A 55756-nucleotide genomic window follows, 5' to 3' on the forward strand; every position below is an offset into this window, starting at 1 on the left:
TGTTCGACGTTTCGACCGCCGGCGGCATCGGCGGCAGCGACCGGCAGTTCCAGACCACCGTGCTGTTCCTCTGGGAGCTGGCGTTCTTCCGCCGCAACCTGGGGGAGGCGTCGGCCGTCGCGATCCTGCTCTTCCTGCTCATCGTCGCCATCGGCCTGATCAACTTCCTCCTCTCCCGGCGCATCGCCACGGGAGACGCCCCGAAGACCCGCGCGGCCCGACGCCGCATCCGCCCGACCGGGAAGGAGGAGGCGCGATGACCGCCACCCAAGCCCTCAGCGTGCCGGAGCGCATCCGCCGCCGGCGCGGTGCCGCGAGCGGGAGTGCCGGCCTCGGCAGCCGCCCCGGGTTCCTCACCTACGGACTCCTCGCGGCCTTCATCATCGGCGGCGCCTACCCGCTGTGGTGGTCGTTCGTCGTCGCGAGCGGGACGAACGCCACGCGCGGTGAGACCCTGCCCCTCATCCCCGGCGGCAACTTCCTCGCGAACGCGGCGAAGGTGTTCGACGCGATCCCGTTCTGGCTCGCGCTCGGCAACTCGTTCCTCATCTCGGCGATCATCACGATCTCCGTCGTGACGTTCTCGACCCTCGCCGGTTACGCGTTCGCGAAGCTGCGGTTCCGCGGACGCGACGGTCTCATGGTGTTCGTGATCGCGACCATGGCGATCCCCACGCAGCTCGGCATCATCCCGCTGTTCATGCTGATGCGCGAACTGGGCTGGACCGGCACGATCGGTGCGGTCATCGTGCCCACCCTCGTCACCGCGTTCGGGGTGTTCTTCATGCGGCAGTACCTCGTGGACGTGATCCCGGACGAGCTCATCGAGGCCGCCAGGGTCGACGGCGCGAACCAGTCCCGCACCTTCCTCACCGTCGGGGTGCCCGCGGCGCGGCCGGCCATGGCGATCCTCGGACTCTTCACGTTCATGACCGCCTGGACCGACTACCTCTGGCCCCTGATCGTGCTCTCCCCCCAGAACCCGACGCTGCAGACGGCGCTCAGCCAGCTGCAGTCCGGGTACTACATCGACTACTCGATCGTGCTCGCCGGCGCGGTGCTCGCGACCCTTCCGCTCCTCGTGCTCTTCGTGCTCGCGGGCCGGCAGCTGGTCAGTGGCATCATGGCGGGCGCGGTGAAAGGATGACCTCTATGACGCGTGCCTTCCCCTCGGACTTCCTCTTCGGCGCGGCGACCGCGGCCTACCAGATCGAGGGGGCCGCCTTCGAGGACGGACGGACGGCGTCCATCTGGGATGCCTTCTGCCGGGTGCCCGGGGTCGTGGTCGGCGGCGACGACGGGGATGTGGCGTGCGACCACTACCACCGGTCTCCGCAGGACGTGGCCCTCATGAAGCAGCTCGGTCTGCAGACGTACCGCTTCTCCACCTCGTGGTCGCGGGTGCGCCCCGACGGCGGCGCGGTCAACCGGGCCGGGGTCGACTTCTACAACCGCCTCGTCGACGAGCTCCTCGCGGCCGACATCCTGCCGTGGCTCACGCTGTACCACTGGGACATGCCGCAGGCCCTGCAGGAAGTCGGCGGCTGGACGAACCGCGACGCCGTCGACCGCTTCCTGGAGTACGCGGGCACGATGCACGACGCCCTCGGTGACCGGGTGGACGTGTGGACGACCCTGAACGAGCCGTGGTGCTCGTCCTTCCTCTCCTACACCGGAGGCGAGCACGCGCCAGGGCACACGAGCGTCGCCGAGGGGCTGCTGGCCTCGCACCACCTGCTGCTCGCACACGGCGCGACGGTGCGGGAGCTCCGCGGTCGTGACGCCTCCCTCAACCTCGGCATCACGCTGAACCACACGGTGGCCGACCCCGCCGACCCGCAGAACCCTGCGGATGTCGACGCGGCCCGGCGGCTGGACGGCCAGTTCAACCGCTGGTTCCTCGACCCCATCTACCGTGGCGCCTACCCCGCCGACACCGTGGAGGACATCCGCGCGGTGGACCCGGACGCGGTCGCGCGGTTCGAGGCGGCGGTGCACGACGGCGACCTCGAGACCATCGCGCAGCCCATCGACACGCAGGGCGTGAACTACTACCACGGCGATCTCGTGTCCGGCACGGGCCCCGACGACGCCACCGTGTCGAGCGGTCCGGAGACGGCGCACGTGACCCGGAGTCCGTATCCCTCGCACGAGGGCATCCACGCGGTCGAGCGCGGGCTGCCGCGGACCGCCCAGGGCTGGGAGGTCCAGCCGGAGGGGCTCACGCGACTGCTGCAGCGGCTCTGGACCGAGTACGCCGAGCCCGCGGGCGTGGTGCTCTCGGTGACCGAGAACGGCGCGGCCTACGACGACACCGTCGTGGAGGAAGGCGGCGAGAAGCGGGTGCCCGATGCCGACCGCACCGCGTTCCTCCGCGCGCACCTCGACGCCGTCCTGGACGCCAGGGACAGTGGCGTGGACGTCCGCGGCTACTTCTACTGGTCCCTGTTCGACAACTTCGAGTGGGCGTGGGGGTACGACAAGCGCTTCGGGATCGTCCGCGTGGACTACGACACCCAGGAGCGGACGGTCAAGGATTCCGGCCGCGAGTACGCCCGCATCATCGCCGCCCGGTCGCTCTGACGATTTCGAATCCCTCGATGCGCGGCCTCCGGGGGCGGAACCGGGTCATTTGCGCGATTCGGATCAGCGGGAAGAATGGGGCCATGGAAGAGAGCATGCGGTGATGTCCCCCCGGGCGACCATCGAAGAGGTCGCGGCGACGGCGGGGGTCTCCCGGTCGACGGTGTCGCGGGTCGTGAACGGCTCGACGGCGGTCAGTCCCGAGGCGCTCGCCGCCGTGCGCGCCGCGATCGACGAACTCAACTACGTGCCCAACCGCGCCGCCCGATCGCTCGCGTCCCGGCAGACGCATGCGATCGCCCTCATCGTCCCGGAGGACACGACGCGCTTCTTCGGCGACCCGTTCTTCGCGGCCATCGTGGCCGGGATCACCGGGGCGCTGCGCCGCTCCGACTATCTGCTGAATCTGCTGATCGCGAGTGATGATCCCGGCGACAAGATGACGAGTTTCGTGCGCAACGGCGCGGTCGACGGCGCGCTCATCGTGTCGCACCACACGAGTGACGCGTTCGTGGACCGGATCGCGGACGCGGTCCCCGTCGTCTACGGCGGACGCCCCGTGCGCCGTGGCGCGGGAGATTACGTGGTGGACGTCGACAACGTCGCGGGCGGCCGGGTCGCCACCCAGCATCTCGTGGACATCGGTCGTACCCGCATCGCCACCATCTCCGGTCCGCTCACGATGGTGTCGTCCACCGACCGCGTCCAGGGCTTCCGCGCCGCGCTCTCCGCGGCCGGGCTCACGCCGTTCGCGGTGGAGGAGGGCGACTACAGCGAGGCGAGCGGCGCTGAGGCGGCCCGGCGGCTGCTGGCGGAGGGGCGGCCCGACGCGATCTTCGTCGCCAGCGACCTCATGGCCCGCGGTGCGCTCACCGCCCTGCGGGCCGCCGGCGTGCGCGTCCCGGAGGACATCGCCATCGTCGGCTTCGACGACTCGTCCGTCGCATCGACCACGGATCCGCCGCTGACGACCATGCGGCAGCCCATGTACGCCCAGGGCGAGGCGATGACGCAGGTGCTGCTGTCCCGGCTCGCGGGAGAGGACCCGCCGCGCACGACGATCCTGCCGACCGAGCTCGTCGTCCGCGGCTCCGCCTGACGTCCACCCGCCACGCACGAACGAGGCCCGGTCGCGCGCGACCGGGCCTCGAGGGGTGTCGGAACGACTGTTCCGGCGGGGTCAGTTGCCGTAGAGCGACACGACGCCGGCGCGGTCGGCGGCGGTCATCGACAGGTCGGCCGAACTGCCGTTGCACTGCGGGTAGTGCATGATCGACGACGAGTCGTACGGCGTGAGCGGGCGCCAGTTGTTGTCCTCGAAGCACGTGCCCGCCTCCGGCCGGGTGTGCTCGTGACGGAACCCGAGGACGTGGCCGAGCTCATGGCCGAGGACGTTGGTCGGGGTCCAGGCCCCGGCGCTCCAGATCGAGTCGTCGATGAGGACGTTCTGCTGTCGCGCGGGCGTGCTGGGGAAGAAGGCGCGGGCGATGTACTGCGTGGTCTGCACGGGCTCCACCGAGAACACGACGGCGTTGTTGCGCGTCGTGCAGTTGGCGTCGGCGCTGCTCACGTAGCGGAAGTCGATCCGGGAGGAGGCGGACTCCCAGAGGGCGGCGCCGCCCTCCATCGCCCGGACGACGTCCGCATGGCGGCTGCCGAACTTGGTGCTCACGCAGTAGGTCAGATTCGCCACCTGGGAGGCCGACCACTTGTCGTCGATGTTGTTGACCGTGTTGACGATGAGCCCGTCGATGGGGGTCTCCGGTCCGACGAGGCGGTCGTAGAACTCGCGCAGCTCCTTCTTGTTCGAGATCACCTCATCGCCGTTGACGACGTAGCTGCCGTCGACGTCCCGATAGGTCGAGGCCGCGAACTCCTGGTACGAGGGCGCGGCGTCGTCCGGAGTTGCGGCCGTGGCGGGGATGACCGCGCTGAGGCTGAGCGCGGCCGCCGCGGTGGCGGCGAGCGCGAGTTTTCTGGTGAATCGCATGGAAGATCCTCTTCGATCTGAGCGGTGCCGCGCGTCCGGTGGGCGAGCGGGCTCCGGTGCGGTCGGTGGCGTCGCCGCCGTCCGGGGGCCGAAGCCCGCTCACGGTAACGTCGCGGATTCGCGAGGGTCAAGGCGCGACACGGCCGGTGCTCCGCTTTCTGTCCTCAGGTCAGAAATATCGGAATCCCGGTCTGCACGAAGGTCCTGCACGAGGGTCTCCGGAGGTCGCGCCGCCGGGAGGACCCGCGCGACGGGTCGTCGGTCCGTGGTCGTACACCGGACGTCGAGGTGGCCACGGACGCGGCTTCGCCGCCCCCTCCGTCGGTCGAACGACGCGTCCGTGGCCCGATGCGGCGTATCCCCGCGCCGCGAGTGCTCGCACCCTCCGTAGGTTGAACGAGCATTCAGTTATTAATCTATCCCGAGACGGCCGACAAGGGAATTCCGCCGATCCCGGGAGGAGGACGGCGCATGGCGCGATCCGACGAGCAGAACCGTCGCGCACGCGAGCGTGCGCGCGAGATCATCCTCCAGGCGGCGATCGAGGTCTTCAGCGAACGAGGGGTCGCCGGGGCCGGCATCGCCGAGATCACCCGCCGCGCCGGCGTCGCGCAGGGGCTGGTCAACTACCACTTCGGCGGCAAGGATCAGCTCATCGGCGCGGTGATCGACCGCTGGTTCGAGACCGTGCTCGGCTTCGCGCAGGTACAGGGCGAGCCCGACGAGATGCTCGCCGGGATCATCGACGGCGTGCTCGGGGCCACCGCGTTCGCGATGCCCTTGCAGCGCACGGTGCTCGCGATGCAGCAGCAGCCGTTGACGCATCGGCTGTTCGCGGAGTCGGAGCAGCGTCACGCGGCGGGCACCACGGCGGCGGAGGATGCGGTGCGGGCGGTGTTCCAGGCCCGGGGGGCCGACGACCCGGCGCTCGAGGAGGTCATGCTGCGCAGCACGCTCGAGGGGATCTTCGTGAAGTACTGCGTGTACGGCGACTCGTACCCACTCGAGGAGGCGCGGCGCTGGCTGCACCGCCGGTACGGGCTCCCCGAGCCCGCGACCCCGCTGCCGGGAGCGCGGCCTCCGGCGCCCGGCGAGCCGCGACCGCGGGCGACGGCGGCGCTGCGCACCGACGCCCCCTGAGCGGTCGGTGCCGGTCAGTCCAGATGCATGCGGGCGAACGCCCCGAGCACGACGCGCTCCGACTGCACGAGGTAGCGCTCCAGCTCCGCCGCGCCCGCCTCGGCGCCCCGGGAGAGGAAGGTGTCGAGGACCGCACGGTTCTTGCGCACGAACGGCTCGTGCAGCGCGCGGGGGTCGTCGATCTTGAGGAAGGCGAGCCGGAGTTCCGCGGCGACGTTCCGGTAGGTGCGGGCCAGGCGCGGGCTGTCGGCGAGGTCGACCAGGGCGACGTGGAACGCCATGTTCGCGCTGCCGACCGCGCGCCAGGCGGAGGTGTCGTCGGCCGAGACCCCGGCCACGGCGGCTTCGGCGGCGGCGACCGCGTCGGTCATGCGCTGCACGGCGGGATGCTCGGGTTCGGACTGCCGGAGAGCCGTGCACTCGATGACCCGGCGCGCGCGGTAGATGTCGATGACGTCGGCGATCGAGGGGGAGGCGACCGACACCCCGCGGTGCGGGACATGGGCGACGAGGCCCTGCTCCGCGAGCACCCGGAAGGCCTCGCGCAGCGTGTTGCGCGAGACGTCGAAGCTCTCGGCCAGCGCCGACTCGGACAGCCGGGAACCCGGGGCGACGTCGCCGTCGATGATGCGCTGACGGAGCACGTCGGCGAGCGGGCCCTGCTGGTTCATGCCTTCATCGTAGGGGCCACGCCTCGCGATGATCACACGAAAGCAACCGCGCTGTAGCACGACGGAAACATGATTGTTGAACAATCGGGTTCTGTCCGTTCTACACTGGGGGTCACCCGACACCCACCAACGACGATGGGACCCCCCCCTATGTCCGAGCAGTCCGCCCCCGCCCTCACCCCCGAGGACGAAGCCCGCGCCGCCCACGCGAAGAAGCGCGCCGGCCGCAGTGCCGTCATCGGCGCAATCTTCCTCATGGCGACCAGCGCCATCGGCCCCGGCTTCATCACCCAGACCGCGACGTTCACCGCGCAGATGGGGGCGGCGTTCGCCTTCGCCATCCTCGTGTCGATCCTCGTCGACATCGCCGTGCAGCTGAACATCTGGCGCATGATCACCTCGTCCGGCAAGCGCGCCGGCGAGCTCGCCAACAGCGCCATCCCGTTCTCCGGCCACGTCATCGCCGTGCTCGTCGTCATCGGCGGGCTCGCGTTCAACATCGGCAACATCGCCGGCGGCGGGCTCGGCCTCAACGCGCTGCTCGGGATCGACCCGAAGATCGGCGGCGCGCTCACCGCGGCCCTCGCCATCATCATCTTCCTCGTCAAGAAGGCCGGGAAGGTGATGGACATCGTGCTCATCGTCCTCGGTATCGGGATGATCGTGATGACCCTCGTCGTCGCCCTCATCGCCCAGCCGCCCGTCGGCGACGCCCTGCGGCAGACCTTCGTGCCCGACCAGCTCAACTTCGCCACCATCACCACCATCGTCGGCGGCACGGTCGGCGGCTACATCACCTACTCCGGCGCGCACCGCTACCTCGACTCCGGCCACGTGGGCCCGCAGTACGCGAAGCCCGTCATGCGCGCCGCGGCCAACGGCATCCTCGTGACCGGCATCATGCGCTACGTGCTGTTCCTCGCGATCCTCGGCGTCGTGGCCTCCGGGGTGGCGCTCGACCTCTCCTCGCAGGCCGCCAACCCGGCCGGGCAGGCGTTCGGTGCGGTGCTCGGCGACGCCGGCCTGCGGATCTTCGGCGCGATCTTCTGGGCCGCCGCGATCAGCTCGGTCATCGGTGCCGCGTACACCTCGGCGACCTTCCTGTCGACCTTCACCGCGAAGCTCCGCGGCGGCTGGCCGCTGCAGCTCGCCACGGTCGCGTTCATCGTCGTGTCCCTCGGCGTCTACCTCGCGATCGGCACGGCCCCGGCCGCGATCCTCGTGTTCGTCGGCGGCTTCAACGGCCTTATCCTCCCCATCGGCCTGACGGTGTTCATGTACATCGGCTGGTTCCGCCGCGACCTGCTCGGCGACCGCAAGTACCCGATGTGGCTGCTCATCGCGGGCACGGTCGTGACCGCCCTCACCTGGTACATGGGCGCCGTCTCGATCGGCCCCATCTTCGCCTTCCTCGGAATCGGAGCGTGACATGGCGACCATCGATCTGAACTCGGACCTCGGCGAGAACGTCGTCGACCGGATCGTCAGCGACGACGCGAGCATGCTCGACATCGTCACGAGCGCGAACGTGTCGTGCGGGTTCCACGCCGGGAGCCCGGAGGGCATCCGCGAGACCCTCGCCGCGGCGGTCGCGGGCGGGGTCGTGATCGGCGCCCACCCCGGCTACCGCGACTACGAGAACTTCGGGCGCACGAAGGTCGACATCGACGCGGCCACCCTGCAGGCGCACGTGGAGTACCAGCTCGGTGCCATCATCGGGCTCACCGCGGCCGTGGACGGCCGGGTCGCGTACGTGAAGCCGCATGGCGCGCTCTACAACACCATCGCCCGCGACGAGCGGCAGTCGAAGGCGGTCGTCGCCGCGATCCGTGCGATCGACCCGTCGCTCGTCCTGCTCGGCCTCGCCGGCGGCGTCGTGCTCGACGTCGCGGAACGGGCCGGACTCGCGGTCGCGGCGGAGGCCTTCGCCGATCGCGCCTACCAGCCCGACGGGCAGCTCGTCTCCCGTACCGAGGAGGGCGCGGTGCTGCACGACCCGACCGCGGTGGCCGAGCGGATGGTGCGTCTGGCCGCCGACGGCGTGATCCGGGCGATCGACGGCACCGACGTGGCCGTGTCCGCGCAGTCGATCTGCGTGCACGGCGACAGCCCGGGATCGGTCGCGATGGCCGCCGAGACGAAGCGCCTGCTGCAGGCGGAGGGCATCACCATCGCCCCGTTCGCCGGAGCCTGACATGGCCGTGCTCGCGACCCCCGCCCAGCTCGCCGACGCGCGCGCCGCCCGTGCCGCCCACCGGGCGGGGCACGCCGCCCCCACCAGCGGCGTCGCCCCGGGGCTGACGCAGGCGAACCTCATCGCGGTGCCCGCCGACTGGGCCTTCGAGACCCTTCTCTACGCGCAGCGCAATCCGAAACCCTGCCCCGTCCTCGAGGTGATCGAGGAGGGTGCGGTGGAGTCCCGCCTCGCGCCGGGCAGCGACATCAGGACCGACATCGGCCGCTACCGCATCTGGCGGGACGGCGAGCTCGTCGAAGAGGTCTCCGACGCGACGGCGGCGTGGGACGAGCACCCCGACCTGGTCGCCTTCCTCATCGGCTGCAGCTTCACGTTCGAGACCGGGCTGGCGGAGGCCGGGATCCCGATCCGTCACCAGGAGCTCGGGCGCAACGTCCCCATGTACCGCACGGCGGTGGACTGCACCCCGGCGGGACGGTTGCGCGGCGAGATGGTGGTCTCGATGCGGCCGATCCCGGCGGATCGCGTCGCCGATGCGGTGCAGATCTCCGGACGCACCCCGGCCGTGCACGGCGCGCCCGTGCACATCGGCGACCCGGCCTCCCTCGGCATCGCCGACGTGATGGTGCCCGACTTCGGTGACGCCCCGGAGATCCGCCCCGGCGAGATTCCGGTCTTCTGGGCCTGCGGCGTCACCCCGCAGGCGGCGATCATGGCCTCGAAGCCGCCGTTCGCGGTCACCCACGCCCCGGGCTACATGTTCGTCACCGATGTGCCGGATGCGGAGTACCGGGTCTGATGCGCATCCTCACCGCCTCCGACAGCGCGCTCCTCGTCGAGGCCGACGACCTCGCGCAGGCCATGCGGCTGAACCTCGCCTGGAGCGACGTGCCCGACGTGGTCGAGCGCATCCCGGGTGCTCGCACCGTGCTCGTGCGCTTCGATCCGCACCGCACGTCGGCAGCCGCGCTCGCCGAGGTGCTGGCCGCGACCGAGGTCGACGCGGCGGCGCTGCCGGACGCGGGTGAGGTGACGGTCCCCGTCCGGTACGACGGGGAGGACCTGGACGAGGCCGCCGCTCTGCTCGGCGTCTCGGCGGAGGAGCTGGTGGCCCGTCACCTCGCCGCCGAGTGGCGGGTCGCCTTCTCGGGCTTCGCCCCCGGCTTCGGATACGCGGTCAGCGGTGACCCGCTCTTCGACGTCCCCCGCCGGTCGTCGCCCCGCACCCGGGTGCCGGCCGGTTCGGTCGCGCTCGCGGGGGCGTTCAGCGGCGTCTACCCGCGGGAGAGCCCGGGCGGCTGGCAGCTCATCGGCCGCACGGACCTGCAGATGTGGGACATCGATCGCGACCCGCCCGCCCTGCTCGCGCCGGGCCGCCGCGTGCGCTTCGTGCGTGCGGAGCGGGAGTCGGTCGCCGGCGTGCCCGCGGTCGCCGCCGCGCCGCGCACGACGCGTCCGGAGGGCGTCGCGGCGGTCGAGATCGTGCGGCCGTCGCTGCAGCTCCTCGTGCAGGACGCCGGCCGCCCGGGCTTCGCCGCGCTGGGCGTCTCCGCGTCGGGCGTCGCCGACCGCGTGGCGATGCGCGATGCGAACCGCGCCGTCGGCAACCCGCCCGCCGCGGCCGTGCTCGAGAGCGTCGGGGGAGCCGTGCTGCGCTTCCACGGGGCCGGGGTCGCCGCGGTCACCGGAGCCGTCGGCCCGCTCACGCTCACCGACGCGGATGGCGTCGACCGGACGATCCTTCCCGGTGCACCGTTCGCGACCGTCGACGGCGACGAGCTCACGCTGGGGCACCCGGAGCGCGGGCTCCGTTCCGTGATCGCGGTCCGCGGCGGGCTCGTCCCGGACGCGGCGCTCGACAGCCGCGCCACCGACACGCTCGCCGGACTCGGCCCCGCGCCGCTCGCCGCGGGCGACCTCGTCCTCATCGGCGACGCCGCCGTGTCCGCCGTCGCGCCGGACCCCGTGCCGCGACCCCTCCCGGCGGCCGGGGAGCTCGTCACGCTGGAGATCACCCTCGGTCCCCGTGACGACTGGTTCACCGCCGCGGGGGTCGAGGCGCTCACCGGGCAGGAGTGGACCGTCACGCCCCGCTCCGACCGCGTCGGCATCCGCCTGCACGGCGACGTGCCCCTGGAACGCGCGATCGGCGGGGAGCTGCCGAGCGAAGGAGCGGTGACCGGGGCGATCCAGGTGCCGCCCGACGGGCAGCCCGTGCTGTTCCTCCCGGACCACCCGCTCACCGGCGGCTACCCCATCATCGGCGCCCTCACCGATCACAGCCTCGACCTCGCCGCCCAGCTCCCGCCGGGCGTGCGAGTGCGCTTCACCGTCAAGGAGACCTCATGACCACAGTGCTGATCGCCAACCGCGGCGAGATCGCGGTCCGCGTGATCCGCGCGTGCGCGGAGGCCGGGTACACGTCGGTCGCCGTGTACGCCGACCAGGACGCCGACGCGTTGCACGTGCGCCTCGCCGACGAGGCGGTCGGCCTCGGTGGCGACACCGCGGCGACGACGTATCTGTCGGTCGAGGCGCTGATCGACGCGGCCCGCCGCAGCGGCGCCGACGCCGTGCACCCTGGCTACGGCTTCCTCTCCGAGAGCGCCGCGTTCGCCCGTGCCGTCGAGGACGCCGGACTCGTCTGGATCGGCCCCTCACCGGAGAGCATCGACGCACTGGGCGACAAGATGACCGCGCGCCGCATCGCGCAGAAGGTCGGCGCGCCGCTCGCCGCCGGCACGGATCAGCCGCTGTCCGGCCCACAGGAGGCGGTGGCGTTCGCCGAGGAGCACGGACTGCCCATCGCGATCAAGGCCGCGTTCGGCGGCGGAGGCCGCGGACTCAAGGTCGTCCGCGAGCTCGCCGAGGTCGCCGACGCCTTCGACGCGGCCACCCGCGAGGCGACCGCCGCGTTCGGCCGCGGGGAGTGCTTCGTGGAGAGGTTCCTGGAGAGCCCGCGGCACATCGAGGTGCAGGTGCTCGGCGACGGGCGCGGCGGCGTGGTCGTCGTGGGCGACCGTGACTGCTCGATGCAGCGGCGCAACCAGAAGCTCATCGAGGAGGCGCCCGCGCCCGGCCTCGCGGAGGCGCAGCGGACCGCGTTCCATGACGCGGCACGCGCGATCTGCGCCGAGGTGCAGTACCGCGGTGCCGGAACGGTCGAGTTCCTCCTCGCCGCGGACGGCACGATCTCGTTCCTCGAGGTGAACACCCGCCTGCAGGTCGAGCACCCCGTGACCGAGGAGGTCACCGGCACCGACCTCGTCCGCGAGCAGTTCCGCATCGCGTTCGGCGACGGGCCGTCCTTCACCGAGACCCCCGCGCCGACCGGGCATGCGTTCGAGTTCCGCATCAATGCGGAGGACCCCGGGCGCGGATTCCTGCCCAGCCCCGGACGGGTCGATGTCCTCCGCATCCCCGGCGGACCCGGCGTGCGGTGGGACAGCGGCATCGAGGCCGGAGACACCGTGCAGCCCGCGTTCGACTCGATGATCGCGAAGCTCATCGTGCACGCGGACAGCAGGGACGCGGCTCTCGTGCGGGCGCGGCGGGCGCTGCGCGAGCTCGCGGTCGAGGGTCCGGCGACGGTGATCCCGTTCGACCTCCGCGCCATCGACGATCCCGCCTTCGCGACCGCCACCTTCGCCGTGCACACCCAGTGGATCGAGACGGTGCTGCTCCCGGCTCTGGAGACGCAGCCCCGCCCCGCGGTCGCGCCGGCCGCCGGACTGCAGCGGTTCCCGGTGGAGATCGACGGCCGCCGCGTGATGCTCGGCCTGCCGGCGGAGCTGCTGGCCGGCATCGGCCGCTCGACGGGAGACGTCGCGGCACCCGTGCCCTCAGCGGACCCCTCCGAGCTCCGTGTTCCCGCGCCGGGCACGCTCGTGCGGTGGCTCGTGGACGACGGCGCCACGGTGGCCGAGGGAGACCCGGTGGCCGTCCTCGACGCGATGAAGATGGAGACCACGGTCACCGCGCACCGCGCCGGCACCCTCACCCCGCGCGCCGACACCGGCACCATCCTCTCCGCCGACGCCCTCCTCGCCACGATCGCCTGACCCCCCTCCCCTCCCGTCCCCCGTCCCGTCCCCTCCGCGTGCGGAGTGCAAAAACGCCCCTCCCACACCCCTCCCACACCCCTTTCCGATCCCGCACCCGCTGCCCCGAGCAGCGTCCCCCGCGTGCGAGTGCGAAAACGCCCCCTCCTCGTGTGAGGAAGGGGCGTTTTCCGTTCGGGCTCCACCCCACCAACCGGTGCGAGTGCGAAAACGGGCCTTCGAGGGATGCGGGCGGGGCGAAACCCGTCCCGCATGTGGGCGTTACGCGGGGTCGCCGCCGAGGGGGCCGACCGGCTCGAGAGGCTTCGGGTCGTCGGCGCCGGTCTTGCGCGCCCGGGCGATGAGGTTGCCCAGGTGGTAGATCAGCAGCGCCGCGACCGTGCCGAGCACGATCCCGCCGAACGCGAAGTCGCCGAGCTGCATCGAGAAGCCGGCGATGCCGATCACGAGCGAGACGGCGGCGGTGTACTGGTTGACCGGACGCGAGAAGTCGACCCGGCTGTCGACCCAGATCTTGATGCCGATGATGCCGATGAGGCCGTAGAGCGCCGTCGTCGCCCCGCCGAGCACGCCCGCGGGGATCGAGTTGAACACCTCGCCGACCTTGGGGGAGAACGCGAGGAGGATCGCGAACAGACCGGCGACCCAGTAGACGGCGGTGGAGTAGACGCGCGTCGCAGCCATGACGCCGATGTTCTCGCCGTAGGTCGTGGTGCCCGAGCCGCCGAAGCCGCCGGCGATGGTCGTGGCGACACCGTCGGCGATGAGGGCGCGGCCGGTGTGGCGGTTGATCGCAGGGTCTTCCGTCATGGTCGCGACACCGCGCACGTGGCCGACGTTCTCCGCGATGAGCACGAGCACGACGGGCAGGAACATCGCGATGGTCGACCAGGTGCCGGGCTCGACGAAGTCCGGGAACTGGAAGTGCGGGAGACCGATCCAAGGCGCGTCCGCGATGAGCTCGGCCGGGGTCTTGTCGCCGCGGAGCGGGTTGGGCACCTCGAACGAGCCGTTGAACGCCGCCCAGAGGAAGCCGACGGCGACACCGAGGAAGATCGAGATGCGGCCGAGGAAGCCCCGGAAGAGCACGGCGAAGAGGATGATCGCGACGAGCGTGATCGTGGCCGTCACCGGGTCGAGCGCGAAGTTGCTCCACGCGGTGGGCGCGAGGTTGAACCCGATGAGCGCGACGATCGCACCGGCCACGACCGGGGGCATCAGCGCATCGACCCAGCGCAGGCCGACGAACTGCACGACGAGGCCGACGACCGCGAGGAGCACGCCCACCGCGACCACGCCCGCGAGGGCCGAGCCGGTGCCGCCCGCCGCGACGGCCGCGGTGATGGGAGCGATGAACGCGAACGAGGAGCCGAGGTAGCTGGGCAGCTGGTTCTTCGTGATGAGGAGGAAGAGCAGCGTGCCGATGCCGCTGAAGAGCAGGGTCGTCGACACCGGGAAGCCGGTGAGCGTCGGCACGAGGAACGTGGCGCCGAACATGGCGACGACGTGCTGCGCGCCGATCGCGATGGTCGCGGGCCACGACAGGCGTTCCTCGGGGGTGACGACGGCGCCGGGCTCGACGGTGCGGCCGTTTCCGTGCAGCTTCCACAAAGCCATGCGGGCTCCTCAGGGTTCGGGATCGGGGGCGGAGTGCTGGAGCAACACTACCGATTCCTGAGTTTTCCCTGTGCGCCCGGCGGCGGGGAGCGCGGCGTCAGGCGCCGAGGCGATCGATGAGCTCGCGGTAGCGGGCGGCCGTCCGCGCCACGACCTCCTCGGGCAGCACGGGGGGCTCGCCCTGCTTGTCCCAGTTCGCCGCGAGCCAGTCGCGCACGATCTGCTTGTCGAAGCTCGCCATCCGCTCCGCCGGGGTCGACCCCGTGCGCCACGCCTCCGCGTCCCAGTACCGGGAGGAGTCGCTCGTGAGGACCTCGTCGGCGAGGCGGAGGGTGCCGTCGGCGTCGGTCCCGAACTCGAACTTCGTGTCGGCGAGGATGAGGCCCTTCTCCTCGGCGATGGCCGCGGCACGACGGTAGATCGCGAGCGAGGCGTCGCGGAGCTCGGCCGCCCGGTCCGCCCCGACGAGCTCGACGACGCGGTCGAACGTGATGTTCTCGTCGTGTTCGCCCATCGGCGCCTTGTAGGCCGGGGTGAACAGCGGCTCGGGCAGCCGGTCGCCGTTCTGCAAGCCTGCCGGCAGGGCGATGCCGCATACGGTGCCGTGCTCCTGGTACTCGGCCCAGCCGGAGCCGGTGATGTACCCGCGGACCACGCACTCGATCGGCAGCATCTCGAGCGACTGGGCGAGCATGGCGCGGTCGGCCACCTCCTCCGGCAGGCCGCCGTCCGTGAGGTGGTTCGGCACGTCGAGCTGGGCGAACCACCAGCGGCTGAGGCGGGTCAGCAGGGCGCCCTTGTCGGTGATGCCGGGGGAGAGCACGACGTCGAACGCGCTGACGCGGTCGGACGCGACGACGAGGATGCGGGTATCTCCCGGGTCTTCGGACGCGTAGAGGTCGCGGACCTTCCCGGAGTAGAGGTGTCGCCACCCGGGGATGGCCTGCGCGTTTCCTGCGGACGGTGTGCTCACCCGCCCATTATCCCGGTCGCGCGTGCGGGGAGGTGCAGGTGTATAGTCCATGTGGACTATTTGCGCAGGACAGGGGAGAGGCGTGGGGAAGAGCAGGGATGTGGTGGCGGCGCTCACGCCGCTCGGGGTGATGGTGCTCGCGCTGCTCCGCGAGAGCGACATGCACCCGTACGAGATGGTGCGGTTGCTCCGCGCACGCCACGACGACCGGCTCATCACCGTCACCAACGGCACGCTTTACCACACGGTCGCCCGGCTGCAGCGGGCCGGGCTGCTCGACGAGGTCGGCACGGATCGCGACGGCAACCGCCCCGAGCGCACGACGTACACCCTCACCGACGCCGGTCGCGAGGCGGTGATCGCCTGGGTGCGTCGTGCCCTCCCCCGCATCGACCGTGAGACCGACGCCCGCGTCGCCCTCGCCGAGTCGCACAACCTCGACCGCGCCGACGCCGTCGCGCTGCTGCAGGAGCGCCGGGTCGCCCTCGTCGCCTCGCACCAGCGCCACCACGACGGCCTCGCCGCCGCCCGCGCCAAGGGCGCCCCGCCACAGGTGCTCGTCGAGCTCGAACGCCAGGAGGCGCTGCTCGACGCCGAGCTCCGCTGGCTCGACTCTCTCCTCACCCGCCTCGACGGCGACGAGCTCCGCTGGGGTCCCGACGCCTTCGACGACACCGACCGCTACCGCGCTCAGCGAAAGGCTGCACAGCAATGACCGATTCCCGCCAGACCTCGGGGCCCGAGACGGGGCCCTTCGCCGCCGGTCACGCGCCGAAGAGCCCGTGGCCCGCGCTCTGGGCGCTCGTCATCGGGTTCTTCATGATCCTCGTCGACACCACGATCGTCTCCGTCGCCAACCCGGCGATCAAGACCGCGCTCGACCCCGACACCAACAACCTCGACAACGTGGTGTGGGTCACCAGCGCCTACCTGCTCGCCTACGCCGTCCCGCTGCTCATCACCGGGCGACTCGGCGACCGCTTCGGCCCGAAGAACATCTACCTCATCGGCCTCGCCGTCTTCACCCTCGCCTCGCTCTGGTGCGGACTCTCCACCACGCTCGAGGGCCTGATCGCGGCCCGCGCCGTGCAGGGTCTCGGCGCCGCGTTCATGACGCCGCAGACCATGGCCGTCATCACCCGGACCTTCCCGCCGAACCGCCGCGGTGCGGCGATGGGCCTCTGGGGCGCCACGGCCGGCGTCGCCACCCTCGTCGGCCCCCTCGCGGGCGGTCTGCTCGTCGACGGCTTCGGCTGGGAGTCGATCTTCTTCGTCAACCTCCCCGTCGGCGTGGTCGCCTTCGTACTCGCCTGGATCCTCGTGCCAAAGCTGAAGACGCACCCGCACCGGTTCGACCTCGTCGGCGTCGTCCTCAGCGCGCTCGCGCTGTTCCTCATCGTCTTCGGGCTCCAGGAGGGCGAGAAGTACGACTGGGGGACCATCGTGGGCCCGATCTCGGTCTGGGGCCTCATCATCGCCGGCGTCGTGGTGCTGGCGCTCTTCATCGTGCAGCAGGCGCGCACCCGCAGTGAGCCTCTCGTGCCGCTCGCCCTCTTCCGCGACCGCAACTTCTCCGGCGCGAACGTCGCGATCGCTGCGGTCGGCTTCACGGTCACGAGCATGTCGCTGCCGATGATGTTCTTCCTGCAGACCGCGCGCGGACTCACCCCCACCGAGGCGGCGATGCTGCTCATCCCGATGGCCGTGCTGTCGGGCGTGCTCGCCCCGGTCGCCGGGAAGATCCTCAACCGCGTCGACCCGCGCATCATCCTCGTCCCCGGCCTGATCTGCGTCGCGGGTGCCCTGGTCTGGTACTCCGCCCTGACCACGATGGACACCCCGATCCTGATGTTCCTGCTGCCGTCCGCGCTGATGGGCATCGGCAACGCGGGCATGTGGGGGCCGCTGGCGACCACGGCCACGCGCAAGCTGCCGCCGCGACAGGCCGGTGCCGGTGCGGGCATCTACAACACCACCCGCACCATCGGCTCGGTCATCGGCTCTGCCTCGATCGCCGCGTTCATGCAGTCGCGGCTGGAGGCGAACCTGCCCGGTCTGGCCGACGCTCCGGCCGGCACGGGCAGCGGCGCGCTGCCCCCGCAGGTCGCGGAGGGCTTCGCCGCCGGCATGTCCCAGGCGCTGCTGCTGCCCGCCGGTGTGATCCTCGTCGCGCTGGTCGCCTCGCTGTTCCTCCGCGGCCAGGATCGGAAGGACGAGACCGTCGTCACGGCCCCTCCGGCCTGACCGCGGCGACCCCGACACGCCGCTGTCCGCGCGGGTTCCGGCGGGGCGTCCTGCCCCGCCGGGATTCCGGTGCGCAGGACACGCAGGGTTAGGGTGGATGGTCGGCGGCCGCCGGGCCGCCCTTCCGAACCCCCGAGGAGCACTCGACGTGAGCCGCCATCCATCCTCTGCGCGGAGCCGTCTGCGCCACCTCGGTCGCACCGCCGGCGCGACCGCGCTCGCCGCCCTCGTCGCCGTCGGGGCGCTGCTCGCCGGAGCCGCGCCCGCCACCGCGGCCGACGACGGCCAGACCTACGTCATCGGCACCGACACCACCTTCGCCCCGTTCGAGTTCACGAACGAGTCCGGCGACCTGGTGGGCATCGACATGGACCTCCTGCGGGCGATCGCGGAGGACCAGGGCTTCGACGTCGAGATCCGCCAGCTCGGCTTCGACGCCGCCGTGCAGGCGCTCCAGTCGAACCAGGTCGACGCCGTCATGGCCGGCATGTCGATCACCGAGGAGCGTCAGCAGACCTTCGACTTCAGCGACCCGTACTTCACCAGCGGCGTGCAGCTCGGGGTGCTCGAGTCCAGCGACATCCAGTCCCTCGACGACCTGGACGGCAAGACCGTCGCGGTCAAGACCGGTACGCAGGGGCAGACCTTCGCCGAGGAGAACGCCGACGAGTACGGCTTCCGCATCACCCCCTATCAGGACACGACCGACATGGTCGATGCGGTCAAGGCGGGTCAGGCCGTCGGCTACTTCGAGGACTTCCCCGTCCTCGCCTACGGCATCCAGCAGGGGTCGGGCTTCCGCCTCGTCGGCGAGCCCGCGCTCGGCGGCGAGTACGGCTTCGCGGTCAACAAGGGCGAGAACGCCGAGCTCCTGGAGATGTTCAACGCCGGGCTCGCCAACCTGCAGGAATCCGGCGAGTACGACGAGATCGTCGACACGTACCTCGCCACGGGCGAGGGTGAGCAGGAGGCGCAGCCCACCGACATCATCTCGGTCGCGGTCAAGTACTGGCCGGCCCTCATGCAGGGGCTCTGGCTCACGATCCTCGCGACGATCGTCGCGGTGATCGCGGCCTTCATCCTCGGCATCATCTTCGGCTTCGGGCGCCTGTCGAAGTTCGCGCCGTTCCGCTGGATCGCCACCGCCTACGTCTACGTCTTCCGTGGGACCCCGATCCTCATCCAGGCGTTCTTCGTGTTCTTCGCCATCCCGCAGCTGATCCCCGACCTGAAGTTCGACCCGTTCGTGGCCGGCGCCATCACCCTGTCGCTCAACACCGGTGCGTACATGACGGAGATCATCCGCGGCGGCATCCAGGCGGTCGACCCCGGTCAGGCGGAGGCCTCGCGTTCGCTGGGTCTCAGCCACTGGAAGACGATGCGCAAGGTCGTGCTGCCGCAGGCGTTCCGGATCATGATCCCGTCGTTCGTGAACCAGGGCATCATCACGCTGAAGGACACCTCGCTCATCAGCGTCATCGGTCTCGCCGAGCTGACGTTCGTCTCGCGCCAGATCATCGCCTCGACGTATCTGTCGGCGCAGGTGCTGACGATCGTCGCCATCATCTACTTCGTCGTGATCACGCTGCTGACGCTGCTCGCGAACCGCCTGGAGAGGAAGGCCAACGCATGAGCAAGATCGAGGTCAGGGACCTGCACAAGTCCTTCGGTGACAACGAGGTGCTCAAGGGCATCGATCTCACGGTGGAGGACGGCGAGGTCATCGCGGTCATCGGGCCCTCCGGCTCGGGCAAGTCGACGCTCCTGCGCTGCCTGAACAAGCTCGAGGAGCCCACGTCGGGGCACGTCGTCATCGACGGCGTCGACCTCACCGACAAGAGCGTGAAGCTGGACGAGGTGCGTCAGCGCATCGGCATGGTGTTCCAGCACTTCAACCTGTTCCCGCACATGACGGTGCTGGAGAACATCACGCTGGCTCCCGTCGAGCTCGGCCGCATGACGAAGGCCGAGGCCCGCGACCGCGCCCTGTCGCTGCTCGAGCGCGTCGGCCTCTCGGAGAAGGCGGACGCGAAGCCCGCCTCGCTCTCCGGCGGGCAGAAGCAGCGCGTGGCCATCGCGCGCGCCCTCGCGATGGACCCGGAGATCATGCTGTTCGACGAGGCCACCAGCGCCCTCGACCCGGAGATGGTGGGCGAGGTGCTGCAGGTCATCCGCGACCTCGCCGAGGGCGGCATGACCATGGTGCTCGTGACGCACGAGATGGGCTTCGCCCGCGAGGTGTCCGACCGCACGGTCTTCATGGACGGCGGCGTCGTGGTCGAGGAGGGCACGCCCGCCGACCTGTTCGGCGCCCCGAAGAACGAGCGCCTCCAGGACTTCCTCTCCAAGGTCCTCTGACCCCGTTCGAGGAGCGCAAATGGCTGCATTCCCGGTCGGGATGCAGCCATTTGCGCTCCGTGAAGCCGGTCAGTCGGCGACGCGGGCGGCGATGTCGGTGCGGTGGTGGGAGCCGTCGAGGCGGATGCGGCCGATGGCCTCGTACGCGCGGGCGCGTGCGGTCCGGAAGTCCGGGGCCACGGCCACGACGTTCAGCACCCGGCCGCCCGTCGCGATGAGCGAGCCGCCCGGCGCATCCGGGCTGGCGGTCGCGGCGTGCACCAGGCGCACCCCTTCGACGGCGGCGGCATCGGCCAGGCCCTCGATCGGACGCCCGGTCTGCGGCGCCTCCGGATACCCCTCGCTCGCCAGGACCACGGTGATCGCGACCTCATCGCGGAACACCGGCTCCGGCTGATCCTCGAGGGTGCCGGAGGCGGCGGCGAAGAGCAGCTGCGACAGCGGGGTCTCCAGCCGCGGCAGCACGACCTGGGTCTCCGGGTCGCCGAAGCGCGCGTTGAACTCGATCACGCGCACGCCCTGCGGGGTGAGGATGAGGCCGGCGTAGAGGAGCCCGATGAACGGGGTGCCCTCGGCGTCGAGCTGCCGGACGACCGGGAGGGCGACATCGCGGGTGACCTCCTCGACGAACGCCTGCTCGCTGCCGAACTGCTCGGCGAGCCAGGGCAGCGGCGAGTACGCCCCCATGCCTCCGGTGTTCGGACCGGCATCGCCGTCGAGGGCACGCTTGAAGTCCTGTGCCGGGCTGAGCGCGCGCACGGTGTCGCCGTCGCTGAGGAAGAAGAGGGAGACCTCGGGGCCGGAGAGGAACTCCTCGACCAGGACCGGGCCTGCCGGGAGGTACTGTTCCGCGTGAGCGAGGGCCTCTGCGCGGTCGGAGGTGACGATGACGCCCTTGCCGGCGGCGAGCCCGTCGGCCTTCACGACGTGCGGGGCGCCGAGCTCGTCGAACGCGGCCTCGACCTCGGCGACCGTGGCGGCGCGGACGGCGCGTCCCGTCGGCACACCGGCGGCGTCCATGACCCGCTTGGCGAAGGCCTTGGAGCCCTCGAGCTGGGCTGCGGCCCTACCCGGACCGAAGACGGGGATGCCGCGGCCGCGGAGCTCGTCCGCGACACCGGCGACGAGCGGGGCCTCCGGGCCGATGACGACGAGGTCGACGGCGTGCTCGTTCGCGAAGGCCGTGACCGCGGCCCCGTCGAGCGGATCGAGCGCGACCGGGGTGGCGTCCTGCGCGATGCCCGCGTTGCCGGGGGCGACGAGGATCTCGTGCGCGGGGGACTCGGCGCGCAGCGCCAGGATGATCGCGTGCTCACGGGCACCGGAACCGAGGACGAGGATCTTCACGCGTCCAGCCTATCGAGGCGTGTGCGCCGGGTTTCGGCTGGTCCGGCGTTCACAACTCAGGACGATCGGGCCGCCGGCGGCGATTCGACGGCAAATCCGACAGATCGGCCGCGGTTCTCCGGAGTTGTGAACCGAGGGCGGCGGGGTCAGAGCGTGATCGGGCGCTGGTCCGCCACGTCCCAGGGCACGGTCCAGCCGGTGGCGTCGAACAGGGCGTCGAGCACCATGGCGGTGAAGCCCCACACGATCGTCCCGTCGACGTCGAACGCGGGGCCGCGGAACGTGCGGCCGGCGCGCGTCAGGGTGGAGGTGAAGCGGGTCGCCGGATCGAGGAGCTGCGCGACGGGGACGCGGAAGACCTCGACGGTCTCCGCATGGTCGACGGCGACGACACGGGACGGCGACTGCCACCAGGCGAGGACGGGCGTGACGAGGTGGTTGCTGGCCGCGAGGGGGATGACCGGGAGGGTGGCGAGCACCTCGACGCCGGCGGGGTCGAGGCCGGTCTCCTCCTCCGCCTCACGGAGCGCGGTGGCGACCGCGTCGGCATCAGCGGCCTCCGTGCGCCCACCGGGGAAGGAGACCTGTCCCGGATGCGAGGAGAGGGTCGGGGCGCGGCGCTGCAGCAGGACGTCGAGGTCGCGCGCGACGGCGGCGTCGACGATCGGGGCGGGGATGCGGTCGAGGACGCCGAAGAGGATGAGCACGGCGGCGTCGTGCGCGCTGCCGGGATCGGCGAGCGGCGGGATCGGCACCGTCCACGAGTGGTCGGCCGCGGCGGCGAGCAGCTCGGCGCGGGCCCCCTGCGGATGCATGCTCATGCTTTCGAGCTTATGACCACGGCCCGGCGCCGGACCTAGGGTGGGGGGATGGCCAAGAAGATCGACATCGTCGACGGGCGGGCGGCGCTCGCCGCCGTGCGGGACGCTGAGGACGCGGGCGCGAGGCCGGAGCGGACGGCGCTCGCCACGGCGGTGCGGTACCTCCTGCAGCTGCTCGACGAGAAGGCCCCGGGAAACAGCGTGGAGGTGCGGGTCCCGCCGTTCGGTGCGGTGCAGGTGATCCAGGGTCCGCGGCACACGCGGGGTACCCCGCCGAACGTCGTGGAGATGGACGCCGCCACCTGGATCGCGGTCGCCACGGGGACGGAGGCCTGGGCGGATGCCGCGTCGGCGGGGCGCATCCACGCTTCCGGCACGCGCGCCGACCTCACCGGGGTGCTCCCGCTGCGGCCCTAGCGGCGGGCGACGACGAGCGGCACTCCGGTGACGGGGTGCGGGAAGACGTCGACGGGCTGCCCGTAGACCTCCTCGATCCGTGCGGCCGTCAGGACGGCGTCCGGTGCCCCGGTGGCGGTGACGCGACCGCCGGCGAGCAGGGTGACGCGGTCGGCGTGCGCGAGTGCGGCGTTGAGGTCGTGCAGCACGATGGCGACGGCCACCCCGGTCTCCGCCTGGGCGCGGATGACGCGCATGACGTCCTCATGGTGCTTCAGATCCAGTGCCGCGGTCGGCTCGTCGAGGAGGAGGATCCCCGTGTCCTGCGCGAGGACCCGGGCGAGGGCGACTCGGGCGCGCTCGCCGCCGGAGAGCGAGGGGACAGAGCGGTCGTGGAGGTCCGCGACCTCGGTGGTCGCCATCGCCGCCGCGACCCTGCGATCGTCGTCATCGGCCGCGGGGGTCCTGGCCCACGGCGTGCGTCCCATCCGCACCACCTGCGCGGCCGTGAAGGGGAACGTGACCCGGTTCTCCTGCAGCAGCACGGCGCGTTGCTGGGCGAGCGTGCGGGGACGGACTCCCGCGACCGGACGGCCGTCGAGGAGGACGGTGCCGGACGCCGGAGCGATGTCCCCCGCGAGCACGCCGAACAGCGTGGACTTGCCCGCGCCGTTCGGCCCGACGAGGGCGTGCACCTCGCCCGCGTGGATGTCGATGGCCGCGTCGTCGAGGATCGCGCGTCCGTCGCCGACGCGCACCGTGAGCCCGCGGGCCTGCAGCCGGGGGATCACGCCCACCCTCCGGCCCGCCGCCGCGTGCGCACGAGCAGCCAGAGGAAGAACGGGCCGCCGACGAGCGAGGTGATCATGCCGATGGGGAGGTCTGCGAGCGGCACGGCCGTGCGGGCCACGAGGTCGGCGACCGCGATCAGGAGCGCCCCGCCGAGGGCCGAGGCGATCACGAGCGGCAGGTGGGCCGGACCGATCAGCATGCGCAGCAGGTGCGGCACGACGAGCCCCGCGAACCCGATGATGCCCGCGAAGGCCACGGCGGCGCAGACGAGCAGCGCCACCGTCACGATCACCACCACCCGCAGCAGTTCGACGCGCACGCCGAGGTGACGGGCGGTGCGCTCGCCGAGGGCGAAGAGGTCGAGTCGGGGGGCGACGAGGAGGGCCACGATGAGGCCGATCGCCACCAGCGGTGCGACGAGGCGGATGTTCGACCACAGGGCGCCGTTCAGGGACCCGAGCTGCCAGAAGACGATCTGCTCCCGGGTCGAGGTGGTGCCGAGGAAGGTGAGGAACGCCATGCCCGCGCCGGCGATGGCGTTGATCGCGATGCCGGTGAGCAGCAGGGTGACCACCTCGGTGCGACCGCCGGAGCGGCTGAGCAGGTAGACGGAGAACACGGCGACGAGCCCGCCGAGGAAGGCGAAGGCGGGCGTCGTCCACAGGCCGAAGGTGGCCAGCCCGAACGTGATGCTGGCCGCGGCGCCGAGTGCCGCGCCGGAGGAGACGCCGACGACGCCCGCGTCGGCGAGCGGGTTGCCGAAGATCGCCTGCATGAGCACGCCGGACACCGCGAGCGCGGCGCCGACGAGGAGCCCGAGGACGAGGCGGGGGAGGCGGAGGTTGTGGATGACGCCGTAGTCGGTCGCGGTGGCCGGCGCCCCGCCCGTGTCGATGCCGATGCCGCGCAGGAGGACGTCGAGGAGGGCGGCCGGCGACAGGTCGTACTGCCCGCTCGTGATCGACGCGACGCAGGTCACGGCCAGACCGACGACGAGGGCGACGAGGACGGCGGTGAAGCGGAGCCCGCGGTGCCGGGTGGGTGTGGGGGTGACGACCTCGCCGCTCACGACGAGGAGCCCGGGGCGTACAGGGCGCGGGCGAGGGCGCTGATGACGTCGGCCGATCGGGGGCCGAAGCTGAGGATCTCGGCGTCGGCCATGTCGATCACCCGGCGGTGCGCGCCCGCGGGGGTCTCGGCGATGGCGGGGACGCGCTCGATGAGGCCGTCGACCCCGCCCACCGATTCCAGGCCGTCCGTCATCATCACGAGCACGTCGGGCTGGGCGGCGACGAGGGCCTCCGCGGTCATCGGCTTCATGCCCTGCCAGCCGATCTCCGCGGCCACATCGACCCCGCCGACCGCGTCGATGAGGGAATCGGCGCCGGAGTCCTCGCCGAAGATGTAGTAGACGTTGGCGCTGCCCCGCACGTACAGGAAGAGCATCCGGGCGCGATCCTCCACCGCGGGCGGGGTGACGGCGGCGATCTCGGTGACCGCCGCGTCGAGGTCCGCGTCGAGTCGGGCGATGAGCTCCGTGCCGCGCGTGGGGACGCCGAGCGCGGTCGCGATCTCGGTGACCAGCGCAGCGGTGGTGTCGATGCGCCGGTCGCCCGAGATGACGACGACGGCGATTCCGGCGTCGCGCAGCTGCTGGCGGACCTCCTTGGGGCCGATGGTGGTGTCGGTGAGGATGACGGTGGGGGCGAGTTCGAGGATCGCCTCCGGGTTGAGCGTGTGGCCGCTGCGGGTGACGACGGTGAGCTCCTCCGTGCCGGGGAACTGCGTGGACGCGTCCCGCCCGACGACCTGGTCGCCCAGGCCGAGCGCGAACACGGTGGCGGCGATGGTGCCGGAGATGTCGATCGGGAGGATGCGGTCGACGGCGGTGATCTCCACCGTGCGCCCCTCGCTGTCGGTGACGGTCACCGGGAGGGCGGGTGCGGTGTCGTCCTCGACGGGGACGACGGCGTGGCTCGCCAGGCAGGCCGTCGAGGGGCCGGTCGCGGCGCGGACGTCGTCGACGAGGTCCAGGGAGGCGAGCGGGGTCGCGGCCTGCGGGCAGGCGTCGTCGACGGCGGCGGGAGTCGCGGGGCCGGCGTCGGAGCCTCCGCAGGCGGTGAGGCCGAGGGCCAGAACGGCAGCGAGGAGCAGGGCAGGGGTGCGTCGCATTAGGCAAGGCTATCCTAAAACTTGACGCCCTCGGTGGCGCCCCTCTACGCTCGGGACCGGCGGCTTGCTTAGCTAAGCCTAACCAAAATTCCATCCTCGCCCGACTGCCGTGCGGCACCGCCGGAGCGCACGCTCGATCGCGCCCCGGGGGCCGCGGAGAACCGTGAACGCCACAGCACACACCCCCACTGCGAGCACACGCCTACGCGTCCTGCTCGCCGCCCTCGTCTCCTTCGTCCTCGTCGCCGCCGGTGCGATGACCGCCCCGCCGGCGCGCGCTGCCGGAGCGTCCGTCACCGCGACCGTGTCCGCCGCCGCCCCCACCGGCCTCACCGTCTCGGTGCAGGCCACCGGACTGCCGGACGTGACCGGGGTCTATGCCGCGCTCATCGTCACCGGGACCGAGAGCGGCGTCTCGGCGGGCGGCGGCTACGCCGCCTTCGCGCTCCCGTTCCCCACGGTGCAGCAGGGCGCGACGACCTTCACGCTCACGGCTCCGGTCGCCGCGCTCGATCGGACGCAGAGCTACGAGGTGGTCGTGTGGCAGCAGCACTCCGCACCGACCGCGGCCACGATCTACGGCCGCGGCGACGTCGCGGTGACGCCGGCCCAGTGGGACACGGTCTTCGGCACGACGTCCACGGAGCCGGAGCCTGGCGAGACCGAGCCCGGCGAGACCGAGCCCGGCGAGACGCAGCCTGGCGAGACTGAGCCTGGCGAGACCGAGCCCGGCGAGACCCAGCCTGGCGAGACCGAGCCCGGGGAGACCCAGCCCGGGGAGACCACGCCGGCGCCGGCCGCGATCGAGGTGTTCCTCGCCGATGGCACCACCCCGGCCTCCGGCACGCGTCTCCAGGCGGGCGACCGGATCATCGTGAAGGGCACCGGATACGAGCCGACCGCGAACGTGGGCGGCCGGGGCGTTCCCATCCCGGCCCACCTCCCGCAGGGCACGTACGTGGTGTTCGGCAACTTCGCCGAGACCTGGCAGCCGTCCCAGGGGGCGCCGTCCTCGAGCCGTTCCGTCGGCGCGCAGGCCTGGGCGCTCGCGGAGGACGTGCTCGCGCAGGTGCCCACGCAGTACCAGGGCGCGATCCGTGCGCAGTGGGGGGACATCTCCGCCGAGGGCTCGTTCGAGGTCGCGCTGACACTGAAGGACACCCCCGCGACCCCCGGCACCTACGGCGTGTACACGTACGCGGCCGGTGGCGTCGCCAACCCGGAGCAGGAGCGCCGCGTCGCCCTCGACTACCGCATCCCCTCGGCGCTGACCACGACCGTGAAGGCCGCCACCGCCGAGGACGGTCTCACCGTCACCGCGACCGCGTCGAAGCTCGGTGCCGTCAGCGGCGCCTACGTGGCGCTGATCGAGAAGGGCACCGAGGCCGACGTCACCGCCGGGGGCGGGTTCCTCGCGATGCAGTACGTGCGGAACATCACCGGCGGCGGCTTCGCCGTCGACCTCACCGCGGAGGCGAGCGCGCTGGACCGCTCGAAGACCTACGAGGTCATCGTGTGGCAGCAGCACACGATGCCGAACGCGAGCACGATCCACGCGCGGTCCACCGTCGCGATCACCGACGCCGAGTGGAACGCCCTCCTGCCGTCGCCCGGGCCGACGGTCACGACCGCCGTCGTGGGCGCCACCGCGCAGGACGGCCTGACGGTGAAGGCCACCGCCGCCGAGCTCGGCGCCGTCGCGGGGGCGTACGTCGCCCTCATCGAGACGGGAACCGAGGCGGACGTGACGGCCGGCGGGGGCTTCCTCGCCATGCAGTACGTGCGGAACATCGGCTCCGGGGCGTTCACGGTCGACCTGACGGCCGCGGCGAAGGACCTCGACCGCGCGAAGACCTACGAGGTTATCGTGTGGCAGCAGCACACGATGCCGAACGCCGACACCATCCACGCGCGGGCGGCCGTCGCGATCAGCGACGCCCAGTGGCGCGCGCTGCGCGGCGAGAAGCCGACCGAGCCGAAGCCTCCGGTGACGCCGACTCCGACCGCGCCCGCCGCGACCGTGCCGGGCGGATCCCTGCGCTGGGCGATCTCCTCGTCGTTCACGAACTACATCACCGGGCCGATCGCCCAGGGGGCGATCTCCGTCTCCGGCGGGGCCACGCGTTCCGGCAGCCAGTTCCAGTTCGGGCAGACGGTGGGCGGCGACTACGACGCGAAGAGCGGACGAGGCAGCGTCGTGTATCGCGGAGCGGTGCGCTTCACGGGGCACCACGGAGTGCTCGACGTCACGGTCGCCGACCCGGTGATCCGGATCACGTCCGCGTCGTCCGCGACACTGCTCGTGACGAGCGGGGGGACTCAGGTGCCGTTCGCGACGCTCGACCTGTCGCGGGCCGTCCGCACCGCCGCCAACGGGGCCGTGACCTACACTGCCGCGCCGGCCGCCCTCACGGACACCGGACGCGACCGCGTGCTCTCCGGCTACGGCACCGCGCTGAACTCGGTCACCTTCACGATCGGCTCCGTCGCCGCGGCACCGTCCGGCGCGACGGGGACCGTCGCCGCGGCCATGGTCGCTCCGAAGCGGACGCTCCCGGCGACCCCTCCTGCGGCCACCGGCATCGAGGTCGACGCGGACAACCTCGCCGCGCTCACCGCCGGCGAGCCCGCCACGGTCTCGGCCTCCGGCTTCCGGCCGAACGAGGAGGGCATCCAGGTGGTCGTGTACTCCACGCCCGTGCTGCTCGACACCGTCGCGGCCGACGCCGCGGGGGTCGCGACGTGGTCCGGATCGCTGCCGGCGACCCTCGCGGACGGTGACCACACCCTCACCTTCCAGGGGTCCGTCGACCGCGGCCTCGCGTTCACGCTCGCCCGGCAGACGACGGCGATCGGCGCGTGCACGGTGGAGGGAGCGACGCTGCACTGGGGCTACAAGGAGTCCTTCCGCACCTACATCGAGGGCATCGCGAAGGGCGGCTGGACCCTGAGCGACGTCACCTACGAGTACCCCGCGTTCGTGTGGGCGAACGGCACAGGGTCGCTGGACGACACGGCGCGCACCGGCCTGGTCACGTACGGCGGCGCGCTCACCTTCACGGGCCACGACGGGGCGCTGAACACCACGCTCGCGAACGCCCGCGTCGAGCTCGCCGGCGACACCGGGTACCTCGTGTTCGATGTCACCGGCACCACCCAGGCCGGCGAGAGCATCGCCCAGCAGGGCGTGCGTCTGGCCGAGTTCACCCTCGCGGACGCCGCCGTCGTGGACGGTGCCCTCGTCCTCGACGCGCTGCCGACGACGCTGACCGCGGCGGGAGCCGCCGCCTTCGGCACCTACCAGGCGGGCGAGGAGCTCGACCCGGTCTCGGCGACGATCCCGGTCGGTGCGGCCTGCGGGACCCCCGCGGAGGAGCCCGAGGCGGAGGCGGACGCCGGAGCCGCGGTGACCGCGATCAGTGCGCCGGTGGTCGCCGACCAGGCCCCGGTGTGGCCCTGGATCGTCGGCGGCCTGGTCGTCGTGGCGCTCGCCGCGACCGGCGGCGTGCTCCTGGTCCGCCGCGCCCGGAGGGACGAGTCCGCCGAGACGACCACCGAGGTCTGACTCCGGCGGCGGCCGGACCGCCCTCCCCTCGTCTGCGGGGGAGGGCGGTCGCGCATCCGGGTGCACGGGGCCTGCGGACGGTGGGACAATGGAGGCATGCCCTCCTCTGACACCCACCAGACCGTCGAAGCGACCGTGCGCCGCGTGCCGCGGTACGGCGTGCTCATGGGCATCGGGGTGGTGCTGGGCATCATCGCCGCGGGCATCCTCACCATGGTGGGCAGCTTCGAGCAGTCCGACGCCCTCGACGTCGTCTACCCGCCGGGCCAGGTCTTCGGCTTCCTGCTCCTCTGGACGGTGCCGATCGGGCTCGCCCTGGGCGGGGTGGCGGGACTGGTGCTCGAGCGTCTGGCCCGCCGGCACGACCGCGTCGTGACCGTCGACCGGGAGACCGTGGTCGACGACGGCGACGACGCGGAACGCGGCTAGGCGAGCTCGGCGATCACCGGGCGGATCGCGGAGTCGAACGCCACCACGTCGCGACGGAGGCCGTCGGTCACCGCGACCGTGAGATCGCCGATCCACCAGATCCCGCGCTGCGACAACGGCAGCACCTGCACGTTCAGCTCGAAGGAGTGGGCGCGGCGGCCGATGTCCCGCTCGAACTCGGCGATCGCGCTGGCATACGCCCGATAGGCGTCCCCGCCGGTGTGGCTCTTCATCGCCCCCACATAGCGGTGGTGGGCGACCTCCGCGTACTGCAGGGCGGTGCCGGCGTGCGGGCGGATCGCCGCCGTGAGTGCCTCGGCGCCCGTGGCGGGGAGGGCGACCAGCGTGTCGAACCCGTCGACGAGCTCCAGCGGCACACCGGAGTGATGCGAGCGCGGTTCCACCGTCATGTCCCAGTAGTCGCGCCACTGCGCCTCCACGGCCGGCGACGCGTCCGCGGCGTCCGGTGCCCGCACCGGGAGGTCGCGCAGGGCCGGCAGATCCAGCGGTGCGCGGATGCCCAGCAGCTGTCGCAGCGCGAGCGCCACGAGCACCGCGATGCTCGCGTCTTCGCGGATGAGCCACTGCGGCTTGTCGGCCATGGCCCCCATCGTAGGCGGCCGCGGCAGCGGCGCGGGGGCCCGGCACGGTAATGCCCGCGGCGAGCCGCGTCAACCCTCACCGTGATCCCCCGACCCGGGAGTAGACCTGCTGGCACGTCGGCGGCCGTCGGCGGGAGTCGAGAGGAAGAACGATGTCGCAGAGCAATGCAGAAGGTGCCGCGGGCAGCGGTACGACCGAGTCTCCGGGGACCGTCCGGACCGCCGCGAACGAGGCGGCGGGCGTGGCGGGCACGGCGAAGGACGAAGCGGCGGGCGTCGTCGAGACGGCGAAGTCCGAGGTGGGCGCCGTCGCCCACGAGGCGAAGGACCAGGTGCGCGACCTGTACCACCAGACCAAGAGCGAGCTGACGGAGCAGGCGGCCGTGCAGCAGCGGCGGGTCGCGGACGGGCTGCGGTCCGTCGGCGGCGAACTGGGCTCGATGGCGGAGCACTCGGAGGGCGGCGTGGCCGCCGATCTCGTCCGCCAGGCGTCCACGCGCATCCAGGGGATCGCCGGATGGATCGGCGACCGCGATCCGGGGTCGCTGCTCACGGAGGTGAAGTCGTATGCGCGGGCCAAGCCCGGCACGTTCATCGCCGTGGCCGCCGTCGCCGGTCTCGTGGTGGGCCGGCTGACGCGGGCGCTCTCGGAGGGCGCCGCGGAGTCCGCCTCGTCCGGATCGGGGGCCACGACCCCCGCCGTGCCGCCGCGGCCCGAGGTTCCCGTCGCGACCACGCCCGGGGCCGTCCCCGGCAGCGCGGGCGCGGCCGGCGTCGTCGGAGGCGCCGACGTGGCGGGCAACACGACCCTCGGCCAGCCGCCGCTGCCGACCGACGGCACCGTGCCCGGAGCGCCGGACGGCATGAGCGGAATCGACGCCGGCACCGCGCCGTGGGGCGTCACACCGCACGGCGAGCGCGCGGGCGACGCGGGCACGCCGCTCTACGACCGGACGGACGCCGCCACCCGCGGCTCCGCCGATGAGGAGCGACCATGACCGACGCCACCCCTACGCCCTCGGAGCAGAAGGCCGAGACCACATCGCTCGGCGATCTGCTCAGCGAGGTCACGACCGACCTGTCCACCCTGATGCGGCAGGAGCTGGAGCTGGCGAAGGCCGAGCTCAAGCAGTCCGCCGCCCGCGCCGGACGCGGAGCGGGGATGCTCGGCGGGGCGGGATACGGCGCACTCATGGCCGTGTTCTTTCTGTCGGTCGCCCTCTGGTGGGCGCTCGGGGCCTACGTCACCGGCCTCGGCTGGTCGGCCGTGATCGTCGCGGTCATCTGGGCGCTCGTCGCCCTCGTCCTGTTCCTGATGGGACGCACGCAGTTGAAGAGCATCGAAGGGGCGCCGCGCACCGTGGACAGCCTCAAGCGCATCCCCGATGCGGTGAAGAGGAATGAGGAGAACAAATGAGCGATTCCCCCGACGCGATCCGCGCCGACATCGAGAGGACGCGAGCGGAGTTCGGCAGAGACGTCGACGCGCTCGCCGACAAGGTCACCCCCTCGAAGGTCGTGCACCGGCAGACGCAGAAGATGAAGGGTGCCGTGCGCTCGGCCGTCGACCGGGTGATGGGCGCCGCCGACGACGCCGGGGACCGGGTGGGGGATGCCTCCTCCGCGGTCGCCGACGCCGGACGGCACACCGTCGCGAAGGCGCAGGGCAACCCGCTCGCGGTGGGGCTGATGGCCTTCGCCGCCGGGCTCGTCGTGGCCGCCGTGATCCCCGCCTCGTCCAAGGAGAAGGAGCTGGCCGAGGAGATCAAGGACAAGGCGCAGCCGCTGGTCGACGAGGCGACGGACGTCGCCAAGACGATCGGGCAGGACCTCAAGGAGCCCGCCCAGGAGGCGTTCGCCGCGGTCAAGGACGAGGCGGCGGGCGCCGCCGCCCACGTCAGGGACGACGCGAACCGCGCCGTCGACGAGGTGAAGAGCAGCGCCCAGGACGCCCGCGACACGGTCGCCGGTGGCAGCTGAGCGCCGACCCGTGTGACGGCAGGGGCCCGGTTCGCGGTGGCGAGCCGGGCCCCTGCCGCGCGTCAGCCGGCCTCGGAGGCGAAGGCCGGCGGCCGCTTCTCCAGGAACGCGGCGATGCCCTCGCGGCTGTCGTCCTCGGCGAATGCGACGCCGTACAGCCGGGTCTCCTCGGCGAAGGCCGTCTCCCGGTCGTCGCCGATGGCGGCGCGCAGCGCGGTCCGCGCCAGGGCCGTCGCCGCCCGTGAGCGCGGGGCACCGGCGGTGAGGCTTGCCGCGGCCTCCCTCGTCAGCGCCGCGGACGGCACCAGACGCGTGGCGAGGCCGTGCGCGAGGGCCTCGCCGCCGTCGATCCGCCGCCCGGTCAGCACCATCTCGCTCGCGAGGGCCGGTCCCACACGGTCCACGAGCCGGCGGACGCCGCCGAACCCCGGGAGCAGGCCGAGGGTCGGCTCGGGCAGCGCGAACAGCGCATCCGGACCGGCGTGGATCGTGTCGCACGCGAGCGCGAGCTCCAGGCCGCCGCCCACCGCCGGACCGTCCACGCAGGCGATCGTCGGGAAGGGGAGCTGTTCGATGCGCGCCATCAGTCCCTTCGCCCGCTCCGCGACGGCGCGGCCCGCGGCGCCGGGATCGGGCGACTCGCGCACGTCGCGGAGTTCGCGCAGGTCGGCCCCCGCGGAGAACGCCGTCCCGGCGCCGCTGAGCACGACGCCCGCCAGCGTCCGGCGAGCCAGGCGCTCGAACGCCTGGCTGAGGTCGCTCATGACCAGTGCGGACAGTGCGTTCCTCCGTTCCGGTCGGTGCAGGCGGACGTGGGCCACCGGGCCCGTCACGGTCACATCGATGGTCTCGTACACGTCGCTCATGAGTCCCAGATCGCTCCGAAGGCCGGGATGCCCTCTTGTTCGAGCCCCTCGACGAGGGACCAGGTGGTGGAGATGTTGGAGATGCAGATGACCGCTTCGGCCCCGCTGCGGCGCACGGCCCGACGGGCCAGGGCGAGCAGGTCGGGTTTGCCGTCGGCGCTGGTGTCCCAGATCAGGGCGCCGGGCACCGCGTCGCGGATCTCGCTCACGAGGTCCGGCCCGTAGGTCTCGACGGGGGACCGCGCCGACCACACGAGATGCGCGGGAGCGGTGCGGGCGAGGAGGTGCGGCAGGCAGGGCCCGATGCCGCTGCCCGTCGCCACCCACACCACCCGCGTGAAGAGGCGGTCGATGTTGCCCACCCCCGCGGTCGGGATCCCCTTGACCCACAGGTGCTGCGGCTTGTCGTCGATGAGCCGGCTGGTCCAGTCGCCTGCTCGCGAGATCGTCAGTCGGAACCCGGACTGCCCCGGAGCGGGGATGTTGGCGAACGCGTGCCACTCCCGCAGCGGGCTGCGGCTGATCGCGGTCGACGACCCGGCGAACGGCGTGACCCCGTGGTCGAAACGGACGATCGCCACGTGACTCGACGGTGTCTCGATCTCGACCGGCACGCGACGCAGCCGCAGCCACGGGAGCGCGATGCTCACGGTGGTGGCCGCCAGCAGCCACAGCGGCACGGAGCCGAGGTACTGCGCGGGCGGGGTCCGCGCCTCGACCAGCATCGCCACGGCCTGCACCCAGACGAGCAACAGCAGCGCCCATCCGCCGAAGCGGTGCGTGCGCTCGAAGAGGTCGTGGTGGCGGGCGCGCAGCGGGGGCAGCGAGGTGACGATGAGGGACAGGAGGATGAGGGACGCCATCATGCTCGTCGTCAGGAACAGCGCCGATGCGCCGTCGGCGATCGTGCCGGCGGTGTACGCGAGATACCAGGCGGTCGCGCCGACCGCGGCCCCCACATGCACGCCGCCGAAGCTGTAGATCTTCCCCAGCCCCCAGCGGACGCGCAGGGGGAGCGCGTGCGGTGCCCGCGTCGCGAGACGGAACAGCAGGTTGATGACGTACTGCTGCCGGACGATCGCCGCCACGAACACATTCACCCCGGCGGCGGTGAAGGCCTGCGCCGGCGTCGGCGGTGCCAGCAGAGCGAACGCGAGCGCGTTGCCCGCGATGACCAGCGCGGCGAGCCGGTTGTACGGCTTCAGGTGGCGGGAGCGGCGCAGGCGGGTCCACCGCGAGGCGACGGCGTCCTCACGGTGTGACGGGGCGGTGGTGGTCGGCGCGGTCATGCGGCCGCCTTCGGCACGAGGGCGGCCGCCGCGTCGAGGAGGCGCTGCACGGCCTCCCGATCCACCTTGCCGCGCGGGGTCAGGGGAAGCCGGTCCACCGCGACGACCTCCGCCGGCACGCAGTAATAAGGAAGGAGTTCCGCGACGGCGGCGCGGGCCGCCGCCGGGTCGGCGGTGGCCGGTACGATCACCGCCGCGAGGTTCCGGGAATCCCGCTTCACCGTGACGGCGGCGGTGCACCCGGGCGCGGACTCCAGCGCGCGGGAGACGGAGTCGAGCTCGACGCGGAACCCGCGCACCTTCACCTGGTCGTCCGTGCGGCTGAGGTGCTCGAGCTCGCCCTGCGGGGTCCAGCGGCCCACGTCGCGGGTGCGGAACATCCGGCTGCCGTCCGCCGCGAACGGGTCGGGACGGTAGCGCTCGGCGGTGAGCTCCGGGTTGCCGATGTACCCGGCGGTCACCCCGGCCCCGCCCACCCACATCTCGCCGCTCTCGCCCTCCGGCACGGGGCGGAGGTCCGCATCGAGCACGTACACGCTGGTCCCTGGCACCGGCCCGCCGATGGTCAGCGGCCGGCCGGGGACATGGTCGACGAGGGTGTTGATGATCGTGATCTCGGTGGGCCCGCAGGAGTTGAGGAAGCGATGCCCGCGCGCCCACTCGTCCGCCAGGGCCTGGGGGCAGCGCTCGCCGGCGACGACGACCGTCCGGGCGGCGCTGCGGGCGGACGACAGCGTCGCGAGGATGCTGGGGGTGGCCACGAGGACGTCGACGTCCTCGGCGGTCGCGGCGATGTCCGCCCCGCGGATGACGAGGGTGCCGCCGTGCAGGAGCGCACCGAACATCTCCCACATCGCCATGTCGAAGGCGATGTTGAGAACCTGCCCGACCCGGGTTCCCGGCGTGATGCCGAGGTCTCCCGGCGCCTGGGTCAGGAGGTTGACGAGGTTGCCGTGCGTCACCTGCACGCCGTTCGGCGTCCCCGTCGTGCCGGAGGTGAAGATGACGGCGCAGGGGGCGGCCGGGTCGGACTCCCCGCGGGCGACCGGCGCGGCGGCGGCGCGCGGCTCGTCGATCCGGACGACGTCCGGGCCCTCGGGCATCACCGCGATAAAGCGTCCGGTGGTGAGCACCACGCGCATCCCGGCCTGCTCGGCGACTCGGCGCAGCTGCGCGCGCGGCGAGATGCGCGCGTCCTGCGGCGCGTACGCGGCTCCCGTCTTGAGGACGGCGAGGACGCCGATCACCATCGCGACCGAGCGCTCGACGAACACCCCGACGACGTCGCCGCGACCGACGCCGCGCCCCCGGAGGTCCGCGGCCAACCGGGTGGCCGCGTCGTCGAGTTCGCCGTACGTCGCCGCCGCGGTGAGGTGCTCGACGGCGGGGCGGTCGGGCCGCGCCGCCGCCTGGGCCTCGAACAGGTCCGTGATCGTCGTGCACGGTGCGGCGGCGGGCGCCCCGAACGACGACGATGGCAGCGGGTGGGCGTCGGGCGTCACGGGCAGGGTCGAGTCGGTCATCGCGGGTCCTTTCCATCCGAGGCTCGTCCGACCCGGGGCGGGTGCGGAGCGAGGAAGGAGTGCCACGGTAGGCAGGGCCGGCGGCGCCGGAGGGGAGTTCTTTCCGAACCGTAAGCAGCGGGCGTCCGGCGGGCCGGGGGAGGGCCCGCGGGCGGTAGGCTGTTCGCGTGGCTGCCTCCCCCACCAACCCCTATTCCGAAGCCGGCGTCGATACCGCGGCGGGTGATCTCGCCGTCGAACTGATGAAGTCGTCCGTGCGGGCGACGCACGGTCCCGAGGTGCTCGGCGGTGTCGGCGGTTTCGCCGGCCTGTTCGATGCCAGTGCCCTGCGCGACTTCCGGCGTCCGCTGCTGGCGACCAGCACCGACGGCGTCGGCACGAAGGTCGCGATCGCGCAGGCCATCGACAAGCACGACACGATCGGGCAGGACCTCGTCGGCATGGTCGTCGACGACATCGTCGTGGTGGGCGCCAAGCCGCTCTTCATGACGGACTACATCGCGTGCGGCAAGGTCGTCCCGGAGCGCATCGCGGACATCGTGCGCGGCATCGCTGAGGCGTGCGCCGCGACGGGCACCGCCCTCGTCGGCGGCGAGACGGCGGAGCACCCCGGACTCCTCGGGCCCCGCGACTACGACGTCGCCGGCGCGGCGACGGGCGTGGTTGAGGCCGACGCGATCCTCGGCGCCGAGCGCGTGCAGGACGGCGACGTGGTCATCGCGGTCGCCTCCAGCGGCCTGCACTCCAACGGCTACTCGCTCGTGCGCCACATCATCACCCGCGCCGGCATCTCCTACGGCGACAACGCCGCGGACTTCGGCGTCACCTGGGGCGAGGCCCTCCTCGAGCCCACCCGCCTCTACACGCTGCCGCTGCTGCGCCTGATCGAGGCCTCCGGCGGCGTCCACGCGCTGACCCACGTCACGGGTGGCGGCATCGCCGCGAACCTCGCGCGCGTCCTGCCGCAGGGGAGCTGGGTCGAGGTCGACCGCAGCACGTGGTCGCCGAGCCCGGTGTTCCGTGTGCTGAGCGACATCGCCGGCTCCACGCTGGAGTCCGCCGAGGGCACCTGGAACCTCGGCATCGGCTTCCTCGCCGTGGTGGCGGCGGACAGGAAGGACGCCGCGATCGCGGCGCTGAACGCCGAGGGTCTGCCCTCCTGGCAGGTCGGCACGGTGGGCTTCGGGCCCCGCCCGTCCGGCGAATTCGAACAGGGCGCCAAGGGCGTCGACGGTGGAGCGGTGCGCCTGGTCGGCGCCTACGCGGACGGAGCGAAGTAACACCCCATGTGCGGCATCGTCGGAATGGTGGGCTCTGCCCCGGTCAATCAGGACATCTACGACGCCCTCCTCCTGCTGCAGCACCGCGGGCAGGATGCGACGGGCATCGCCACCGCCGAGGCGAACGGCGTCATGCACAACGCCAAGGCGCAGGGCATGGTGCGCGAGGCGTTCCGCACCCGCGACATGCGCGGGCTGCTGGGCAACGTCGGCCTCGGTCACGTGCGCTACGCCACCAAGGGCACCGCGTCGAGTGAAGAGGAGATGCAGCCGTTCTACGTGAACGCGCCCTACGGCATCATCCTCATCCACAACGGCAACCTGACGAACACGCGCGAGCTCGCCGCCGACATGGCCCAGCGCGACCGCCGGCACCTGAACTCGTCCAGCGACACGGAGCTGCTGCTCAACGTGCTCGCCGGTGAGCTGCAGGCCACGACCTCGACCGTCGATCTCGACCCCGACCGCATCTTCGAGGCCGTCGCCCGCACGCACGCCCGCATCGAGGGCGCGTACGCGGTGATCGCCGTCATCGCGAACTACGGTCTGCTGGCATTCCGCGACCCGTTCGGCATCCGTCCGCTGATCCTGGGCCGTCGTCCGTCGGTCGTCCCTTCGACAGCCTCAGGGACCCCGTTCGGTGAGTACGAGTGGGTGGTCGCGAGCGAGTCGCTCGTGCTCGAGAACGGCGACTACGAGGTCGTGCGCGAGGTCGAGCCCGGTGAGGCCGTCTTCATCACGAACGACGGCGAGCTGTTCTCCCAGCAGTGCGCCACCGCCGCGACGCTCGCGCCCTGCGCGTTCGAGTACGTCTACCTCGCCCGTCCCGACTCCGTCATGAACGGCATCTCGGTGTACGAGTCGCGTCTGCGGATGGGTGACAAGCTCGCCGACACGATCGCGAAGCACGTGCCGATGGACAAGATCGACGTGGTCATGCCCATCCCCGACTCCTCGCGCCCCGCCGCGATGGAGGTCGCCCGCAAGCTCGGCATCGAGTACCGCGAGGGCTTCTACAAGAACCGCTACGTCGGCCGCACATTCATCATGCCGGGGCAGGCGGTGCGCAAGAAGAGCGTGCGGCAGAAGCTCAACGCGATGTCGACGGAGTTCCAGGGCAAGAACGTGCTCCTGATCGACGACTCGATCGTCCGGGGGACCACCTCGAAGGAGATCATCCAGATGGCCCGGGATGCCGGTGCCGCCTCGGTGACCTTCGCCTCCGCCGCCCCGCCCGTCCGGCACCCGCACGTATACGGCATCAACATGCCGTCGCGGCACGAGCTCATCGCCCACGGGCGCACGATCCCCGAGATCGCCGAGGAGCTGGGCTGCGACCACCTCGTCTACCAGGAGGTCGACGACCTCAAGGCCGCGATCACCGAGGGCTCCGCGCTGGAGGATCTCGACATGAGCTGCTTCGACGGCCGCTACGTCACCGGCACCGTCACCGACGAATACCTCGCCTGGGTGGAGGGGTCGCAGACCTCTTGATGACCGGGTCCCTGCGCTCACCCCAGGGGCGGCCCCTCTGGCAGGGGCGCACCCTCGCGCTGATCGGGATCGTGCTGGTCGCCTTCTCGCTGCGCTCGGCGGTGGCGTCGCTGTCTCCGGTGCTCGACCACGTCGCCGAGGATTTCCCGGTGGCTCCCGTCATCGTCGGCCTGATCGGGGCGGCTCCGCCGGTCTGCTTCGCGCTGTTCGGGCTGCTGACGCCGCTGTTCGAGCGGCGGTTCGGGCTGGAGCGCATGGCGGTCGCGGCGATCGTGCTCATGGCAGCGGGCATGCTGCTGCGCGGCCTGGCCCCGGACTCCTGGAGCCTGCTGGCGGCGACCGCGGTCGTGTTCGCCGGCGTGGGATCGGGCAACGTCCTGCTCCCGCCGCTGGTGAAGAAATACTTCGCCGACCGTCTCGGCGTCATGATGACGGCGTACTCGACGACGCTCGCGGTATCGACCTTCCTGCCGCCGCTCGTCGCGGTGCCGGTGGCGGATTCGGTCGGCTGGCGGATCTCGCTGGGCATGTGGGGCGTGGTGGCCGCACTCGCTCTCGTGCCGTGGGTCACGCTGCTCCTCCGTTCCCGGGGCGACGCCGACCGTGAGGTGCCGACGGAGCTCCTGGTCCCCGACCCCACCGACGGTGTGGACGATGTGCGCGACGCCGTCGCGGCCTCGACGGGGCCGATCACGACCCAGTCGGCGAGTCCGCGCGTCTTCGGCCGGCTCTGGCGGCTGCCGCTCGCGTGGGCGCTCGCGCTCGTGTTCGGCACGTCGTCGACGATGGCGTACGTCGCGTTCGCGTGGCTGCCGACCATCCTCGTCGATCTCGGCGGGGTGAGCGCGGCGACCGCCGGGTTCCTGCTCTCCCTGTTCGCGCTCGTCGGGCTGCCGTGCTCGATGCTGGTGCCGGTGCTCGTGGTGCGGTTCCAGGCCACGCGCCCGTTGTTCCTCGTGGCGGTGGTCGCCGGTCTCGTCGGTCTCGTCGGTCTGCTGCTGGCCCCGACCGTGGCGCTGCCGCTGTGGGTCGCGATCTTCGGGCTCACGGCCATCATGTTCCCGCTCAGCCTCGTGCTCCTCAGTATCCGCGCCCGCACCCCGGAGAGCGCGGTCGCCCTCAGCGGATTCGTGCAGAGCATCGGCTACGCGATCGCGGCGGTGTTCCCGCTCCTCGTGGGCCTGCTGCACGACACGACCGACGGCTGGACGGTGCCGCTGCTGGTGGTGGCGGGCGTCCTGGTCGTCTCGATCCCCGCGGGGATCATGGCGGGTCGTCGCCGCACGATCGAGGACGAGTGGGAGCACCGCCACGGCCGCTGGTGACGGCGACCGTCAGCGTGGGCGGCGGGGTGGCGCGGTCGACGACCGCACGATGAGCTGCGGGTCGGTCGATGGCATCTCGCCGATCGGCTCCTGGCCCTCGATCTGGGCGATGAGACGCAGGGCGGCCGCGCGGCCCATCGCCTCGAACGGCTGACGGATGGTGGTCAGCGCGGGCGAGGCGTAGGCGGCGAGGGCGATGTCGTCGACGCTCACGACGGAGATGTCCTCGGGGACGCTGCGTCCGGCCTCGTGCAGCGCGCGGATGAGACCGAACGCCATCTCGTCGCTGCTGACGAACACGGCCGTCGCCTCCGGGATCGCGGCGATGGTGCGGCCGGCCCGGTAGCCGGACTCCGGGGTCCAGTCGGCGGGGATCACCGGCGGCGGGACGATGCCGCGTTCGCGGAGCGTCTGCTCCCAGGCCTCGCTGCGCTGCTCCGTCTCGGTCCAGTAGTCGTCGCCGGAGACGTGCCAGACGGTCTCATGGCCGAGGTCGAGGAGGTGCTCCACGGCGAGCCGGGCGATCGCGCGCTGGTCGACCGCGAGCGGGGCGTCCTCGTCCAGGGAGGTGCGCTCGCTGCGGGTGGCGGGGGTGCGCTCGGTGCGCGCCCGCATGGCCGGAGTGTCCAGGGCGATCGGGACGCCGAGGATGATGCCCTCCGCGCCCTGCCGCTCCAACCGGTCGAAGGCCTCGAGGAATGCGTCGTCCGAGGCATGGTCGGCCACCGCGGCCGTGGTCACGGTATAGCCGTTCGCCGCGGCGGCCTGCTGGATGCCGACGCCGAGCGCCGCGGAGGAGTAGCGATCGCTCGACACGACGATCACCCCGAGCACGCGCGTGCGTCCGGACGCCAGGGAGGCGGCGGCGGCATGCACCCGGTAGCCGAGCTCCTCGACCGCGGCGAGCACGCGTCGCGCGGTGTCGGGGCGGACGTTGTCCTGCCCGGACATCACGCGCGAGACCGTCTGCGTGGAGACCCCGGCGAGGCGGGCGACGTCGACCTGGCTGGGGGCGCGGTCGTCTTTCGGGCGGCGAGGGGACATGCCCCAATGGTAGCGATCCCTCCGCGGAAAACCAGGGAGCATGGACCTCCGCGATGCGATAATGTGAACGCAAACAATTTCGACTGGAGCGCCATGTCCGACCTTCTCGCCGCGGCTGCCGACGGCTCGACCACCGCGGTCGCCCCGCCGAGCGACGCTGCCGTCCCCGGCGCTCCCGCCCTGTCCTGGCGCGACGGGGAGATCCTCCGTGACGGCATGCCGCACCGCATCCTGTCCGGGTCGATCCACTACTTCCGCGTGCACCCCGATCAGTGGGAGGACCGCCTGCGCCGGCTCGCCGCGATGGGCGCGAACACGGTCGACACCTACGTCGCCTGGAACTTCCACGAGCGGGTCGAGGGCGACCGGCGCTTCGACGGCTGGCGCGACGTCGAGAGGTTCGTGCGGCTGGCCGGCGAGGTCGGCCTCGACGTGTTCCTCCGCCCCAGTCCCTACATCTGTGCGGAATGGTCGAACGGCGGGCTCCCGTTCTGGCTCACCGGGCGGGTCGCCGCTCTCCGGACGAGCGATCCCGCGTTCCTCGCCGCGGTCGACGCCTGGTACGACGAGCTGATCCCGCGGCTCGCCCCGCTGCAGGCGGCGTACGGGGGGCCCATCGTGGCCGTCCAGATCGAGAACGAGTACGGGTCGTTCGGCAGCGACGCCGCCTACCTCGCCCATCTGCGCGACGGTCTGCGCCGGCGGGGCATGGTCGAGATGCTGACGACGGCCGACGGGATCACGCCCGACATGATCGCGCACGGCAGCGTGCCGGGGGCGATGACGACGTTCACGTTCGGCACCGGGGTGCCGGTGGCGGCCTCCCTGCGACGGCCGGGCGAGGCTCTCATGTGCAGCGAGCTCTGGGGCGGGTGGTTCGATCACTGGGGTGAGCGGCACCATGTACGGTCGGCGGACAGCATGAGCGGCACGATCCGCGAACTGCTCGACGAGGGCGGGTCGGTCAGCCTCTACACGGCGCACGGGGGCACGAACTTCGGCCTGTGGAACGGCGCGAACCACGATCAGGTGCTGCAGCCCACGGTGACCAGCTACGACTCCGACGCCCCGATCGGCGAGGACGGCACGCTGGGGGAGAAGTTCCATGCGCTCCGTGCGCTCTTCGCGCCGTTCCATGCGGACGGGCTGCCGCCGGTTCCCGACCAGCCGCGTCGGCAGTCGGCGGCCTCCGCGCCGCTGGAGCCGCGGACCGCGCTGCGGGACGTCGTCCGGGCGATACCCGCGGCGGGCGCGCGCTCGCCCCGCCCGCTGACCTTCGAGGAGCTCGGCGCGGAGGACGGGCTCGTGGCCTACGAGGCCGACGTCTCGTTCCCCGACGGCGCGACGCTGACCGTCGACGGCCTGCACGATCGCGCCGTCGTCTTCCTCGACGACCGCCGCCTCGGTGTGCTCGAACGGGACGGTGAGACGTCCCTCGCTCTCCCCGCCGACGGCGGGTCCGGGCGGCTGACGCTCGTCGTCGAGAGCCTCGGGCGCATCAACTACGGACCGTACACGGGTGAGGGCAAGGGCATCATGCGCGGCGTGATGATCGGCCGCCGTCTCGTGAACGGCTGGACGCACCGCCTCCTGCCGCAGACGGCTCCGGTCGCGGACGACGCCGCCGCCTGCGGGGTGGACGGCCTCGCGGTCGCCACACTGGACGTCGCAGAGCCGCTGGATGCGTGGCTCGCCTTCCCCGGCGGCGGCAAGGGCATGGTGTGGCTGAACGGATTCCTGCTCGGACGCTACTGGCGCGTCGGTCCGCAGGAGACGCTCTACGCCCCCGCGCCGCTGTGGCGCGCGGGCCGCAACGCGATCGTGGTGCTCGACACCGACGGACTCGGTGCGACGGTGGAGATCCGGGAGGCGCCGTCCTTCGGGGAGACCGAGGAGTTCATCGGCTCCTGAGCGCTTCTGCACGTGGCGGGGCGTGCCATGAGTTCTCCACGGGCCGCGGGTCCCAGGCGGAACGGCACGGTTCCGGCCCTCGATACTCGAGGGGTATCCACGAAAGGAGCCTTGCATGCATACTGTAAGCATGCCGAACGTCCTCATCCGCGACCTCGACCCGGGCGTGCACTCCGTGCTCGCCGCACGTGCGCGCGAGCGGGGCCAGTCGCTCCAGCAGTACCTGTCGGCGGAGCTCGCCCGCCTCGCCGCGCGTCCCCCGCTCTCCGAGTTCCTGAGCGCACGAGCGGGGCAACCGGAGGCGACCGCGCTCACCCCGGAGACGATCGTCGCCGCCGTGCACGAGGGGCGCGCGGGGCGGTGATCGTCGTCGACGCCTCGATCGTCGTCGACCTGCTCTGCGCCGGGACATCGGCTCGCGCCCTGGGCGCGCGGTTGGAGGACGAGTTCCTGCTCGCCCCGGAGCTGATGCCCGTGGAGGTGGTCAGTGCGCTGCGGGGGCTCGAACGCGGCGGTGTCCTCAGCGCCGGGGCGCTCGAGTCCGCGGCCGACGACCTCGCCCGTCTCCCGGTCGACCTGCATCCCACGCTGCCGCTGGTGCCGCGCATCCTGGCAGTGCGGGCCAACCTCACCGCGTACGACGCCGCGTATGTGACGCTCGCGGCGGCCCTCGGCTGCCCGCTCCTCACGCACGACCGGAGGCTCGCGCGGGCGGCCTCCGGTCTGTGCGCGGTCGAGGTGCCTAGCCCTTGACGGCGCCGGCGGCGAGACCGGAGCGCCAGTACTTCTGCAGCGTGAAGAACAGGGCGATGAGCGGGATCACGCCGAGCAGCGCCCCGAGCATGACGGCGCCCTTGTCGGGAGAGAAGTAGCTCATCATGCCGTAGAGGCCCAGGGTGACCGGCTTGAGGTCGGGGCTGGAGATCATCATGAGCGGGAGCAGGAAGTTGTTCCACGTGGCGACGAAGATGAAGAGGAAGATCGTCACCATCGCGGGGCCCAGCAGTCGGAGCACGATCGTGAAGAAGATCCGCCCCTCCCCGGCGCCGTCGATGCGGGCGGCTTCCAGCAGCTCGGTCGGCACGGACGACTGCGCGTAGACCATGCCGAGGAAGACCCCGAAGGGCGAGACCGCCGAGGGGATGATGATCGCCCAGACCGTGTTCGTGAGGCCGAGCGCCTGGAACTCGATGTACAGCGGCACCGTAAGGAGGGCGACCGGCAGCAGCAGCCCCGCCATGATGATGCCGACCGCGAGCTTCTTCCCCGGGAAGGCGAACTTGGCGATCGCGTAGCCGGCCATCACGGCGAACAGCGTGCCGATGACCCCGGCGCTGAGCGAGTAGAACAGGGAGTTGCCCACCCAGCGCCAGAACAGTCCCTGCGTCCAGCCCATGAGGCTGTCGTAGTTGGCGGCGAGGTTCGGCTCGGCGAACCAGAATCCGAACGTCGACGTGAGGTCGGCGTTGTTCTTCGTCGAGGCGACCACCAGCCAGAACACCGGTACGAGGAAGTACAGGGTGGCCACGACCAGGGCGATGATGCCGAACGTGCGGGCCGCGGGCCCGGGAGCGATCGAGGGCGGAGGGGCATCCGCTGCCTGCGGCTTGCGCGAGTGCCGCGTCGACTGCGGGGCCACGGTCACGAGTCGTGTGGTGGTCATGCGTCGTCCTTCCGGCGCTGGAGCAGGGCGTACACGATCGCGAGCGCGCCCGCGATCCCGGCCATGAGCAGCGAGTATGCCGACGCGGGGCCACTGCCCGACGGCGACAGCTCGCCCATCATCGTGTTGTAGGTGAGCATCATCGGGGTGAAGTCCTTGCCCATCCAGGAGTTCGCGGCCTCCAGGATGACGGGCTCGTTGAACAACTGGATGGTGCCGATGATCGACAGCAGCACGGCCAGCAGGGCGGCGCCGCGCACGAGCGGCACCTTGATGCGGGTCGCGATCTGGAATCCGGTCGCGCCGTCCAGGCGGGCGGCCTCGTACAGGTCGCGGGGGATGGCTTGCAGGGCGCTGAGGAAGATGAGCATGTTGTAGCCCGTGTAGGTCCACGTCGTCATGTTCGCCATCGAGAAGAGGATCGTCTGCGGCGACATGAGGTCGGTCCCCTCCGGCAGATACGGCAGGAAGGGCGACACCTCGGGGGTGTAGAGGTAGAGCCACATCATCGCCGCGATGATCCCGGGGACCGCGTACGGGAGGAAGAACGCGAGGCGGAACAGGGCGGGCCGCCGCACGATGAACGAGTCCAGCAGCAGGGCCAGGGCGAGGGCGGCGATGATCATCACCGGGATCTGGAACGCCGCGTAGAGCACCACCCGTCCCATGCCGGCCCAGAACGCGCCGTCCGTCGCGGCTGCGGCGAAGTTGTCGAGCCCGACGAACGTGTCGACGAGCTCGCCGCCGCCGTACAGGCCGCCGCCGGCGGGCACCTCGGCGAAGAACGACGACCGCACCGACACGATGATCGGGATGAGGAAGACGACGGCGAACAGCAGCGCGAACGGTGCCATGAACAGCCACCCCGTCAGCCCCTCCCGTCGGAGCCGCGATCGCCGGGTCGGCGGGACGGCGGGGCGGCGTGCGGGGGGAGCCGGGGTCGCCGCCCGCGTCTCGGTCACTGTGGCCATGATGTGCCTCTCGCTCTCACGACGACGGCGGAGTGCACGATCGCCCGTGCACTCCGCCGCCGTTCATCCGATGATGCCGTCCGGTCCGGTCATTCCGCGACCGGGAGGCCGAGGTCCTTGAGCGACGCGACGGCCGTGTCCTGCGCCGTCGTGAAGATGTCCGCGACCGTGGCCGTGCCGGCGGCGGCCGCGGCGGCCGTCTCGTTCATGTTCGCCAGGGTCGAGAAGCCGGGGGCGTAGGGGAAGTCCGGGTTGAGGTTCTCGGTGGCCGTGCCGAGCTCGGTCAGGACGTCCTGCCCGCCGAACTGGCGCAGCATCTTCTCCGGGGTCTCGACCTCGCCCTTCGCAGCGACGACGAGTCCCTGTGAGGCGAGGTCGTCGACCTGGGTGTTGAACCAGTCGTTGAACTCCATGGCCTCCGCCGGGTTCTCGCAGCCCTTCATGACCGCGACCCCGGAACCGCCGTCCGGACCGCTCATCGCCCCGGCGCCGAAGTCGGGGAGCGGGGCGACCCGCCACTGTCCCTCGGCCGGCGTGCCGTCCAGTGAGTCGAGGAGGAAGCCGGCTTCCCAGGCCGCGCCGATGTGGCCGATGAGGCGGCCGTCGTTCAGCGCTGCCGTGAAGCCCTCGCCCCAGCGCTCGGTGGCGAGCGTCTGCTTGCCGTCGAGCAGACCCTGCCAGAAGGCGGCGACCCGCTCGGAGCCGGCACCCTCGGCGTCCACCTTCCACTCGTCGCCCTCCGTGGAGAACCAGGTGTCGCCGGCTGCGGCGGCCTGGCCGGAGAGCCAGTTGTGCGCCTCGTCGGGTGTGAACGCCGTGACGAACTTGCCCGCGGCCGCGGCCGTCTCCGACGCGGCGGTCAGGTCGTCGAGGGAGGCCGGGGCGCCGATGCCGAGGGCCTCGAACTCGGCGGTGTTGTAGAAGTAGACCAGGGGGCCGGTGTCCTGCGGGAGGCCCACGACGGCGTCGCCCACGCGCATGCCGCTGAACGCCCCGGCCGAGTAGTGGTCCTCGTACTTCTCGGCCTCGGCGGCGACGTCTTCCAGCAGTCCCTTCACGTAGAGCTGCGGCACCTCGGAGTACCCGGTCTGCGCGAGGCAGGGGGCGTTCCCGGCCTTGATGTCGGTCTCGAGCTTGAGGATCATGTCGCTGGCCTTGCCGTCGAACTTCGTGGCCTTGACCTGGATGTCGGGGTGCTCCGCGTTCCACCGGTCGACGATCTCCGCGACCGTGGTCATGCCCTCCCCGTCGGGGAGGCGGTGCATGTACTCGATGGTGACGGGCTCGCCGTCGGCGCCGCCCCCTCCGGACGCGGCCGGGGCGCAGGCCGCGAGTCCGAACGCCGACACCGCGCCGAGGGCGACGACCGCGGCGACGCGGGGGGTGCGTGAGGTGGGTGCCATGCTGTTCTCCTCTTTGAGGTCATGTTCCTGCGGATCGCCCGAAGCGGGGACGCGGCGAGGGTGCGCCGTCGATCACATGCACATCAAATCAGAAAATGTTTGCGCTCACAAGACGCGGATGAGAGGGATCGCGTCGGATTCTCCCCGGCTCAGAGGGAGCGCTGACATCGAGGAGCGAGCGCGCGGGTGTGGCGGCATCGAGCATCGCGACCGCCCCGCACGGGCGGCGCCGAGGTCCCGGATGATGCCCGGCTACGACGAAACACCCGCACGACATGTGCGGGTGTTTCGAACCGAGGGGCTAGGCCTTCTCTAGTTCGTCTTCGTCTTCGTCCGCGTACTCATCGGCCCACTTGTCGACGTAGGCGTCTTCGTCGGAGTCGCTCGAGTGCGCGAGCTCGCGCTCCAGCGCCGAGTAGTTCACCGACGGACTGTACGCCTTGAGTTCGCGGGCGATCTTTGTGTGCTTCGCCTTCTGACGGCCACGGCCCATGCCTGAGACCCCCTCACGAGTTAAGCTGCGGGCAGACAGGCGCCCGAGTCATTCACGACACCGGCTCGAGGCCGGTAAGAGTAGCATTCAGGATAGCACGCGGGGAACCGACCCTGGCCGCGGCCAGGCCGCCGAAGGGAGCGATCTCCATGACCGACGACACCTCCACTCCGTCCGACGAGGCCACGCAGAACGCCGCTCTGCAGAAGGCCGTGATCGTCGGCATGCAGCTCGACCAGGACCCGCACGTGATCGACGAGGCCGTCCGATTCGCCCGGCTCCTGAACGCCCCGCTGGTCGTGGCGCACGTCGACGTCACGCGCTTCGTCACCTACGAGGACCCGGACGGCTACGTGCACTCCGCTCCCATCGACATCAACTTCGACGCCGGCGCGGCCGAGTTCGAGGCCGTCGAGGCCGCGGCGGCCACGATGCTCGCCGGCAAGGGCGTCACCTGGACCGCGCGGCAGCTCGTCGGCGACCCCGCCCTGGCGATCAAGCAGCTCGCGAACAAGCTCGACGCGCAGCTCATCGTCGTCGGCACCCGCAAGCGCGGCATCGGCGAGTCCATCCGGGAGTTCTTCACCGGTTCCGTCGCCGCCCGTCTTGCGCACCGTCAGCACCGCTCCGTGCTGGTCGTGCCGCTCGGGGAGTCGGTGCCGGACGAGCAGAAGGAGATCTGGCCGGAGTGATCCGGACGCAACGAGGCCCCGCCGACGGATGTCGGCGGGGCCTCGTCGCGTCAGCCCATATGGATGACGACGCCGTGCTGCGGCACCACGCGCGGCGGTGTCGTCGCGGCCGGCGCGGCGGGGCGCCCGGCGCGGTCGCCCCGCTCCGGTGCCGTGCGCGCGCCGGGCGGCACCGGAGCGGGCCGCGGTGCGGGCTTCACGAGCCTGACGCGCTCAGGCCCGCGATCACGCTGCGGGCGGCCTGATCGAGAGCGTCCTCGAGGTCGGTGACCACCGACGCCGGGAGGGCGCCGCCCTTCGCGACGTGTGTGCGCAGGTCGGTGCGCACCCGCGCGCGGAAGGCGTTCACGATGGCGTCGGCGCGGTGCAGCTCCTCGCGGCTGGTCAGCCGCGCCTCCTCGCTCGCGGTGCGCGGCCGTGACTTCGCCGCCGCCCTGTCGTCCTTCGTCGCCGTCGCCAGGTCGGCGCGGAGGCTCTTCATCGCCTCCTGCACGCTCTGACGCACCTCGTTCGCGATGAGGCGGACGGTGTCGGTGATGCCCGCCTCGATGTCGGCGAGGTCGCTCTCCCGCGAGGCGAGCTCGGCGCGACCGGCCTCGGTGATCGCGTAGATCGTCGTGCGACCGTCGACCGTCTTGGTGACCAGGCCCTCCTCCTCCAGCTTCGCCAGGCGCGGGTAGATCGTGCCGGCGCTCGGCGTGTACGTGCCGCCCGTCCGGTCGGTCAGCGACTGGATGATGCCGTAGCCGTGCTGCGGGGACTCCGCGAGCAGGGCCAGCAAGTACAGGCGCAGATCGCCGTGGGAGAAGACCGCGGGACTCATGCTTCCTCCCACTCCGGGTCGTTCTCGATCGTCTGCGGGGTCCGGCGCAGCACCGTCACCCCGCCGGAGACGGAGTTGGCGCGCAGGTCGACGAACCGTCCGGCGAGTTCGCCCGTGGAGCTGTTGTAGGTGCTCGGGCCGGACGAGCTCCGCTCGACGCCGTCGATGAGCAGGCGGCCGCTGAGGGAGCGGATGACGTAGTTCGCCGCGAGGGACTCGTCGAGCCGGACCGTGGTGCCGCCCGACACGGAGTTCACGGTGATGGTGTTGACGTCGCCCGTCGCATCCACCAGCGTCGCGCCGGAGACGATGTCCACCGTGGCCTTCCGGATCGCGCCGGTGACGGCGACGTCTCCCGAGACGCTGTTCGCGCTGATCGAGCCGGTGAGGTTGCGCACCTGGACGTCGCCCGAGACGGAGTTGACGCTGAGGTCGCCGATGAGCGTGTCGACGATGATGTCGCCGGAGACGGTGTTGAGGCGGGTGTCGTTGCGGAGGCCCGACACCAGGGCGCCGGCGCTCACGACCCCCAGATTCAGGGCGATGGTCCGCGGCACGGCGACGCTCACCTCGGCGCGGGGACCGCCGGAGCCGAAGTTCCGGAACACCTCCAGGAAGTTGTCCCAGCCCAGCTGCGGGTGGTCGATCTCGACCTCGCCGTCCCGGGACTCGATGCGGAGGTCCTTGGTGGTGACCCCGTGCACCTCGATCCGGATGCCGGGTTCGTCGTGGGCGATGACGTCGACCTGTCCGCCGACGAGGCCCACCTTGAGCCGGGTCGCGGAGGCGATGTCGATGACGCGTTCCTCGCCGGGGGCGATGAGCCACTTCTCGGTCATGTCTGCTTCTCCTGTGTCGAGGGATTCACGATATATCGTGTTGCCTGACGATAACACGATATATCTCGATCCCGACACCCCCTCTTCCTCCGAATCGCCTGATGGGTCCCGTTTCCGCCGGAGATCGCGCCATTCACACGATTCGAAGCGGGGTTGACCTTGACGTGACGTCAACTTCTACCGTGGAGGGAACGACACGAAGGGAGCGCGAGATGGCGGAGCGGGACTGGTCGATCCAGGAGATCGCGCGGCTCGCCGGGACGACGAGCAGGACGCTGCGGCACTACGACGACATCGGGCTGCTGCCGCCGTCGCGGATCGCCGCCAACGGGTACCGGCACTACGACGCGGCGGCGCTCGTGCGGCTGCAGCGGATCCTCCTGCTGCGGGAACTCGGACTCGGGTTGCCGCAGATTGGGGAGGTGCTGGGCCCTTCGACAGGCTCAGGGACCCAGGACGCAGGCTCAGGGACCCAGGGTGCCGGCTCAGGGACCCAGGGCGCGGGCTCAGGGACCCAGGGTGCGGGCTCAGGGGACCGGGAGGCCGCGGCCCTCGAGACACACCTCGCGCTGCTGCGCGAGGAGCAGAACCGGCTGGCACGGCAGATCGCGTCGGTCGAATCCACCATCACGGCATTGAGAGGAGGTGAGAACCTCATGGCAGAGAACATGTTCGACGGCTTCGACCACACGCAGTACCGGCAGGAGGTCGAGGACCGCTGGGGCACGAAGGCCTACGCCGACGGCGACCGCTGGTGGCGCGGGATGACCGATGCCGAGCGCGCCGACTGGCAGCAGCGCGTGTCCGACCTCGGACGCGACTGGATCGCCGCAGCGGAGCGGGGCATCGACCCCGCATCCGCCGAGGCGCAGGAGCTCGCGCGTCGTCACGTGGCCTGGCTCACGGGAATCCCCGGCACTCCGGCCGCCGCCCTCCGACAGGGGCCGGACGCGGGCGCCAAGGCCTACGTCCTCGGTCTCGGCGAGATGTACGTCGCCGATCCGCGCTTCGGTGCGAACTACGCGACGTCCGCCGGCGGCACGCAGGGCGCGGAGTTCGTCCGCGACGCGCTCCGCATCTACGCGGAAGCCTCGCTCTGATCCATCGAGCCACCCCCTTGCGTGCGACCCACCCCGTTGCGGTCGTACTCAAGGGGGTGGCTCGCACGCAAGGGGGTGGGTCGGGGGAGGAGGAGAGGGCGTAGGGTCGTGCCATGCCCGAGCACGACGACCGCCCCGTGTCCGGAGCCTTCGCGGTGGCGGCGGCGGCCTACGGGGCGAACTGCGCCCTCGGGGCGGCGGTGGCCGCGCGGCTCATCGACACGCGCCGGTTCCGCTGGGTGCACCACGCGCTCTACATCCTGACCTGCGCGACGACCGGACTCGCCGCCGTCGTCGGCCTCGCCACCCGCTCGCCGCGCGGCCGCCGCGCCGCCCTGGCACTCCTCCCCGCCGCCGCCCCGCTCGCCGCGATCCCCTACGCCGGGACGCACACCCGCCGCCACCCCCTCGTGGCCCTCACCGCCGCGCCCTTCGTCCTCGCGGGCCTCGTGGTCTCGCGCCGCCCCTCCGACCGGAAGTGACCGCATGGAACTCCTCGACGCCATCCGCCGCCGCAAGACCACGAACGGGGCGTTCCTGCCCGACCCGGTCTCCGAGGAGCACCAGCGCATCCTGCTGGAGGCGGCCGGTCGCGCGCCCTCGCAGCTGAACAGCCAGCCGTGGCGCTTCGTCGTGATCGAGAACCGCGACACGATCGACGAGATCGCGCGCATCTCCGGCGAGAGCATGACGGAGGCGATGTCGAACGGGACGTTCTTCGAGCGGTACAAGCCGTACTTCCGCTTCAGCCAGGAGGAGATGGAGGAGAAGCGCAGCGGCATGCTGTTCGACAAGCTCCCCGCGCCGCTGCGCCCCTTCACGTCGCAGGTGTTCACCAAGCGCGGGCAGACGCTGATGAACACCTTCGGGGTGCCGAAGACGCTGGGCTCGGAGAACCGGAAGCTCGTCGCGGGATCGCCGCTCCTGCTCGGCGTCATGCTCGACCGCAGCGAGTACCGGCCAGGGCAGCTGTCGTCGTTCTACTCCGTTTTCAGCATGGGCGCGGCGATGGAGAACGTGTGGCTGACCACGGTCGAGCTGGGCATGGGGATCCAGTTCATCTCGTTCCCGATGGAGGTGCCGGGCCGCTGGGACGAGATCGTCCGGCTTCTTCGCGTGCCCGACGACCTCGAGCTCATGGCCGTGTACCGCCTCGGCTACCTGCCGCCGGAGCAGCGGCGCCCGGCCATCGACTGGTCCAGCAGCCAGCGCAAGCTCGTGTCGCAGTACGTGTTCCGGGAGGACTGCGACACCCCGCAGCAGGGCTGGGACGCCCCGCCGATCCGGTCCTGAGTCAGGAGTCCCCTGCCGTGCGCGGCACCGTCGGGAGGTCGTTCAGCGCGGGCCCCTCGATGCGGGTGCCGTCCGCGGCGAAGCGCGACGCGTGCAGCGGGCAGTCCCAGGTGCACTCGGCGTCGTTCCAGTCGAGCACGCCGCCCAGGTGCGTGCACACCGCGCTGACCGCTCGGGTCACGCCGTCCACGGTCGAGATGGCGACGGGGCGCCCGCCGCGGTTCGCGACGACTCCCTCGCCCTCCGCGGGCTGCGGCACCGGAACGGGCGTGGTCTCGGCCTCGACCCAGCCCTTCGTGGCCGCGGCGGCCACCTTCGCGCCCTCGACGGCCCCCCGTGCGAGGTCGGCGGGGACGGTCAGGCGGGTGCCGATCCGCAGCATCCACGCCGGTCGTTCGCTGCGCTTCGTGCCGATGATCTCCTCGGTGAGCCGCAGCGCCGCCGCGGGAGCGTTGGAGAGACCCCACTTCGCGTAGCCGGTGGCGATGCGGATGCGTCCGAGGCCGCGGGGCAGGGCCCCGACGAACGGGATGAGGTTGTGCGACTGGTAGTCCTGCGCCGACCAGCGGTGCGTCTCCTCCGCATCGGGGAAGTGCAGGCGCGTCCAGTCCACGAGATCGTCGATCGCGGCGGTCTCGCCGTCGGAGCGGCCGACGGGGTGGCCGTTGCCGCCGACGACCAGCTGCGCCGTGCCCGCCGGGCCGTCGGCCGCCGAGACGGGACGGATGGAGCGGGTGGGGCTGTCGGCGGAGATGAACGTCCCCTCCGGCACGCCGCCGGCGACCCGGAACGAGACGCAGTACGACCGCATGCCGGCCACCTTCGAGAAGTACAGGCCGCGATCGAGGATGGGGGTGCCGGTGGCGAGGACGATGTGCTCGGCGAACATCGGCCCGGCGGCGGTCTCGACGCGGGGTTCCGGGAGGGCGTGCGCCCCGGTCACGCGCACGCCGGTGTGGAGGGTGCCCCCGCCGGCGAGGAACTCCTTCGCGAGCGCATCGGCCACGGCGACGGGATCGATCGTCACCTGCCCGTCGAGCGCGACGGCGCCTGCGATGGGGAACGGCGTCGACAGCTCGCCGGCGGTGAGCATCCGCGTCGGCAGGCCCGCCTCCCGTGCGGCGGCGTGCTGGGCCCTGACCGACTCGAGCCCGTCCGGGCCCTGCGCGTAGGTGTGGTCGGTCCGCTCGGTGTAGCTCAGGCCCGCGCTGTCCGCGAAGCCGGTGAGCCAGTCCATGCCGGCGCGGTTGGCGTCGACGTAGGCCTGCACGAGCGCGGCCGAGTGATGCGCGCGGATGGTCGCCAGCTGCTGGCCCTGGAGGAGGGAGAGCTTTCCGGTGTTGCCGCCCGTGGAGAGTTCGGCGACCGCTCCGGCGTCCACCACCGCGACGTCGAGTCCGGCTCGGGTGAGCAGGACGGCGGTGGAGAGCCCGGTGAGGCCCGCGCCCACGATGAGCACGTCGTGCCGGGCACCGGGGTCGAACGGGGTGCCGTGGGGTGCGTCCTGGTCGACCTTCCAGAGTGGCTTCATGCCGACAGTCAACGCCTCTCCCTGGCGCGATCCAACGCCTTGACATCGGGCGATCGCCCTGTCATGCGGCGACTACAGTGGCGAACGTGAGTCTCCGTCGCGTCCTGCTCGTCGCACTCGGCGGCATGCTCGGGACGTCGGCCCGGCTCGGTCTCGGGCTCCTCGTGCCCGATCCCGGCGGCTTCCCCCTCGCGGTGCTGACGGCGAACGTGGTGGGGGCCCTCCTCATCGGGGTGGTGGCCGCGCGGCTCCCCGCCTCCGCCGAGCTGCGGCTCCTGCTGGGCACCGGCCTCCTCGGCGGCTTCACGACGTACAGCGCCTTCATGACCGGGACCCTCGCCCTCTGGGCGTCGGCGCCGCTGCTGGCAGCGGCGTACGCCGTCGGGAGTCTCGCCCTCGGTCTCGCGGCGGCGGCCGCGGGCCTCCGGCTGGCGCGCCCGCGCCGGGGAGCGGCGTCGTGAGTCCGCTGCTGTTCCTGGCGGCGGTGCTCGCCGGGGGCGTCGGCGCCGTCCTGCGTTACCTCATCGACGTCGGGGTCGCCCGGCTCGCCGGGAGGCGGTTCCCGTGGGGAATCCTCATCGTCAACCTCACCGGCTCCTTCGCGCTGGGTGTCGTGACGACGGCGCTGCCGGAGACGGCGTTCGTGCTCGGGGCGGGCCTGCTCGGGGGTTACACGACCTTCAGCACCGCGATGCTCGATGCGGTCGCGCTGTGGCGCGATGGCGAGCGGGGTGCCGCGGTCTTCGACGCGATCGGCATGCTCGTGCTCGCTATCCTCGCCGCGGGGCTGGGTCTTGCGGTGGGGTCCGCCCTCTCGACCGCCGCCTGACCCCACGGGGCGGGATCAGGAACGGGCCGGACGGGGTCGTCCCCGGCGCTTTTTCGATCCCGGGAGCAGAGAGGAGGGGGCGAGAAGGCACCTCTCAGGGAGTTCACAACGGGGCGAATGTACAAACGTACATGTACGGGTGTTCCGGGGGTGAGCGATGGTGGAGAGTGCGCGTCGACGGCGCGACCCCGAAGCGCGCCGCCGGGAGATCGTGACGGCCGCCGCCGAGCTGATCGTCGAGGTCGGGGCGGACGCGATCACCCACCGCATGGTCGCCGCGCGCGCCGGGGTGCCGCTGGGAGCGACCACCCAGTACTTCGACACCCTCGACGACCTCCGCGGCGCCGCCTTGCGCGCGCTCGCCGACGAGATCGAATGCCGGCTCGACGGGGTGCGGCAGACACTCACCGAACGCGGAGCCGGAGCGGACGTGATCGCGGCGCTCGTGTACGAGAGCGCGCACGACGGGCACGCGGTGCAGGCGGATCGGGCCGTGGTCACGGCCGCCGTCCATGATCCGCGACTGCGCGAGCTCGCCCGGCACCTGTCCGACCGCCTCGTCGACCTCCTCGAGCCGGCCTATGGCGCCGACCGGGCGCGAGCGGCGATGATCTTCATCGACGGCGTCATGTGGAACACGCAGATCCGCGATGTCGATCTCGAACAGTCCTTCCTCGAATCCGCACTGGCGCGGATCCTCGGAGAACCTCTCTCCCTCCCATCCGCAGCTACCGCCACCCCCTGACATCGAGGACCCCGCCTTGTCGAAACTCGCCATCCTCAGCCTGAAGAACCGCGCTCTCATCGCGCTGGTGACGATCGTCGCCGCGGTGTTCGGCGGGCTCGCGCTCACCAACCTCAAGCAGGAGCTCATCCCCTCGCTCGAGCTGCCGGCGCTCGTGGTCATGACCACGTACCCCGGCGCTTCCCCGGAGGTGGTCGAGAACGACGTCTCCACGCCGATCGAATCGGCCATCCAGGGGGTGCCCGACCTCGAGTCGACGACCGCGACCAGCACGACCAACGCGTCCATCGTGCAGGCCATGTTCTCGTACGGCACGAACCTCGCGACCGCCGAGCAGAAGATCCAGCAGGCGATCAACCGCATCTCCTCGCAGCTGCCGGAGGATGTCACGCCGCAGGTGCTGTCGGTCTCGATCGACGACTTCCCGGTGATCCAGGTGGCGGTCACCGGCTTCGACGACGCCGACAACGCCCAGGCCCAGCTCGAGAGCGTCGCGATCCCCGACCTGGAGGACGTCGACGGCGTCAACGCGGCCGAGATCGTCGGCGGGGTCGGACAGCGCATCACCATCACCCCGGACGCCGCGAAGCTCGCGGCGGCGGGGCAGAGCACGCAGGCGATCAACACGGCGCTGCAGCAGAACGGCACGCTCTTCCCCGGTGGCGACATCACCGAGGACGGCGAGACCCTGACGGTGCAGACCG

General features: G+C 71.8%; 56 protein-coding genes (2 of these 56 cut by a window edge). 34 read left to right on the plus strand and 22 right to left on the minus strand.

The features are described from left to right. From KAF39_RS06180 to KAF39_RS06195, 4 genes are all read left to right on the plus strand, one after another. Positions 1-260, plus strand: partial view of a carbohydrate ABC transporter permease gene (locus KAF39_RS06180; RefSeq protein WP_210676439.1) — the 3' end only. 781 nt of this gene lie to the left of the window's left edge; 260 of the gene's 1041 nt are visible here — the last part of the coding sequence; its start codon lies beyond the left edge, outside the window; the stop codon is at positions 258-260. Continuing rightward, entirely contained in the window at positions 257-1147 is an 891-nt protein-coding gene (locus KAF39_RS06185; RefSeq protein WP_210676440.1) for a carbohydrate ABC transporter permease, read from the plus strand. The genes KAF39_RS06180 and KAF39_RS06185 overlap by 4 nt, the downstream gene beginning before the upstream one ends. Before the next feature lie 5 nt (positions 1148-1152). Continuing rightward, positions 1153-2583: a GH1 family beta-glucosidase gene (locus KAF39_RS06190; protein ID WP_210676441.1), complete on the plus strand. Its 1431-nt coding sequence runs from the start codon at positions 1153-1155 to the stop codon at positions 2581-2583. A 103-nt stretch (positions 2584-2686) separates the two neighbouring features. Beyond that, positions 2687-3682, plus strand: coding sequence for a LacI family DNA-binding transcriptional regulator (locus tag KAF39_RS06195; RefSeq protein ID WP_210676442.1), 996 nt, complete (start codon positions 2687-2689; stop codon positions 3680-3682). Between the two features lie 81 nt (positions 3683-3763). On the opposite strand, the gene KAF39_RS06200 is transcribed toward KAF39_RS06195, so the two are convergent. Continuing rightward, complete coding sequence (locus tag KAF39_RS06200; protein WP_210676443.1) at positions 3764-4573, minus strand: M57 family metalloprotease; 810 nt, start codon at positions 4571-4573, stop codon at positions 3764-3766. Positions 4574-5044: 471 nt separating this feature from the next. Here KAF39_RS06200 and KAF39_RS06205 point away from each other — a divergent pair, with 471 nt between their 5' ends. Continuing rightward, positions 5045-5713 carry a TetR/AcrR family transcriptional regulator gene (locus tag KAF39_RS06205; protein WP_210676444.1) on the plus strand — a complete coding sequence of 223 codons (669 nt, stop codon included), beginning with the start codon at positions 5045-5047 and terminating at the stop codon, positions 5711-5713. 14 nt (positions 5714-5727) lie between these two features. Here KAF39_RS06205 and KAF39_RS06210 read toward each other — a convergent pair whose 3' ends face one another. Next, positions 5728-6384: a GntR family transcriptional regulator gene (locus KAF39_RS06210; protein ID WP_210676445.1), complete on the minus strand. Its 657-nt coding sequence runs from the start codon at positions 6382-6384 to the stop codon at positions 5728-5730. A gap of 150 nt (positions 6385-6534) precedes the next feature. Between KAF39_RS06210 and KAF39_RS06215 the strand changes: the two genes are divergently transcribed. From KAF39_RS06215 to KAF39_RS06235, 5 genes are read left to right on the plus strand one after another with little or no spacing between them, the layout of a single operon-like run. Further along, positions 6535-7812: an NRAMP family divalent metal transporter gene (locus tag KAF39_RS06215; protein ID WP_210676446.1), complete on the plus strand. Its 1278-nt coding sequence runs from the start codon at positions 6535-6537 to the stop codon at positions 7810-7812. Position 7813: 1 nt separating this feature from the next. Continuing rightward, entirely contained in the window at positions 7814-8578 is a 765-nt protein-coding gene (locus tag KAF39_RS06220; RefSeq protein WP_210676447.1) for a LamB/YcsF family protein, read from the plus strand. A 1-nt stretch (position 8579) separates the two neighbouring features. Further along, positions 8580-9380, plus strand: a complete 801-nt coding sequence (locus KAF39_RS06225) for a putative hydro-lyase (protein ID WP_210676448.1) — start codon at positions 8580-8582, stop codon at positions 9378-9380. Further along, entirely contained in the window at positions 9380-10930 is a 1551-nt protein-coding gene (locus KAF39_RS06230; RefSeq protein WP_210676449.1) for an urea amidolyase family protein, read from the plus strand. The genes KAF39_RS06225 and KAF39_RS06230 overlap by 1 nt, the downstream gene beginning before the upstream one ends. Beyond that, positions 10927-12642: a biotin carboxylase N-terminal domain-containing protein gene (locus KAF39_RS06235; RefSeq protein WP_210676450.1), complete on the plus strand. Its 1716-nt coding sequence runs from the start codon at positions 10927-10929 to the stop codon at positions 12640-12642. Before KAF39_RS06230 ends, KAF39_RS06235 begins: the two co-directional genes overlap by 4 nt. 261 nt (positions 12643-12903) lie before the next feature. Here the strand turns inward: KAF39_RS06235 and KAF39_RS06240 are convergent, their stop codons facing one another. Together KAF39_RS06240 and KAF39_RS06245 are read right to left on the minus strand one after the other, a co-directional pair. Then, a complete protein-coding gene (locus tag KAF39_RS06240; RefSeq protein WP_210676451.1) occupies positions 12904-14259 on the minus strand; it encodes a uracil-xanthine permease family protein in 1356 nt (451 codons plus the stop codon). A gap of 97 nt (positions 14260-14356) precedes the next feature. Beyond that, entirely contained in the window at positions 14357-15232 is an 876-nt protein-coding gene (locus KAF39_RS06245; protein WP_307805101.1) for a phosphoribosylaminoimidazolesuccinocarboxamide synthase, read from the minus strand. Between the two features lie 82 nt (positions 15233-15314). On the opposite strand from KAF39_RS06245, the gene KAF39_RS06250 reads away from it, so the two are divergent. The 4 genes from KAF39_RS06250 (at position 15315) to KAF39_RS06265 (ending at position 19834) form a co-directional block, all read left to right on the plus strand. Further along, positions 15315-15947: a PadR family transcriptional regulator gene (locus KAF39_RS06250; protein ID WP_307805102.1), complete on the plus strand. Its 633-nt coding sequence runs from the start codon at positions 15315-15317 to the stop codon at positions 15945-15947. Next, positions 15944-17476: an MFS transporter gene (locus tag KAF39_RS06255; protein ID WP_210676454.1), complete on the plus strand. Its 1533-nt coding sequence runs from the start codon at positions 15944-15946 to the stop codon at positions 17474-17476. Before KAF39_RS06250 ends, KAF39_RS06255 begins: the two co-directional genes overlap by 4 nt. 148 nt (positions 17477-17624) lie before the next feature. Continuing rightward, positions 17625-19109 carry an amino acid ABC transporter substrate-binding protein/permease gene (locus tag KAF39_RS06260; RefSeq protein WP_210676455.1) on the plus strand — a complete coding sequence of 495 codons (1485 nt, stop codon included), beginning with the start codon at positions 17625-17627 and terminating at the stop codon, positions 19107-19109. Further along, entirely contained in the window at positions 19106-19834 is a 729-nt protein-coding gene (locus tag KAF39_RS06265; RefSeq protein WP_210676456.1) for an amino acid ABC transporter ATP-binding protein, read from the plus strand. Before KAF39_RS06260 ends, KAF39_RS06265 begins: the two co-directional genes overlap by 4 nt. Before the next feature lie 69 nt (positions 19835-19903). Here KAF39_RS06265 and purD read toward each other — a convergent pair whose 3' ends face one another. Together purD and KAF39_RS06275 are read right to left on the minus strand one after the other, a co-directional pair. Further along, positions 19904-21181, minus strand: coding sequence for a phosphoribosylamine--glycine ligase (purD, locus tag KAF39_RS06270; RefSeq protein WP_210676457.1), 1278 nt, complete (start codon positions 21179-21181; stop codon positions 19904-19906). 146 nt (positions 21182-21327) lie between these two features. Then, positions 21328-22002 carry a CoA pyrophosphatase gene (locus KAF39_RS06275; protein ID WP_210676458.1) on the minus strand — a complete coding sequence of 225 codons (675 nt, stop codon included), beginning with the start codon at positions 22000-22002 and terminating at the stop codon, positions 21328-21330. A gap of 48 nt (positions 22003-22050) precedes the next feature. Between KAF39_RS06275 and KAF39_RS06280 the strand changes: the two genes are divergently transcribed. Next, complete coding sequence (locus KAF39_RS06280; RefSeq protein WP_210676459.1) at positions 22051-22419, plus strand: sterol carrier family protein; 369 nt, start codon at positions 22051-22053, stop codon at positions 22417-22419. Here the strand turns inward: KAF39_RS06280 and KAF39_RS06285 are convergent. The 3 genes from KAF39_RS06285 to KAF39_RS06295 are packed head-to-tail and all read right to left on the minus strand — an operon-like array spanning position 22416 to position 25362. Continuing rightward, positions 22416-23189 carry a heme ABC transporter ATP-binding protein gene (locus tag KAF39_RS06285; protein ID WP_210676460.1) on the minus strand — a complete coding sequence of 258 codons (774 nt, stop codon included), beginning with the start codon at positions 23187-23189 and terminating at the stop codon, positions 22416-22418. The genes KAF39_RS06280 and KAF39_RS06285 overlap by 4 nt on opposite strands. Continuing rightward, positions 23186-24259, minus strand: coding sequence for an iron ABC transporter permease (locus KAF39_RS06290; protein WP_210676461.1), 1074 nt, complete (start codon positions 24257-24259; stop codon positions 23186-23188). Before KAF39_RS06290 ends, KAF39_RS06285 begins: the two co-directional genes overlap by 4 nt. Continuing rightward, the gene (locus KAF39_RS06295) at positions 24256-25362 is read right to left on the minus strand and encodes a hemin ABC transporter substrate-binding protein (protein ID WP_210676462.1); all 1107 of its coding nucleotides are present in this window, start codon (positions 25360-25362) and stop codon (positions 24256-24258) included. Before KAF39_RS06295 ends, KAF39_RS06290 begins: the two co-directional genes overlap by 4 nt. Positions 25363-25525: 163 nt before the next feature. Between KAF39_RS06295 and KAF39_RS16240 the strand changes: the two genes are divergently transcribed. Then, entirely contained in the window at positions 25526-28927 is a 3402-nt protein-coding gene (locus KAF39_RS16240; protein WP_210676463.1) for an HtaA domain-containing protein, read from the plus strand. A gap of 96 nt (positions 28928-29023) precedes the next feature. Beyond that, positions 29024-29356: a potassium transporter Trk gene (locus tag KAF39_RS06305; RefSeq protein WP_210676464.1), complete on the plus strand. Its 333-nt coding sequence runs from the start codon at positions 29024-29026 to the stop codon at positions 29354-29356. Here the strand turns inward: KAF39_RS06305 and KAF39_RS06310 are convergent. Next, positions 29353-29958, minus strand: a complete 606-nt coding sequence (locus KAF39_RS06310) for a zinc-binding alcohol dehydrogenase (RefSeq protein WP_210676465.1) — start codon at positions 29956-29958, stop codon at positions 29353-29355. The two genes, KAF39_RS06305 and KAF39_RS06310, sit on opposite strands and share 4 nt — an antisense overlap. Positions 29959-30110: 152 nt before the next feature. Between KAF39_RS06310 and KAF39_RS06315 the strand changes: the two genes are divergently transcribed. The 3 genes from KAF39_RS06315 to KAF39_RS06325 are packed head-to-tail and all read left to right on the plus strand — an operon-like array spanning position 30111 to position 31938. Next, positions 30111-30956, plus strand: coding sequence for a hypothetical protein (locus KAF39_RS06315; RefSeq protein ID WP_210676466.1), 846 nt, complete (start codon positions 30111-30113; stop codon positions 30954-30956). Continuing rightward, positions 30953-31375, plus strand: a complete 423-nt coding sequence (locus KAF39_RS06320) for a phage holin family protein (RefSeq protein ID WP_210676467.1) — start codon at positions 30953-30955, stop codon at positions 31373-31375. Before KAF39_RS06315 ends, KAF39_RS06320 begins: the two co-directional genes overlap by 4 nt. Further along, the gene (locus tag KAF39_RS06325; protein WP_210676468.1) at positions 31372-31938 is read left to right on the plus strand and encodes a DUF3618 domain-containing protein; all 567 of its coding nucleotides are present in this window, start codon (positions 31372-31374) and stop codon (positions 31936-31938) included. Before KAF39_RS06320 ends, KAF39_RS06325 begins: the two co-directional genes overlap by 4 nt. Positions 31939-32000: 62 nt before the next feature. Here KAF39_RS06325 and KAF39_RS06330 read toward each other — a convergent pair whose 3' ends face one another. Genes KAF39_RS06330 through KAF39_RS06340 form a run of 3 tightly spaced genes read right to left on the minus strand, consistent with a single transcriptional unit; the run spans position 32001 to position 35616 of the window. Beyond that, positions 32001-32804 (minus strand): enoyl-CoA hydratase/isomerase family protein, encoded by an 804-nt coding sequence (locus KAF39_RS06330; RefSeq protein ID WP_210676469.1) that lies wholly within the window; start codon positions 32802-32804, stop codon positions 32001-32003. Then, entirely contained in the window at positions 32801-34093 is a 1293-nt protein-coding gene (locus KAF39_RS06335; protein WP_210676470.1) for a ferredoxin reductase family protein, read from the minus strand. Before KAF39_RS06335 ends, KAF39_RS06330 begins: the two co-directional genes overlap by 4 nt. Then, a complete protein-coding gene (locus tag KAF39_RS06340) occupies positions 34090-35616 on the minus strand; it encodes an amino acid adenylation domain-containing protein (RefSeq protein WP_210676471.1) in 1527 nt (508 codons plus the stop codon). The genes KAF39_RS06335 and KAF39_RS06340 overlap by 4 nt, the downstream gene beginning before the upstream one ends. Before the next feature lie 167 nt (positions 35617-35783). Here KAF39_RS06340 and purM point away from each other — a divergent pair, with 167 nt between their 5' ends. The 3 genes from purM to KAF39_RS06355 are packed head-to-tail and all read left to right on the plus strand — an operon-like array spanning position 35784 to position 39715. After that, entirely contained in the window at positions 35784-36896 is a 1113-nt protein-coding gene (gene purM, locus KAF39_RS06345) for a phosphoribosylformylglycinamidine cyclo-ligase (protein WP_210676472.1), read from the plus strand. Between the two features lie 6 nt (positions 36897-36902). After that, the gene (purF, locus tag KAF39_RS06350; protein ID WP_210676473.1) at positions 36903-38390 is read left to right on the plus strand and encodes an amidophosphoribosyltransferase; all 1488 of its coding nucleotides are present in this window, start codon (positions 36903-36905) and stop codon (positions 38388-38390) included. Then, positions 38390-39715 carry a CynX/NimT family MFS transporter gene (locus tag KAF39_RS06355; RefSeq protein ID WP_210676474.1) on the plus strand — a complete coding sequence of 442 codons (1326 nt, stop codon included), beginning with the start codon at positions 38390-38392 and terminating at the stop codon, positions 39713-39715. Before purF ends, KAF39_RS06355 begins: the two co-directional genes overlap by 1 nt. Positions 39716-39724: 9 nt before the next feature. On the opposite strand, the gene KAF39_RS06360 is transcribed toward KAF39_RS06355, so the two are convergent. Continuing rightward, positions 39725-40759 (minus strand): LacI family DNA-binding transcriptional regulator, encoded by a 1035-nt coding sequence (locus KAF39_RS06360; protein WP_210676475.1) that lies wholly within the window; start codon positions 40757-40759, stop codon positions 39725-39727. A 93-nt stretch (positions 40760-40852) separates the two neighbouring features. On the opposite strand from KAF39_RS06360, the gene KAF39_RS06365 reads away from it, so the two are divergent. The 3 genes from KAF39_RS06365 to KAF39_RS06375 all read left to right on the plus strand — a co-directional run bounded on the left by KAF39_RS06365 (position 40853) and on the right by KAF39_RS06375 (position 43423). Beyond that, the gene (locus KAF39_RS06365) at positions 40853-42670 is read left to right on the plus strand and encodes a beta-galactosidase family protein (protein WP_210676476.1); all 1818 of its coding nucleotides are present in this window, start codon (positions 40853-40855) and stop codon (positions 42668-42670) included. Positions 42671-42800: 130 nt separating this feature from the next. Then, complete coding sequence (locus tag KAF39_RS06370) at positions 42801-43034, plus strand: hypothetical protein (RefSeq protein ID WP_210676477.1); 234 nt, start codon at positions 42801-42803, stop codon at positions 43032-43034. Then, positions 43031-43423: a type II toxin-antitoxin system VapC family toxin gene (locus KAF39_RS06375; protein WP_210676478.1), complete on the plus strand. Its 393-nt coding sequence runs from the start codon at positions 43031-43033 to the stop codon at positions 43421-43423. The genes KAF39_RS06370 and KAF39_RS06375 overlap by 4 nt, the downstream gene beginning before the upstream one ends. On the opposite strand, the gene KAF39_RS06380 is transcribed toward KAF39_RS06375, so the two are convergent. From KAF39_RS06380 to KAF39_RS06395, 4 genes are all read right to left on the minus strand, one after another. Then, complete coding sequence (locus KAF39_RS06380; protein WP_210676479.1) at positions 43413-44333, minus strand: carbohydrate ABC transporter permease; 921 nt, start codon at positions 44331-44333, stop codon at positions 43413-43415. The two genes, KAF39_RS06375 and KAF39_RS06380, sit on opposite strands and share 11 nt — an antisense overlap. Next, a complete protein-coding gene (locus KAF39_RS06385; RefSeq protein WP_210676480.1) occupies positions 44330-45304 on the minus strand; it encodes a carbohydrate ABC transporter permease in 975 nt (324 codons plus the stop codon). Before KAF39_RS06385 ends, KAF39_RS06380 begins: the two co-directional genes overlap by 4 nt. A gap of 89 nt (positions 45305-45393) precedes the next feature. After that, a complete protein-coding gene (locus KAF39_RS06390) occupies positions 45394-46707 on the minus strand; it encodes an ABC transporter substrate-binding protein (protein ID WP_210676481.1) in 1314 nt (437 codons plus the stop codon). Between the two features lie 301 nt (positions 46708-47008). Next, a complete protein-coding gene (locus tag KAF39_RS06395; RefSeq protein WP_025104705.1) occupies positions 47009-47200 on the minus strand; it encodes a DUF3073 domain-containing protein in 192 nt (63 codons plus the stop codon). 149 nt (positions 47201-47349) lie between these two features. Between KAF39_RS06395 and KAF39_RS06400 the strand changes: the two genes are divergently transcribed. Beyond that, complete coding sequence (locus KAF39_RS06400; RefSeq protein ID WP_210676482.1) at positions 47350-47892, plus strand: universal stress protein; 543 nt, start codon at positions 47350-47352, stop codon at positions 47890-47892. A gap of 50 nt (positions 47893-47942) precedes the next feature. Here KAF39_RS06400 and KAF39_RS06405 read toward each other — a convergent pair whose 3' ends face one another. The 3 genes from KAF39_RS06405 to KAF39_RS06415 are packed head-to-tail and all read right to left on the minus strand — an operon-like array spanning position 47943 to position 49554. Beyond that, positions 47943-48092 carry a hypothetical protein gene (locus KAF39_RS06405; RefSeq protein ID WP_210676483.1) on the minus strand — a complete coding sequence of 50 codons (150 nt, stop codon included), beginning with the start codon at positions 48090-48092 and terminating at the stop codon, positions 47943-47945. Beyond that, positions 48089-48715, minus strand: a complete 627-nt coding sequence (locus KAF39_RS06410) for a PadR family transcriptional regulator (protein ID WP_210676484.1) — start codon at positions 48713-48715, stop codon at positions 48089-48091. Before KAF39_RS06410 ends, KAF39_RS06405 begins: the two co-directional genes overlap by 4 nt. Then, entirely contained in the window at positions 48712-49554 is an 843-nt protein-coding gene (locus KAF39_RS06415; protein ID WP_210676485.1) for a DUF4097 family beta strand repeat-containing protein, read from the minus strand. The genes KAF39_RS06410 and KAF39_RS06415 overlap by 4 nt, the downstream gene beginning before the upstream one ends. Before the next feature lie 212 nt (positions 49555-49766). On the opposite strand from KAF39_RS06415, the gene KAF39_RS06420 reads away from it, so the two are divergent. The 3 genes from KAF39_RS06420 to KAF39_RS06430 all read left to right on the plus strand — a co-directional run bounded on the left by KAF39_RS06420 (position 49767) and on the right by KAF39_RS06430 (position 51947). After that, positions 49767-50654 carry a MerR family transcriptional regulator gene (locus tag KAF39_RS06420; RefSeq protein WP_210676486.1) on the plus strand — a complete coding sequence of 296 codons (888 nt, stop codon included), beginning with the start codon at positions 49767-49769 and terminating at the stop codon, positions 50652-50654. A 113-nt stretch (positions 50655-50767) separates the two neighbouring features. Then, complete coding sequence (locus KAF39_RS06425; RefSeq protein ID WP_210676487.1) at positions 50768-51136, plus strand: hypothetical protein; 369 nt, start codon at positions 50768-50770, stop codon at positions 51134-51136. Positions 51137-51140: 4 nt separating this feature from the next. Further along, the gene (locus KAF39_RS06430) at positions 51141-51947 is read left to right on the plus strand and encodes a nitroreductase family protein (protein ID WP_210676488.1); all 807 of its coding nucleotides are present in this window, start codon (positions 51141-51143) and stop codon (positions 51945-51947) included. 1 nt (position 51948) lies between these two features. Here the strand turns inward: KAF39_RS06430 and KAF39_RS06435 are convergent, their stop codons facing one another. Then, the gene (locus KAF39_RS06435; RefSeq protein WP_210676489.1) at positions 51949-53478 is read right to left on the minus strand and encodes an FAD-dependent oxidoreductase; all 1530 of its coding nucleotides are present in this window, start codon (positions 53476-53478) and stop codon (positions 51949-51951) included. An 86-nt stretch (positions 53479-53564) separates the two neighbouring features. On the opposite strand from KAF39_RS06435, the gene KAF39_RS06440 reads away from it, so the two are divergent. From KAF39_RS06440 to KAF39_RS06455, 4 genes are all read left to right on the plus strand, one after another. Beyond that, positions 53565-53939 carry a CrcB family protein gene (locus KAF39_RS06440; RefSeq protein ID WP_307805107.1) on the plus strand — a complete coding sequence of 125 codons (375 nt, stop codon included), beginning with the start codon at positions 53565-53567 and terminating at the stop codon, positions 53937-53939. Beyond that, complete coding sequence (locus KAF39_RS06445; RefSeq protein ID WP_210676491.1) at positions 53936-54307, plus strand: CrcB family protein; 372 nt, start codon at positions 53936-53938, stop codon at positions 54305-54307. Before KAF39_RS06440 ends, KAF39_RS06445 begins: the two co-directional genes overlap by 4 nt. Before the next feature lie 157 nt (positions 54308-54464). After that, on the plus strand, positions 54465-55052 hold the full coding sequence (locus tag KAF39_RS06450; protein ID WP_210676492.1) for a TetR/AcrR family transcriptional regulator: 588 nt from the start codon (positions 54465-54467) through the stop codon (positions 55050-55052). A gap of 16 nt (positions 55053-55068) precedes the next feature. Further along, positions 55069-55756: the 5' portion of an efflux RND transporter permease subunit gene (locus tag KAF39_RS06455; RefSeq protein WP_210676493.1), read on the plus strand. 2453 nt of this gene lie beyond the right edge of the window; the window shows 688 of its 3141 coding nt (coding positions 1-688); the start codon lies at positions 55069-55071; its stop codon lies beyond the right edge, outside the window.

Source organism: Microbacterium sp. BLY (assembly GCF_017939615.1).
Lineage (GTDB): Bacteria > Actinomycetota > Actinomycetes > Actinomycetales > Microbacteriaceae > Microbacterium.

Coding starts and splice junctions, on each gene's coding strand:
- KAF39_RS06355 (WP_210676474.1), top strand. CDS start 38,390: ATGACCGGGTCCCTGCGCTCACCCCAGGGGCGGCCCCTCTGGCAGGGG.
- KAF39_RS06265 (WP_210676456.1), top strand. CDS start 19,106: ATGAGCAAGATCGAGGTCAGGGACCTGCACAAGTCCTTCGGTGACAAC.
- KAF39_RS06195 (WP_210676442.1), top strand. CDS start 2,687: ATGTCCCCCCGGGCGACCATCGAAGAGGTCGCGGCGACGGCGGGGGTC.
- KAF39_RS06325 (WP_210676468.1), top strand. CDS start 31,372: ATGAGCGATTCCCCCGACGCGATCCGCGCCGACATCGAGAGGACGCGA.
- KAF39_RS06215 (WP_210676446.1), top strand. CDS start 6,535: ATGTCCGAGCAGTCCGCCCCCGCCCTCACCCCCGAGGACGAAGCCCGC.
- KAF39_RS06395 (WP_025104705.1), bottom strand. CDS start 47,200: ATGGGCCGTGGCCGTCAGAAGGCGAAGCACACAAAGATCGCCCGCGAA.
- KAF39_RS06230 (WP_210676449.1), top strand. CDS start 9,380: ATGCGCATCCTCACCGCCTCCGACAGCGCGCTCCTCGTCGAGGCCGAC.
- KAF39_RS06415 (WP_210676485.1), bottom strand. CDS start 49,554: ATGACCGAGAAGTGGCTCATCGCCCCCGGCGAGGAACGCGTCATCGAC.
- KAF39_RS06410 (WP_210676484.1), bottom strand. CDS start 48,715: ATGAGTCCCGCGGTCTTCTCCCACGGCGATCTGCGCCTGTACTTGCTG.
- KAF39_RS06330 (WP_210676469.1), bottom strand. CDS start 32,804: ATGAGCGACGTGTACGAGACCATCGATGTGACCGTGACGGGCCCGGTG.
- KAF39_RS06385 (WP_210676480.1), bottom strand. CDS start 45,304: ATGGCCACAGTGACCGAGACGCGGGCGGCGACCCCGGCTCCCCCCGCA.
- KAF39_RS06435 (WP_210676489.1), bottom strand. CDS start 53,478: ATGAAGCCACTCTGGAAGGTCGACCAGGACGCACCCCACGGCACCCCG.
- KAF39_RS06200 (WP_210676443.1), bottom strand. CDS start 4,573: ATGCGATTCACCAGAAAACTCGCGCTCGCCGCCACCGCGGCGGCCGCG.
- KAF39_RS06390 (WP_210676481.1), bottom strand. CDS start 46,707: ATGGCACCCACCTCACGCACCCCCCGCGTCGCCGCGGTCGTCGCCCTC.
- KAF39_RS06425 (WP_210676487.1), top strand. CDS start 50,768: ATGCCCGAGCACGACGACCGCCCCGTGTCCGGAGCCTTCGCGGTGGCG.
- KAF39_RS06370 (WP_210676477.1), top strand. CDS start 42,801: ATGCCGAACGTCCTCATCCGCGACCTCGACCCGGGCGTGCACTCCGTG.
- KAF39_RS06340 (WP_210676471.1), bottom strand. CDS start 35,616: ATGACCGACTCGACCCTGCCCGTGACGCCCGACGCCCACCCGCTGCCA.
- KAF39_RS06365 (WP_210676476.1), top strand. CDS start 40,853: ATGTCCGACCTTCTCGCCGCGGCTGCCGACGGCTCGACCACCGCGGTC.
- KAF39_RS06380 (WP_210676479.1), bottom strand. CDS start 44,333: ATGACCACCACACGACTCGTGACCGTGGCCCCGCAGTCGACGCGGCAC.
- KAF39_RS06220 (WP_210676447.1), top strand. CDS start 7,814: ATGGCGACCATCGATCTGAACTCGGACCTCGGCGAGAACGTCGTCGAC.
- KAF39_RS06255 (WP_210676454.1), top strand. CDS start 15,944: ATGACCGATTCCCGCCAGACCTCGGGGCCCGAGACGGGGCCCTTCGCC.
- KAF39_RS06280 (WP_210676459.1), top strand. CDS start 22,051: ATGGCCAAGAAGATCGACATCGTCGACGGGCGGGCGGCGCTCGCCGCC.
- KAF39_RS06275 (WP_210676458.1), bottom strand. CDS start 22,002: ATGAGCATGCATCCGCAGGGGGCCCGCGCCGAGCTGCTCGCCGCCGCG.
- KAF39_RS06450 (WP_210676492.1), top strand. CDS start 54,465: ATGGTGGAGAGTGCGCGTCGACGGCGCGACCCCGAAGCGCGCCGCCGG.
- KAF39_RS06335 (WP_210676470.1), bottom strand. CDS start 34,093: ATGACCGCGCCGACCACCACCGCCCCGTCACACCGTGAGGACGCCGTC.
- KAF39_RS06305 (WP_210676464.1), top strand. CDS start 29,024: ATGCCCTCCTCTGACACCCACCAGACCGTCGAAGCGACCGTGCGCCGC.
- KAF39_RS06400 (WP_210676482.1), top strand. CDS start 47,350: ATGACCGACGACACCTCCACTCCGTCCGACGAGGCCACGCAGAACGCC.
- purF (WP_210676473.1), top strand. CDS start 36,903: ATGTGCGGCATCGTCGGAATGGTGGGCTCTGCCCCGGTCAATCAGGAC.
- KAF39_RS06205 (WP_210676444.1), top strand. CDS start 5,045: ATGGCGCGATCCGACGAGCAGAACCGTCGCGCACGCGAGCGTGCGCGC.
- KAF39_RS06420 (WP_210676486.1), top strand. CDS start 49,767: ATGGCGGAGCGGGACTGGTCGATCCAGGAGATCGCGCGGCTCGCCGGG.
- KAF39_RS06320 (WP_210676467.1), top strand. CDS start 30,953: ATGACCGACGCCACCCCTACGCCCTCGGAGCAGAAGGCCGAGACCACA.
- KAF39_RS06235 (WP_210676450.1), top strand. CDS start 10,927: ATGACCACAGTGCTGATCGCCAACCGCGGCGAGATCGCGGTCCGCGTG.
- KAF39_RS06225 (WP_210676448.1), top strand. CDS start 8,580: ATGGCCGTGCTCGCGACCCCCGCCCAGCTCGCCGACGCGCGCGCCGCC.
- KAF39_RS06295 (WP_210676462.1), bottom strand. CDS start 25,362: ATGCGACGCACCCCTGCCCTGCTCCTCGCTGCCGTTCTGGCCCTCGGC.
- KAF39_RS06360 (WP_210676475.1), bottom strand. CDS start 40,759: ATGTCCCCTCGCCGCCCGAAAGACGACCGCGCCCCCAGCCAGGTCGAC.
- KAF39_RS06190 (WP_210676441.1), top strand. CDS start 1,153: ATGACGCGTGCCTTCCCCTCGGACTTCCTCTTCGGCGCGGCGACCGCG.
- KAF39_RS06315 (WP_210676466.1), top strand. CDS start 30,111: ATGTCGCAGAGCAATGCAGAAGGTGCCGCGGGCAGCGGTACGACCGAG.
- KAF39_RS06240 (WP_210676451.1), bottom strand. CDS start 14,259: ATGGCTTTGTGGAAGCTGCACGGAAACGGCCGCACCGTCGAGCCCGGC.
- KAF39_RS06310 (WP_210676465.1), bottom strand. CDS start 29,958: ATGGCCGACAAGCCGCAGTGGCTCATCCGCGAAGACGCGAGCATCGCG.
- KAF39_RS06430 (WP_210676488.1), top strand. CDS start 51,141: ATGGAACTCCTCGACGCCATCCGCCGCCGCAAGACCACGAACGGGGCG.
- KAF39_RS06210 (WP_210676445.1), bottom strand. CDS start 6,384: ATGAACCAGCAGGGCCCGCTCGCCGACGTGCTCCGTCAGCGCATCATC.
- KAF39_RS06185 (WP_210676440.1), top strand. CDS start 257: ATGACCGCCACCCAAGCCCTCAGCGTGCCGGAGCGCATCCGCCGCCGG.